Genomic DNA, 44,024 nt, shown 5'->3' with positions numbered 1-44,024 from the left:
TCCGGCCGTCCGCGTCTCGCTTCCCGGCGAACGGCTGCTCGAGGGTGTGGCGACGGCGCTCGATGCGCAGGGCCGACTGCTCGTCTCGGCGGACGGGTCGGTGCACGCCGTCTCAGCGGGCGACGTCGTCCACGTGCGTCCGGCCTGATCTGACACGCCGTCACGCAGACCGCGATGTCGCAGATCACGGGCACAATGGTGGGGTGACTCAGCCCGTGACGCTCGGAGGCCGGCCGGTGATGCCGCCGCCCGGCGCGCCGACCGAGGAACTGCTGATCGCACGCTTCCGGGGCCACGCCCGCCGGCTCTTCTGGTCGGCGCTCGTGCTCATCGCCGCGTTCGGGGCGACGACGTTCTTCTACGACAACCTGCCCGCAGGGTTCGAGAACTGGATGCTGCTGACCGCCGCCGGCGTTCTCGTGCTGCTCGCGGTGGTGGTGCCGTTCCTCGTCTGGTTCTCCCGCAGCACCACAGTGACCACGCGCCGAGTCATCGCTCACCACGGGATCGGCGCGCGTCAGCGTCGTGAGATGTCGCACGCCAGGGGATACACGATCGCCGTCCGCCGCGGACCACTGCAGCGGCTGTGGGGCGCAGGGACCATCACGCTCTCGAACGGCGTCGACGCGCCGCTGCGCCTGCCGAACGTGCCGAACGTCACCCTCGTGCACGAGACGCTCGCCGATCAGATCGAGGTCGGCCAGATCCTCGCGCACCGCGATGCGCAGGGCGCGACGGAAAGTCACGGCATCGTCTGACCCGGCGGCGCCGACGCAGTGCGGCGCGCAGGTGTCGAACGGGACCGGCTCCGTGCGGGAGAATGGGTGCGGACGAAATGGAGGCGGCACATGGCGCTGCGTGTGGGCGTGATCGGCGGAGGACAGCTGGCCCGGATGATGATCGCTCCGGCGGTCGAACTCGGGCTCGACCTGCGGGTGCTCGCGGAGGGCGACGGCATGTCCGCTCAGCTCGCGGCGACGGCCGTCGGCGACTACCGGGACATCGATGCCGTGCGGGCCTTCGCGGCCGACGTCGACGTGATCACGTTCGACCATGAGCACGTGCCCCAGGATGTGCTGCGCGCTCTCGTCGCCGAAGGCGTCGCGGTGCACCCGGGACCGGACGCGCTCCAGTACGCGCAGGACAAGCTCGTGATGCGCGCGCGCCTCACCGAGCTCGGCATCCCGCAGCCCGAATGGGCGGCGGTGCGCGACGCGGAGGAGCTGCAGGCCTTCCTCGACGCGCACGACGGCAGCGGCGTCGTCAAGACGCCCCGGGGCGGATACGACGGCAAGGGCGTGCGGGTCGTCCGCGCGGCCGAAGAAGCCCAGGACTGGTTGGACGCCGTCGCCGAAGGGGATGCGCTGCTGGTGGAGGAGCTCGTGCCCTTCGTCCGCGAGCTCGCGCAGCAGGTCGCGCGTCGCCCCAGTGGAGAGACCGTCGCCTATCCGGTCGTCGAGACGGTGCAGCGCGGCGGTGTCTGCGCCGAGGTGATCGCGCCGGCGCCGGCCGCGACGGAACGCCTCTCCCGGGTCGCCGAGCAGATCGGCCGGACGATCGCCGAAGGCCTCGGCGTGACGGGCATGCTCGCCGTGGAGCTCTTCGAGACCGACGACGAGCGGATCCTCGTGAACGAGCTCGCGATGCGCCCGCACAACAGCGGGCACTGGGGCCAGGACGGCGCCGTCACCGGGCAGTTCGAGCAGCATCTGCGCGCCGTGGCCGATCTTCCTCTCGGGAGCACGGGGTTGCGCTCGGCGTGGTCGGTGATGGTGAACATCCTCGGCGGCCCCACCGAGGGCACACTCGACGAGCGATTCGCCGCTGCGATGACGGAACATCCCACCGCGAAGATCCACACCTACGGCAAGGCGCCACGCCCCGGCCGCAAAGTCGGCCATGTGAACGTATCGGGTGACGACCTCGACGACGTCGTGTACGAGGCCAGGGCCGCCGCCGCGCATTTCGACTGACTCTCGGACACCGGTCAACAGGTGTGCCGCTGGGGGCTTCTCCCAGCAGCAGACCGTAGCCTGATCTGGTGACCGAGCCATTGCACTCCGCCGCCGCACCGCTGGTCGGCGTCATCATGGGATCCGACTCCGACTGGCGTGTCATGAGCGACGCATCCCAGGCGCTCACGGACTTCGGCATCCCGCACGAGGTGGAGGTCGTCTCGGCCCATCGCACACCCGACAAGCTGATGTCGTATTCCCGCGAGGCCAGAGCCCGCGGGATCCGCGTGATCATCGCCGGGGCCGGGGGAGCGGCTCATCTGCCGGGGATGGTCGCGTCGATGACCGCGCTGCCGGTCATCGGGGTTCCCGTTCCGCTGGCGTATCTCGACGGCATGGACTCGCTGCTCTCGATCGTGCAGATGCCGGCCGGCATCCCGGTCGCCACCGTATCGATCGGCGGCGCGCGCAATGCCGGACTGCTGGCCGCGCGGATCCTGGGCACGGCCGATCCCGACCTCGCCGATCGCGTCGAGAGTTTCGCGCGCGACCTCGAGGCGCAGGTCCAGGAGAAGAACGAACGGCTGAAGGACTCGCTGTGACCCTTGCGCCCCCGCGCGCAACCGGGCGCCCGCTGATCGAGACCCGGCCGCTGCGGCATCCGGACTCCTCCGATCAGGGGATGATGGCAAAGCGCGGCTGGTGGCTGGTCGCGCTGAACCTGTTCGTGCCCGGTTCGGCACAGGTCCTCGCGGGAAACCGGCGCCTCGGGCGCTTCGGTCTGGGGGCCACCCTGCTCGCCTGGCTGCTCGTGATCGTCGCCGCAGGACTGGCCCTGTTCGCGAGGCCGGTCCTGTTGTGGCTCACGATCGGCGGCGGATTCTTCTCGGCGGCGGTGCTCACGATCGTGCAGGTGCTGCTGGTGGGCTACGTCGTGCTCTGGATCGTGCTGACCTTCGACGCGCTGCGCCTCGTGCGCCTGGTGAAGGTTCCCGGTGCCTCGCGCTTCGCGATTCCGGTGGTGGCGCTGCTGCTGCTCGGTCTCGTGGGTGGCGGCGCGGGATACGCGGCGACGGTCGTGGGATCGACCCGCAGCACCATCTCCTCGATCTTCGGCCAGAGCGGTCCGAGTCTTCCGCCGGATGACGGGTACTACAACATCCTGCTCCTGGGCGCCGACAGCGGCGACGGACGCGACTCGATGCGGTTCGACAGCATCTCCGTCGTGTCCGTCAACGCCGACACGGGCGCGGTGACGATCACGGGTATCCCGCGCGAGCTCCCGAACGCTCCGTTCAGTGAGGGCAGCCCGATGCAGGCGCTGTACCCCAACGGCTTCGAGGGGCACGGCTCGTCGACCTGCGGCTGGAACGGGTGGATGAACCACGTGCGCAACGCCGCCGAGATCTGCCGTGAGGACCAGGGTGCGGGGCTGTACCCCGATGCCGTCGCACACGGCTCGGACCCGGGCATCGAGGCCACGAAGGATGCCGCGGAAGGCGTGCTCGGGATCAAGATCCCCTACTACGTCTTCGTCGACATGCACGGCTTCGCCCAGCTCGTGGATGCCCTGGGCGGCGTCGACATCAACGTCACCGAGCGACTTCCCAAGGGTGGCCCGCCGGAGAACTGGCACGGCACGGACGTGAACGAATGGGCGATCGGTTGGATCGAGCCCGGCCAGCAGACCATGGACGGCGACACCGCGCAGTGGTACGCCCGCTCGCGCTACACGACCAGCGACTGGGACCGGATGAAGCGGCAGCGCGAGCTGCAGGAGGCGATTCTCGCCCAGTTCACTCCGCAGACAGTGCTCACGCGATTCAATGAGGTGGCGGCGGCCGGGACGGCGCTCATCAGCACCGACCTTCCGCAGGACAAGCTGCCCGAGTTCTTCGATCTCATGCTCAAGGCGAAGGAGCAGCCGGTCACGTCGATCGAGCTCACCCCGGAATCGGGAGTCGATGAGCATCAGCCGGACTACGTCTACATCCAGCAGATGATCCAGACGGCGCTGCATCCTCCGACGGAGACGCCGACGCCCGAGCCCTGATCGGGCTTCCCTCTACGGAGGTCCCGTATCAGAAGCTCCCACATCGGAGATCCCTCGGCTGAGCGCTCTCAGCGGAGCGCGCTCAGCGGCGTTCGACCCCCGGGCACGCCGCAGCCCACGACCGTCTTCCTCGAGAAGAAGAGGTCGTGGGCTTCCGGTGCGGCCACCGGATTCGCCAGACGACGGTGATCGGAGGGGGAGGGATCACCGTCGTCCAGCCGACCACCGCACGAGGCGGCAGCCAGACTCAGGCGCGCTTGCGGCGGGCCGCACCAGTCGCGACAAGAGCTCCACCGGCGACGAGAGCGACTGCTCCGCCTCCGAGGATCCACGGCGAGACGCTTCCGCCGGTGAGTGCCAGCTCGAATCCGTCGCCGCTCAGAGGCAGCTCGGAACCGGCGGGCGCAACCGCGGGATCGTGGTCGCAGCTCACGGCGGCGTCGTGTCCGTGCGAGACCGTGATGGTCGCCGTGTACGAGCGCGAGCCACCGAAGGCGATGGCGTACGAGCCCTCGCCGTCGGACGGCGGACGGAACGTCAGCGTCATGCTGCCGTCGGCGGCAGCGGTGTTGCCCGAGATCGCCGAGTTTCCGGCGTTCAGACCCGACACTGACACGTTCACGTTCTCGGACGGCAGAAAGTAGCCGGAACCGAAGACGATGGTCGAGACCTCGCAGATGTCGATGATCGGATCATCGACCTTCACGCCAGGAGGCGACGGATAGGAGTCGGACGCTGCTTCCGGCACGGCAGGCGCGGCGGTCGCAACGGTCGGCGCGATGAATACCAGCGCGCCAGCGGCAAGGCTGATGGCAGCCAGTTTCTTCAGCATGATTTCTCCCCAGAATTTCACGCGGAATCGCACCCGAACACACCCCTGCATTCGACTGCGTGAGCTCATCCTGCCCCCACGGCAGGAAGACAGAGCCCAGATATTCCCCAGTGAGTCGACAGTAGCCTATTCAGCGGCGAATGTCACGAACCGCAGCGCAGTTCTTCCCGGGAGATCTTCGGAGCCTCGATCAGGGGGGTGACGAGAGCCTCGGTGAGCCTCTCGCCGGCGCCCTCGCCCTGGAAGTCGACGGTGATCGTCGTCGACTCGCCGGGGGCCAGGACGACATCGTGCTGCACGACCGAGCGATCGCCGAGCGTCGTCGTCTGGACGCCGTCCTCGGAGCCGTCGCGGTCGATATGCGACGGCGTGGAACCCTCGGGGCCGTACACGGCTATCAGGGTGCCCACGGACCCCGGGGGAACGCCGTAGACGCCGTCGCCGGTGACGTACGCAGGCAGCGAGGTCGCGGCATCCGCCGGCGCGGTGTTCGTCCAGGTCACCCGCACCTGCGTCGTCTCCTCTCCTCGGCAGGTGCCTACGGCCGTGGTGATGGAGGCGCGCGTGTAATAGTCCATCTTCGCGCCGGTGGCGTCGTTCATGAGCACCCCGACGTAGGTGGCATCCGCGCTGTCCACGGGAATGGTGCCGCCGAGGACGGAGCCGGCCAGCACCGCCTCCTCGTCCGCGTGCGCGCTCCAGATGCGGATGCGGCCCTCGCCCGCCGATTCCGCGAGGGCGCCGATCAGCGCCTTGGGATCGCCGCCGGAGAGTGCGGCCGAGAAGAGGCCGCTCGCCGCCTGGGCGAAGACGTCGTCCTGCACGGCCGGATCGGGGATGGCGGCGTAGATCTCGGAGAGCAGGATGCTGATCACGGTGTCGGGCGTCGCGGTGAACGGCCCGAACGTCAGGTCTCCCGTGGCGGCCATCAGGTGCTTCGCCACCACGGCGTCGACCGCGATCACGCCATCGACCTCGCCGCCGAACCGGCCCTGCCAGCGCGCCGCGATTGTCGCTCCCGCGTCGGAGAAGTCCGGGATGCTGGTGATGTTCTGCAGGTATCGCCCCGGGCGGTCCTCGAACAGCGCGATCGTGGAGTCGCTGAGGGGAAGGGCGGTGTCGAGTGCGGGGAAGTCCGTGGTCGACGCCTGCAAGCCCAGTGTGATCCGGCCCCCCTCGGCGTGCAGCAGCGCGATGGAGCCGATGATCCCGCCCGCTGAGCGGACCTCGGCGTTGTTCTGCATCGCCAGCACGTAGTTGCGCGGGCCGTCGCCGCCCAGCATGGTCGGGAGCAGCACCGACGCACCGTGCAGGGATCCGACCACTGTCGCCGCCTCGGTGACGGAGGAGCGCAGCTCCCGCACCGCGTCGGCGAGAGGCGGGAGCGTCGCGTCCGCGTCGATCTGCTGGGCACGCTGCTCGGCTGAGGTGAGGGCGGTGCTCGCCGTGCCGAGGGGTTTCTCGATCTCGGCGAAGGGAGCGAGGTCGATGGCCCCGCCGGTGAAGCCGAGGCCGGCCAGGTCGAAGTCGGCCGCGACGTCGAGAAGAGGAGTGAGTGCATCGGCGGACACGTCGTCGGCGATCTGAGCGACATCGCTGACCGCCCGGAAGTTCGGTCCGAGCCAGGGGATGACGCCGAACGCCTGCCAGACCGGATCGGACGTGAGATCGCGCGCCGAGCGGGCGTTCCCGGCGATGCTCGACGCGATCGGCTCGGCGCCGTCGAGGTCGCCCTCGGCGATCGCGGCCTTCAGCTGCGACGCGCCTTTGGCGACCTGTTGCAGGTCGCTCACCGCGCCGATCCCGCGTACTGTGACCCAGCCGATCGCCACGACGAGAAGCGTCAGGACGATGCCGACGGTCCAGCCGACCCATCGGCGCCGCCGGGGAAGTCGACCGTCGCTCACGTGAGCATTCAAGCATGAACCGCGCCCGAGTCGGAGATCGGAGGCTGTGGGAAACCTGATATTCGCGCGGCGCGGGGGCGAGGCTCCGCGGGAGAAGGGCGCCGCGAGGATAGCCTGAGCCCATGGGTGCTCGGCTGCGTGTGGTTCTGGATCAGCTCGTGCATGTCGTCGACGCCGACCACGCCTCGGCGGCCGTCGATCTCACGATCGGACTCGTCGCGACGGCGCCCTCCGGCTGCACCGTCGATGCCATCGTCCCCGCCGGCGCAGAGGTCACGGTGACCGGCGTCTCCGACGTCCGCACGCTCAACCTCGGCCGACGAGAACTGGCTGCGGCCTGGCAGATGGGAATCGCCCCCGGAGTCGGCGGAGGCCTGATCCACGCGCCGAGCCTGATGGCACCGCTCGTTCGCCACGATCGCGTGCACGACAACGATCAGACGACCGTGACGGTCTGGGATCTGCAGGCGTGGGATGCACCGGAGCTGCTGTCGAAGAGCGCGGTGGGATGGCAGCGCGCCATGCTCAAGCGGGCGGTGAAGCACGCGGACGCCGTCGTGGTGCCGTCGCACGCCGTCGCCGAGCGGTTGTCCGAGCTGGCCAGGGTGGGCGACCGGGTGCGGGTCATCGCCGGCGCGCCGCCCCGCGGCTTCGCCGCACCCGTCGACGCCGACGAGCGGCGCGCGTCGCTGTCGATCCCGGCGGAGTATGTCGTGCTGACGGGCAGCGCCGCCTCGCTCGAAGCAGGATTCCGCGGCGCGGTCGCCGCCGGTCTCGACGCGGTCGTGCTGGATGCGCCGGAGGGGTCGGAGCCGCGACTTGCCGAACTGGCGTCCATCGCGGGACTGCCGGAACGGCGCGCTCACGTCCGCGGCGCGCTGGTGCCGGAGGACCGCGCGGCCGTGCTGGCCGGCGCCGCCGCGTTCGCCGCGACGAGTCCGGTGGCGGGATGGCCGTGGCGCGCGGTGGAGGCGATGACGGTGGGAGTCCCCGTGGTCGCGATCGACAGCGGCTCGCACAATGATGTGATCGCGGACGGTGGAGTGCTGGTGTCGGAGACCGAGCTTCCCGATGCCCTCGCCGACGCATCGCGAGCGGGCGGCGCGCGCCTGCGCGTGCTCGCCGCCGACCGCTCGCGGGCATTCTCCTGGGCGAGCTCCGCCGAGAGGGTGTGGGGGCTGCACGCCGATCTGTGACGGCTGAAAACCCTCTGAGCGTCCGCACGACACGCGCACTCCCTACAGCAAATTCTCAGTAACAGTGGCATCATCCTGCAACTTCCGTCACACTGGTCACATGTCTCGACGTGCCCCACGCTCGCGAAACACCCTGAGGATCGCCCGACTCCTCACCTGTTTCCTCGCTGCCTCCGCTCTGATCGTCGGTACGGTCGCCCCCGCGACCGCCGCCACAGCATCCGTCTCCACGGCCGGCGCGAGCGTCGCCCGCGCGTCCGGCCCCGCCGCGACAGGCGTCGCCAAGACCACGCTCGCCGGCTTCAATGCGGGCAACATCATCAGCGATGCCGTGTTCACCAACAAGAACTCGATGTCCGAGGCGCAGATCCAGGCGTTCTTCAACAGCAAGGTGTCGCGCTGCCTCGGCGGTACGGATTCCCAGGGCCGCCCCATCGTGTGCCTCAAGGACTTCACGATCACGACGGTGACCCGCCCGGCTGACGCCTACTGCTCCGGATACACGGGGGCCGCGAACGAATCGGCGGCGCGCATCATCTACCGCGCGGCGCAGGCGTGCAACATCAACCCGCAGGTCCTCATCGTGATGCTCCAGAAGGAGCAGAGCCTGGTCACCAGCACCTCGCCGAACCCCGGGCGGTTCAACATCGCGCTCGGGCAGGGATGCCCTGACACCGCGCCATGCGACCCGCAGTACGTCGGCTTCTTCCATCAGATCTACGGCGCTGCACGCCAGATGCAGATCTACATGGAGGGCAAGTGGTTCCAGTGGTACGCGCCGGGCAGGACTTGGAACATCCTCTACCACCCGGAGCCGGCACGCGGGTGCGGGTCTTCCCCCGTCTACATCGCCAACAAGGCGACGTCGGCCCTCTACTACTACACCCCCTATCAGCCGAACGCGGCGGCGATGGCGGCCGGGTATGGTGAGGGCGACAGATGCTCCTCTCACGGCAACCGGAACTTCTACAACTACTTCACCGACTGGTTCGGATCCACGCAGGTCCCGACCTCGATGCTGCCGACGCTGTCGTCGATCGACATGAGCTCGTTCGTGCTCGGCGTCGACTCGGCCGGGGAGGCCTGGGGATACCCGTTCCTCAACGGCGCGTGGGGTGATCGCGTCAAGGTGGGCACCGGCCTGACCGGGCTCAAGAAGTTCTTCGGCGTCGGCGACCTCGACGGCGACGGCCACCGCGACTTCGTTGCCATCAAGACGTCCGGTGCCGCGCAGCTCGTCCGGAGCAACGGCACCACGACGCTCGGCGCGCAGACGGCGCTGCCGGGCGACTGGTCGGGCGTCGTGCTCGCCACGCCGGCCGGCGACTTCGACGGCGACGGCATCCCCGATCTGTTCACGACGGACTCGGCAGGACGACTCATGCTCTGGAGCGGCAACGACCGTGGGGGCTTCGTCGTCCCGCGCGTCGTCGGCACCGGCTGGTCCGCGATGAACCTGATCACCGGCAACGGCGACTTCGACGGGGACGGCCGCGCCGACCTCGTCGCCCGCGACGGTGCGGGACGCCTGTACGTCTACTCCGGCGACGGGAACGGCTCGTGGAAGGGCTCCAAGCAGATCGGTAACGGGTGGCAGGGCTTCACAGACGTCTTCAACTCCGGAGACTTCAACGGCGACGGCCGGCCCGACCTCCTCGCGGTGGACACCGCGGGAACGCTTCGGCTGTATCCGGGCGCGGGTGGCGGGGCCATGAGCTCGGCGATCGCGATCGGGATGGGGTGGCAGGGCTTCAACGCGTCCGCGTCCGGCCCCGCTGTCACGGCGCCTCGAGCCCTTCCGGCGGGTGCCGGAAACCTCGACGGCGTGCCCGGCGGCGACCTGGTCGGCCTCACGACGTCGAACGAGCTGCGCGTGTACGGCCTCAAGCGCGACGGGAACTGGGGCGGCGTGCTCCGCGTCCCCGGCACGTGGGCCGCGACCGACCGCGTGATCCCGATGGGCGACTTCAACGGCGATGGATTCAACGACATCGGCCAGATCGACGCGACAGGTGTGTTCTACTTGCATCCCGGGATCGCCGGCGGCGGGTTCGGGGCGCGCGTCGTCATCGGCAGCGGGTGGGGCGGGTTCCTGCGCGTCGCCGGCAACCTGGACTTCGACGGGAACCGTCTTCCCGATGTGCTCGCCGTCGACTCCAAGGGCGACCTCCTCCTGTACCGCGGCAACGGCAAGGGCGGCTGGACGACCGGCTCCGGTCTCATGATCGGCCAGGGCGGGTGGGCCGGTTTCACCGATCTCTTCAGCGTCGGCGACTTCGACGGCGACGGTGCGGCCGACCTCATGGGTCGTACGACCGGAGGAGTGCTGATGCTCTACTCCACGACCGGCGACGGCAACTGGGGCAACGCTCGGCCCATCGGACAGGGCTGGGCCGGGATGTCCTTCGTCTTCAGCGCGGGAGACATCGACGGGGATCGCCGCGTCGATGTGCTCGGAATCGCCGCGAACGGCGACATGTACCTCTACCGCGGTGACGGACGGGGTTCGTGGCGCGGCGACCAGCCCCGGATCAACGCCGGCTGGCAGATCATGAAACAGCTCTTCTGAGCGGCTTCCTCTACGGTACGAGGGCACCCTCCGGGGTGTCCTCGGCCCGTTTCCAGGGGTGCCATAGGATACTGGGATGCGTCGTGGCGACCGCCACCGCAGCTGAATGAGTGGGCCAGTGACAGATACCCGAGATCTTTTCGCCGTCGTCCCGCGTTCCGAGTTCGATACTCCTGGCACCAGCCGAGGGCTCATCGATGTCGTGCGCTGGCGTTATCTCCTGTACCTGCTGGTGCGGACGGGCGTCACGACCCGCTACCGCAACTCGGTGCTCGGCTGGACGTGGTCGTATGTGCGCCCTGGCGCGCAGTTCCTCGTGTTCTGGGTCGTTCTCGGGCTCTTCCTGAACCTCAACCGCGACATCCCGAACTACCCGGTGTACCTGTTCTCCGGCATCGTGGTGATCAACCTCTTCTCCGAGGCCTTCAAGAACGCCACGACCTCGATCGTGAACAATGCGCCGCTCGTGCGCAAGGTGTTCCTGCCGCGGCAGCTGTTCGCCGTCTCGTCGGTCCTCGTGGCGTTCATCCACTTCCTCCCGCAGCTCGCGCTGCTGCTGATCGTCTGCCTGTTCCTGGGCTGGATACCGAGCGTCTCGATCCTCGGTGTGCTCGCCGCCCTGGCCGCGATGATCATCGTGTCGCTCTTCGCCCTCGGCATCGGACTGTTCTTCGGCGCGCTCAACGTGCGATTCCGCGACGCCGAGAACATCGTCGAGCTGCTGCTGCTCCTCGCGACCTGGGCGTCGCCGGTGCTCTACGCCTGGACGATGGTGCGGGAAGCGGTGGACAAGCTCGGATGGCCGGATTGGCTCGTCAACCTGTATCTCCTCAACCCGATCACCCAGGGTGTCGAGCTGTTCCACTACGCGTTCTGGCGTCCGGTCACGGACACCACGCTGGCGCTTCCGCCGGACCTCGCCTGGAACACTCTCTGGACGTTCCTGATCGCCGTGGTCACGCTGCTGCTCGGCCAGCTCGTCTTCCGCCGTCTCGAGGGAAAGTTCGCACAAGACCTATGAGCACCGCAACCGCTTCTCGCCCCAGCATCGTCGTCGACGGCGTGCGCAAGAACTTCACCCTCAACCACGCGCTCTCGTTCAAGGACACCGTCGTGGCCTGGATCCGCCGTCGCAAGACGAGCAGCACCTTCGAGGCCCTGAAGGGCCTGGACCTCGTCATCAACGAGGGCGAGTCGGTGGCCATCCTCGGCCTGAACGGCTCGGGCAAGTCCACCCTCCTCAAGCTGATCTCGGGCGTCATGGAGCCCGACGCCGGCGAGGTGCTCACGCGAGGTCGCGTCGCCGGACTCATCGAGGTCGGAGCCGGCTTCCACCCGGAGCTGTCGGGTCGCGAGAACGTGTTCCTCAACGCCGCCATCCTGGGGATGCAGCGCAAGGAGGTCGAGGAGCGCTACGACGAGATCGTCGCCTTCAGCGAGATCGAGCAGTTCATCGATCAGGAGGTCAAGCACTACTCCTCGGGCATGTTCATGCGGCTGGCCTTCTCGGTGGCGATCCACGTCGAGCTCGACGTTCTGCTCGTCGACGAGATCCTGTCCGTCGGCGATGCGCCGTTCCGCGAGAAGTGCCGCCTCAAGTTCGCCGAGCTGATCGAGCAGAAGAAGACTCTCGTCGTGGTCAGCCACGATATGGAGATGGTCCGAGAGCTCTGCACCAGAGGCGTGGTGATCAACAAGGGCGAGGTCGTCTACGACGGTGAGATCGAGGGCGCGATCGCGCTGGTCGACGAATGATCATCGACTGGCTGGCGCAATCGGGGCTGTTCGCCCTGACCCTGGCCGTGGTGTTCGTCCCGGGTCTGCTGATCGGTCTGATCCTCCGCCTCCGCGGTCTCGTGCTGTGGGCGGCTGCTCCGGGAATCTCGGTGGGTCTGCTGTCGCTCCTGGCGATCCTGTACCCGCTGCTCGGCATCCGCTGGGGTCATCTGAGCGTGGCCGTCGGCGTCGTGATCATCGGCGCGCTGCTCTACGGGCTCTCACTGCTCGTCGGCCGCGGACGCCGGGTGTCGCTGCCGGCCCGGCGTGACCGCCGAGCGAACCTGCTGCTGGCCGCCGGTCTGATCGTCGGCGGAGGCCTGAACGCGGCGCGCCTGATGACGTACGTGGGCCTGCCGACCGCGCTCTCGCAGACGAACGATGCCGTCTTCCACCTGAACGCGCTGCGCTGGATCGCGGAGACCGGAACCGCCTCCTCTCTCGACGTGTCCGGCCTCATCGGCGGCACGTCGTTCTACCCCGCCGCGTGGCATGCCGTCGCGTCGCTCGTGGCGGTCGATGTCGCACAGATCCCGGTCGCCGCCAACATGGTGTCGCTCGTGATCGCCGCGGTGATGTGGCCGCTGGCGATCGCGCTGTTCGCGCACGTGGCGAGCCGCGGAGACCGCATGATCACCGCGTTGGCGGCCGCGCTGTCGGCCGGCCTGCTCGCGTTCCCGCAGCTCATGTTCGAGTGGGGCGTCCTGTACCCGTACGCCCTCTCGCTGGCGGTCGTGCCTGCGGCAGCAGCGCTCACGATCAACGTCCTCCGGACCTGGATGGGCGCGGCTCCCGGAGAGAAGCTCCGCCGGGCGATCGGCGTCGGTGTCGCCGCGGTGCTCGCGGTCGCCGGCACGACGCTCGCACAGCCGTCGTCGGTCCTCGTCTGGGGCGTTCTGGTGATGCTGTGGCTCACCGCGGTCGTGCTGCATCGCTATCGCACCGGCGACCGTCTCTTCCGCCGGCGCGCGCTGGTGGTCCTCGTCGCGGGGTGGGCTGCGGTCGTCATCGTCTGGCTCGCACTGGCCTATCTCGCCGGAAGCGTGCTCTGGCGGTCGTACCGCGGGGTGCCGGGTGCGCTGGTCGACGTGGTCCTCAACAGCCATTCCCTGCTCCCGGCGGCGTGGGGGATGAGCGCGCTGCTGATCGTGGGCATCGTGGTCGCGGTCCGCGAGCCCCGCCTGCGGTGGCTGGTCGTCGCCTGGGCCGGGATCTCGCTGCTCTACGTCGTCAGCGTGGCGACCGATCTGCCCGTGATCAAGCGCGTGCTCACGGGTCCCTGGTACGGCGACTCCTTCCGCCTCGCCTCGATCGTGCCCGTGCTCGTGGTGCCCCTCGCGGCGATCGGACTCGCTGCGCTCATCCGCGCGATCGCTCGCCGATGGTCCACGGTTCGCGCCCTGGGCCGAATGCCGCTCGCCGCGCTGGCGATGCTCGTCACGGCCGCGGTGGGCATCATCGGCGTCGTCGTGGCCCCCGTGATCCTGCTGCGTGTGGCCGCCGACACGGATGAGCAGTCCCGCTACGCCATGGACCAGGACAGCTACCTCTCCTCCGACGAGTACGCGCTCCTCCGGGAGCTCCCGGAGCTCATCCCCGAGGACGCGGTGATCATCGCGAACCCGTCGACCGGCGCCGCATTCGCCTACGTGCTGGGGAACCGCGACATCATCCCGCGCACCTGGTCCCCGCCGCAGTCGCAGGCATGGGACACGCTCGCCTCCGCGATGCGGGACGCCGACGACGACCCCGCGGTCTGCGAGGCCCTCGCGGCCTACGGTGCGCCCGAGTACGTGCTCGACTTCGGCATCGGCGGCACGGGCCCCGGCGAGTACCTGATGCCCGGGATGACGGGCTTCGAGGGTCAGCCCGGATTCAGCGAGGTGGCGCGCGAGGGCGACGCCAGCCTCTGGCGGATCACCGCCTGCGACTAGCGGGCCTCCGGGCGTCCGGCATCCGACTCATCGGGCTGTTCTGAGGGCCTGGACGCCTGCAGCAGCGCGAGCTTGCGGGCGAGCAGGGTGAGCCGTCGCTGCTGCGCGGCGTTGCGGCGCGACTGCGTGTACACGAACACGAGGAACATCAGCACGAGCGCGTAGAGCAACAGGTCGGTACCTCTGCCGACGCCCACGAGGTTGGCCACCCACGTGAGCCACTGCGGGAACAGGATCGACACGATCGCGACGAGGACGAACGCGCCGAAGAGCAGACGGCGGATGGCGAGATGGCTGTCGGCGCCGGTGCGTCGCATGAAGACGGCGCCGATGGCGACGACGGCGACGATGAGGACGATCTGGATCCACATGGCGTTACCTCACGATCAGGTCGACGAGGATGTTGACGGAGTTGAGCACCGACTGACCCTTCGACTTCGAGTAGTCGGTGTACAGGAGCTCGACCGGATGCTCGATCCAGGGGAGTCCGGTGTGGCCCAGCTGCAGCACGATCTCGGTGGCGTGCGCCATCCGATCCTGCTTCAACTGGATCTGCCGGGCGGCATCGGCGCGGATGACGCGCAGGCCGTTGTGCGCGTCGGTGAGCTTGACGCTCGTGGTGAGGTTCGTCACCCAGACCGCGGTCTTCAGGATGACGCGCTTCATCCACCCGGGATTGGTGCGGTCGTCGAGGAAGCGCGACCCGAAGACGATCGCCGCGCCCGACTCCCGTGCCGCGGCGACCATGGCGATCGCGTCGTCGACGCGGTGCTGGCCGTCGGCGTCGAAGGTCACGATGTACTCGCAGCCCGGCTGGGCGAGCGCGTAGTCGATGCCGGTCTGCAGGGCGGCGCCCTGACCGAGATTGATCGGATGCTCGACGACGTGCGCACCGGCCGCCCTGGCCTCTTCCAGCGAGCCGTCGGTGGAGCCGTCGTCGATGCAGACGACGTTCGGGAAATGGGGGAGCAGGGTCGCGATCACCCCCGAGATCACGGTCGCCTCGTTGAACAGCGGGACGACGACCCAGGTGTGCGGATCGGGGCTGGCTGGGTTGATCACCCTCCTATCCTCTCAGGAAACGACGGGGCGAACAGATAGGATGACCGAGTCCCCTTCTTCACCCACGAGGAGAACCCGTATGCCCTCACCGACCGATGTCCGGATCGTCGATTCGGCCGATGTGTCCCCTGAGGCGAAGATCGGAGCAGGCAGCTCCATCTGGCATCTGGCGCAGGTGCGCGAAGACGCGCAGCTCGGTGAGAACTGCATCGTGGGCCGCGGCGCGTACATCGGCACCGGTGTCGTCATGGGCGACAACTGCAAGGTCCAGAACTACGCCCTCGTGTACGAGCCCGCGAAGCTCGGCGACGGCGTGTTCATCGGCCCGGCGGTCGTGCTGACCAACGACACCTACCCCCGCGCGATCAATGCGGACGGCACGATCAAGAGCGCGCACGACTGGGAACCCGTCGGCGTGACGATCGAGCGCGGTGCCGCCATCGGTGCGCGGGCGACCTGTGTCGCTCCCGTCACGATCGGCGCCTGGGCCACGGTCGCCGCGGGCGCCGTGGTCGTCAAGGACGTGCCGGCATATGCGCTTGTCGCCGGCGTTCCCGCCCGCCGCATCGGCTGGGTCGGCGAGTCGGGCGTGCCCCTCGTCGCGGGCGAAGACGAGAAGACCTGGGTGTGCCCCTCCACGGGGGCGCGTTACATCGAGACTGACGGAACACTGATCAAGGAGACCGTGTGAGCGACTTCATCCCCCCCGCAAAGCCGATCATCGGAGACGAAGAGCGCGCGGCCGTCGACCGCGTGATGCGCAGCGGCATGATCGCCCAGGGCCCGGAGGTCGCGGCATTCGAGAGCGAGTTCTCCGCCCACTTCGTGCCCGGTCGCCCCTCCGTCGCCGTGAACTCCGGCACGGCGGGACTCCACCTCGGTCTGCTCGCGGCCGGCGTCGGCGCGGGCGACGAGGTCATCGTGCCCTCCTTCACCTTCGCGGCGACCGGCAACTCGGTCGCGCTCACCGGCGGCACCCCCGTGTTCGTCGACATCGAGCCCGACACGTTCACTCTCGACCCCGAGGCGGTCGCCGCGGCGATCACCCCCCGGACCAAGGGCATCCTGCCCGTGCACCTCTACGGCCACCCTGCACGGATGCGCGAGCTCGAGAAGCTCGCCGCCGAGCGCGGCGTCGCCCTCTATGAAGACGCGGCTCAGGCGCACGGCGCGTCGCTCGACGGCCGTCCCGTCGGCTCGTTCGGCGAGTTCGCGATGTTCAGCCTGTACCCGACGAAGAACATGACCAGCGGCGAGGGCGGCATGGTCACGACGGCGACTGACGAGATCGCCCGCCAGGTCAAGCTGCTGCGCAACCAGGGCATGGAGCGCCAGTACGAGAACGAGGTCATCGGGTTCAACGCCCGCATGACCGACATCCACGCGGCCATCGGGCGCGTGCAGCTCACCAAGGTCGACGCCTGGACCAAGACCCGGCAGGCGAACGCGGCGTTCCTCGATGCGAACCTCCAGGGCGTCGTCGTGCCGCCCGTCGCCGACGGCGCCGTGCACGTGTACCACCAGTACACGATCCGCGTGCCCGAGGACCGCGACGGCTTCGTCGCGGCGCTGAAGAGCGAGCACAACGTCGGGGCCGGCGTCTACTACCCGATCCCGAACCACCGCCTGCCCTCGCTGACGCGCTTCGCTCCGGGGCTCGACCTGCCCGAGACCGAACGCGCCGCGCGCGAGGTCGCCTCGCTGCCCGTGCACCCGTCGCTCAGCCAGGACGACCTCGAGCGCATCGTCGCGGCCGTCAACGCCGTCGCCGGAGCAGGCGCCTGATGGGCAACCTGCGGGCCGGCCTGCTCGGCGTCGGGATGATGGGACGTCACCACGCCCGCGTGCTGCGCGACGTCGACGGCGTCGACCTCGTCGCGATCGCCGACCCCGGGGGAGACCCCCACGGCGTCGCGGGCGGCCTCGAGGTACTCCCCGACATCGACGCGCTCATCGCCGCCGGCATCGACATCGCCGTCGTCGCGGTGCCGACGCGTTTCCACGAGGACGCGGCGCTCAAGCTCGCCGACGCCGGAGTGCACACGCTGGTCGAGAAGCCGATCGCGCACAACGTCGAGGCCGGTCGCCGGATGACCGACGCCTTCGCCTCCCGCGGACTCGTCGGGGCAGTGGGCCACGTCGAGCGCTTCAACCCTGCTCTGCAGGAGATGCGCCGCCGCCTCGAGGCGGGCGAGCTCGGCGATGTGTTCCAGATCGCCACGCGTCGTCAGAGCACCTTCCCCGCCCGCATCGCCGACGTGGGTGTCGCCAAGGACCTCGCGTCCCACGACATCGACCTGACGAGCTGGGTCGCGCAGAGCGAGTACAAGACCGTGTTCGCGCAGACCGCCCACCGCAGCGGCCGCGAGTTCGAAGACATGATCACCGTGACCGGTCGCCTGGCGAACGGTGTGATCGTCAACCACCTCGTCAACTGGCTCTCGCCGATGAAGGAGCGCGTCACGGTCGTCACCGGAGAACGCGGTACATTCATCGCCGACACCTCCACGGGCGACCTGACGTTCTACGCGAACGGCACCATCCCTCTCGAATGGGACACGATCTCCTCGTTCCGCGGTGTGTCGGAAGGGGACATCACCCGGTATTCGTACGCCAAACGCGAGCCGCTCAAGGTCGAGCACGAGGCGTTCCGGGACGCGGTGCTGGGCAAGCCGAGCGATCTCGTGACGATGGAGCAGGGTCTCCACACCCTCGCCGTCGTCGAGGGCGCGGTCACCTCGGCCACCACCGGCGTGTCGACCACTTTCTGAGCAGCGGAGCGTATGAAGAGAATCTGGCCGGTCCTGAGGGACCTCCTGCCGTTGCTGCCCGAGGGTGCGCGTCGATACTTCGCCGGGTACATGGTCGCGACCACCGCGATCACCGGGCTCGACGTCATCGCCATGTCGCTGCTGGCACTCATCATCGGGCCCGCGTTGTCGGGTGGCACCCTGTCGCTGCCGATCATCGGCGATGTGCCGACCGAGACGCTCCCGCTGCTCGCGCTCGGCGCCTGCGTGCTCATCATCATCAAGTCGGTGCTCTCCGTCACGCTGCACTGGTTCGCCACCCGTCGCTTCGCCAGGTACGAGCTCGAGATCGGCGATCGGATGTTCAAGGCGTACATCAACTCGAGCTGGGAGGAGCGCTCGAAGCGCTCCGTGGCCGAGATCACCCGTATCGCCGATGCCGGTATCGCGAACACCATGGCCGGGTTCCTGCTGCCCCTGATGCGCGTTCCGAGCATGATCTTCACGTTCGTGCTGATCATCGCGGTGCTCCTCGTGGCCGACCCGCTGACCGCGATCATCGCGTTCGGGTACCTGGGCCTCGTCGCCCTCATCGTGCATCAGGTCGTCACCAAGCGGTCGCTCGAGGCAGCGCAGGTCAATCTCACCTACAGCTACCGCGTCGCCATCCTGATGACGGAGATGATGGAGGCTCTGAAGGAGCTGAGTCTGCGCAACCGTCTGTCCGAGGTCTCCGACCTGGTCGCGACGAACCGCAGTCGTTCGGTGCGTGCACGTGCCAACGGCGGGTTCCTCGGCATCATCCCGGGCTTCGCTTTCGAGGCGGCTCTGATCGGCGGTGTCATCCTGATCGGCGGATTCGCCTTCTGGCAGGGCGGTATCACCGCAGCTCTGTCATCGGTCGCACTCTTCGCCGCGACCGGCTTCCGCCTCATCCCCGCGATCACCGGTATCCAGGGCGGTATCGTGCAGGCCGTGGCGAGCACCCCGGCGGCGCTCGACGTGATCGGCGACCTCATGTCGGCCGAGAAGGACATGGAGTCGTCCTCGACGCCCGAGGACACGGCTGTGCTCGCGGAGAGTCCGCGCGAGCTGCGCCTCGACGATGTGCGCTTCCGCTACCCGAGCGCGAACGAGGACGTCATCCGCGGCATGTCGCTGGACATCCCGCTCGGAAGCTCGCTCGGCATCGTCGGACCGTCCGGAGCCGGCAAGTCGACGCTCATCGACCTGCTCCTCGGCCTGAGCCAGGCGTCGCAGGGTCAGATCTCGATCGACGGCGCGCCGCTCAACTCGGTCCTCAAGCAGTGGCGAGGACGCGTCGGCTATGTGCCGCAGCGTGTCGCGCTCTTCGACGGCAGCATCGCGCAGAACGTGGCCCTGACCTGGACCGAGGAGGTCGACGAGGAGCGTGTTCTGAACGCGCTCGAGCGCGCGCAGCTCGGTCCGCTCATCCGATCTCGTGCCGGCGGCATCCACGAGCGCATCGGTGAGCGCGGCGTCTCGCTGTCCGGCGGGCAGCAGCAGCGTCTCGGCATCGCGCGCGCGTTGTACACGGATCCGCTCGTGCTCGTGCTCGACGAGGCGACGAGTTCGCTCGACACCAAGACCGAGGACGAGGTGACGAAGTCGATCCGCGCCCTGCAGGGCGAGGTGACGCTGATCTCCGTGGCTCACCGTCTGTCGACGATCAAGGACTACGACCGGATCTGCTACGTCGATGAGGGTGTCATCGCGGCATCCGGTACCTTCCTCGAGGTCGCGTCGATGCTTCCGGACTTCGCCGAGCAGGTCGTTCTGGCCGGACTCGCCCGCGACCTCGACTGAGGGCGAGGTCGGCGGGGGACCCCGGGTCTCAGCCGGCGTTCATCGAACGCAGTCCCGCGAACAGCGTGCGGAACGGCGCCTGCCGGTGCAGGGCGAAGAACGGATTCCTCGGCGTGAGCGCGCCGACCGTCCGGTAGTTCCACCGTGCATCGAGCAGATGGAGGATGCGTGCGGGGTCCGGCGCGGCGTGCTGGAGCTCGTCGAGCACCTGACGATCGACCCGCGCGAGCAGTCGCAGCACGCCCGGCGCCATCCGCTCGAGGCGGTCGACCACGGCGATGAGGTCGCGCCGGTGCGGTTCCAGGCCCTCCGGAGCGTTCACGCGGGCGAGCACGGCGTCGAACACGTGCACGCGGAGGACCTTGATCGCCAGCGCCTGACGGTCGGCCCGACCCAGGGTCGGGTACCAGGGCGTCTCCTCGATGGCATCGAGGAATGCGAAGTCATCGGCCACCGCCCTGCTCGAGAACGTGACGCGGTCATCGGCGTCGTCGTGCACGAGGTAGGCGGGTCCGCCCATGTCGTAGGCGATGTGCGCGCCGGTGAACCACAGGGTCGCGGTGTAGGCGAGATCCTCCCCGGACGGCAGGCCCTCGGTGAAGCGAAGCTCGGCGAACCGCTCCCGATCGACCACGCCGAGCGGCGCGGACCGGTAGGCCAGGCGATCCTTCCGCGCGTCGAGCGACCGTTGCCGTCTCCCGTTGCGCACGGGAGGATACGGATCGCTGCCGCGTCCGACGATCCGGATGCGGGCGAGCACGGTCGATGCACCCGTCTCGGACTGGAGGCGCACCCAGGAGTCGATCGCGCCGGGAGCGAGTTCGTCGTCCGATCCCATGACGGCCACGAGCGGTGCGGTCGCCTGGTCGAGGCCGTGGTTCATCGGGCCGGCGGGGGAGCGGATGCCGTCCTCGAAGGGGAGCAACCGCACGCGGTCATCGGCCAGCAGCGAGCCGAGGTTCGCCTCGATCACCGACGGATCGATGTTGTGCGCGACGACGCTCACCCGCACTGCCGTCGTGGTGCCGTCGAGGACGGACTTCACCGCGCGATCCACGGGACGCGTGGCGGAGTGGACAGGGATCACGACGTCGATCTGCGGGGTGCTCATCACTGGAATTCTACGGCGCGACCGGGGGCCGCCGAGCCGGCGGGTATCCTGGGTTATCGACCACCCCCGACACCAGAACCGAGACAGATGTCGCTGCCCTCACGAAACGTCCTCGCCGAGCCGACTCAGCGACTCGACGCACTGACCGGACTCCGGTGGTGGGCGGCGTTCCTCGTCTTCTTCTATCACATGCTCGTGTTCGCCCCGGTGCCGGGAGTGCTGGCTCAGGTGTTCTCATACGGGTACTTCGGTGTGACGTTCTTCTTCGTGCTCTCCGGCTTCGTCCTCACGTGGTCGGCGCGGCCCGCCGTGTCGACCTCGACGTTCTACTGGCGGCGGTTCGCGCGGATCTGGCCATCGCACATGGTGGCGCTCATCCTCGCTATCCCGGTCTTCTACACGTTCGCGGCGATTCCCGAGGGCAGCTTCCTCAAACCGTTCGACCTGGCCATCCTGGCTCTGTCGGTCGTGCTGCTCCAGGCCTGGTGGTCGAATCCGCTGATCCTCTTCTCGGGCAATCCGGCCGCGTGGACGCTGACGTGCGAGGCGTTCTTCTACGCCCTGCACCCGTGGATCTCGCGCGTGCTCGTGCCCATGGCGAAGCGCGGAGCGCTCCTCCTTGCGGCAGGTGTCGTGGTCTACGCCTTCGTGTACCGCTTGGGCGTCGCGCTGGCGCCGGAGTCCTGGCTGCCGCTCGTTCCGCTGCCGGTGCAGCGCCTCCCCGAGTTCGTACTGGGCATGGCGCTGGCCTGGGCGATGCGCAACGGATGGCGTCCGCGCATCCACCCGTTCGTCGGCGTCGGAGCGATGGCCGCGGTCATCCTGGCCATCCTCCTCAGCAGCCGTCTGAACGGTGTCGTACCGCTGATCGGGTACGTGGGGACCTTCGCCAACGAGCTGTTCACGGTGGGATGCGCGATCGCCATCGTGGCGCTGGCCTCCGCCTCGCTGCGCGGACGCCGCGTCTTCTTCGACACTCGCATCCAGGTGAAGCTGGGCGAATGGTCGTTCGCGTTCTACCTCATCCACGCGACCGTCATCTACACGGCTCTGCGGTTATTCGGCCTGCAGCAGCCCTCGTGGACGAACCTCATCTGGTACGTCGTCCTGCTGGCCGTCTGCATCGTGGCTGCCTGGGCTCTGCACTCCTTCGTCGAGCGCCCGCTCGAACGGCGCATGCGTCGTTGGAAGGACACGCGGGATGCGAAGAAGTCAGTTGCCGTCGGCGTCGCCTGAGCGGTCGATCCAGCCGTCGAGGAGCACCGCGGCGCTGTGCGCGCCGGAATGCACCGCCTCGACGTAGGCGGGGCCGAGCGCGGCGATCTCTCGCGCGCGGTCACGGTCGGTGAGCAGTCCGCTGACCACGGCGTGCAGAGTGTCGGGCGTCGCTTCGACGATCGGCAGGGCGAGTCCGGTCTCTGCGAGGATGTGTTCCCGCACCTGCGGGAGGACATGGCCTACGACGATCCGGCCGGCCGCCATGGCCTCGCACGCCGCGACGCCGTAGGAGCCGATCCGGAACTGATCCAGCACGATGTCGGCACTGCCGATGACACCGGGCATGCTGTCGGAGCTCACACCCGACACGAGCTCGTATCCGATGGTCTGCGCATCGATCAGCGGGCGCAGTGCGGGCTCGATGTGATGACTGCCCTTCTGGACGGGTGAGCTGGAGACGTGGATGACACGGGCGGTCTGCTCGGCGAGCACCGGGCGGTCGGCGGCGAACCGCGCGCCGTCCACCACGACGGGGCACCACCGTGCCCACGGGACGTCGAGGAGCAGGTCGGGCGTCGACACGAACGTCGGTCGCCGGAGTGTCTCCAGCAGCACGGCGTTCGCGTCGGCATCGGCCTGGAGCGTGTCCGTGCGCGGATCCTCGGGATACGGCGACCAGGGCGTCAGAGCGGCGTGCGCTCGAGGGCTGCGGATGTCGGTGCCGTGGCTGAGGAAGGCGACCGACAGTCCGGCAGCCTCGAGTGCTTCGACTTCGGAGAGCACGCTGCGCCCGAACAGTCCGCCGAAGATCGGGCGCTCGGCTTCGATGAGGACGTGGGTGAAGCGCTGCACCGCTTCCCACTCGGCGCGCTGCCACTCGGCGGAGGCGCTGTTGACGGCGATCGGCACCGTCGTGTCCGCGCGGAACGCGAATCCGCCGGGAATGTCGACGGCCATGTTGCGGGCGCCGACGTCGCTCTGGGCGCGTTCGAGAGCCCGAGCCCAGAGGAATCCCTGGCCGGAGTAGTTGGTCGGGGCGATGTAGACCCGGGTGGCCGCATCGGGCACCGTCGTGTTCGGAGCACCGCCCCCTCCGAGCACCCGGTAGGCGAGGCGGCCGATCAGGCCGTCGGGATTGCGTGCCGGGGCATCGATGATGCGGGTCATCCAGGCCGGCAGCGACGACCGACGGCGGACGAGCCATCCGGCGAGGTCATGCAGTCCGGCCATGTCAGCCCTCCTCCGAGCGCCCCGCGGCGGACTCGATGTTGTCGACCACACGACGTGCGACCGCCGTGAGCGAGTGCTGCTCGGCCGTCCATCGTCCGAGCGCCACCCTCTCCTCGGCGCTCGGCGGATCGGAGGCGAGCTGCTCCATCGCGATCGCGATCTGCGTCACGTCGTACTCGCAGGCGATCCCGGCGCGCACGTGACGATTCGCCTCGCGGAGGAACGGCGCCGTCGGTCCGGGACCGGCGAAGAGCACCGGGCATCCCGCAGCGAGGGAGGAGTATGCCTTGGTCGTGAAGGCATAGTCGTAACCGGTGTTCGGCCGCAGCGTCGCCAGGCTCGCGACGGCTTCGTTGAGGTGAGGGAGAAGCTCTTCGGCGGGCATCGCCGGGACGAATTCGATGGCGTCGGCGACTCCGGCTGCGCGCGCCCGCTCCTCGATGACCTCGCGTTCGCTGCCGTTGCCGATGAAACGCAGGGTGTAGCCCGGGCGGGTCTGCGAGAAGATCCCGAATGCGTCGACCAGTGCCTCGGCTCCGTGCCAGGGCGAGTAGCTGCCGGCGTAGACGAAGAGCGGCCGCACCGGCACGGCCGGATCGGGGGCGAATGCGCCCGTGTCGGCGCCGAACCCCGTCACCGCGATCTTCCGGCGGACGCCGAGTGCACGTGCGCGCGTCACGACCCCCTGCGAGATGGTGACGAGGCGCTCGGCGCCGCGCATGCCGAAGCCTTCCATGGCGCGGAGCACGCGGATGATGAGGGCCGAGTTCGTCGCCTGATCGGCGGCATCCGACCAGACATCCGCGGCGTCGTAGACGTACGGTATCCGACGCAGCGCGCACACGACGCGCACGACGACGCCCGTGGTGGGCGGCGGCTCCATGAACACGACATCCGGGCGACGCATGAAGAGCATCCGGAACGCCAGCGGGATGTCGAAGCTCAGGTAGGGGATGTACCCCCGCACGTAGCCCTGACGATCCCGGACGACGGGGAACGTGCGGACGGTCTCCGCGTAGCGCGGAGCCTTCATCCGCTTCGGCAGGCGGGCCGTCAGGACCACGACCTCGTTGCCGCGGCTCGTCAGCTCGTCCGCGACGGCGCCGAGGAACAGCGACGCGGCGGAGGGCTCCGGTCGGTAGATGCGCGAGACGATGGTGACGAGCATGGAGATCAGACGTTCAGGAAGTGCTTCGCGAGCACGTCGCGCGAGAAGGCGCCGTCGTGGAGCCGGCGGACGAAGGCGGGGCCGGATGCGGCGATCGCACGGTAGTGGTCGCGACGCGCGACGATGTCACGGAGCACCGCCTCGATGTCGTCGGGGGTCGCCTCCACGACGGGGAGCGGCATCGAGGCGTGGCTCTCCACCTCCGTGCGCACCTGATCCGTCACGTGAGCCAGCACCAGGCGACCGGCGGCCATCGTCTCGCACGCCGCCACGCCGTAGTCGCCGACGCGGAACTGATCCAGGACGATGTCGGCGGATGCGAGCACGGCCGGCATCTCCTCGTTCGGGGTGCGATCGAGCTGGACGAACTCGATGAGGCCCTCGTCATGGAGCCGCTGCGCCGCCGGCACGATGAGGGGAGTGCCCTTGACATGCGGATTCGTCGGCGCGTGGATGACCTTGAGCCGGTCGCGCTCCAGCACGGGCGCGTCGTTGGTCCACTTGTCCGGCTCGATGACGACGCCGAGGAAATGGGCGTCGGGGAGATCGATGAGGAGTCCGGCCGTGGAGACGAACGTCGGCAGTCCGAGGTCGGCGATCACGCGCAGGTTCTCCGCGACGACGGCCTCGACCCGCTCCGCGGCCACCCACTCGTCGCTGTCGACGAAGTGGGACCACGGCGTCGACTGCAGATGCGTCGACGGCAGGCGTACATCCGTGCCGTGGCCGATGATCCCGATCCGCGCGCCGCCGGACTGCATCAGGGCCACCTGACGCCGCAGATCGCCGGAGAACATACCCCCCAGCACCGGCACGCAGGCCTCGACGAGCACATGGGTGTACTCCGCGGCGATCGTGTCGGCCATGGCGCGCTGCCAAGCGCGCGAGTGTTCCGACGTCCGCCACGGCACGACGTAGTCGGCGCGGTACTGCAGCACGTTGTTCTCGGCGTGGACGAAGTTCCGGGCAGAGACGTCTCCGCCCTCCTCCATCGCCCGAGACCACCGGTAGCCCTGGCCGGCGTAGTTGACCGGGCCGATGAGCACGCGATGGCGCCGCGTCATGTCGGGGTGAGGAGGCGGGGGAGGGACGACGCCCTTCGCCCGGTCGACACCGGCGGCGATGAAGTCCTGCAGGGGCTTCGGGATCAGTTTCCAGAGCCGTTCAATCGCGGGGTGCATGTGCGCCGCCTTCCTTGTCGGTTCTCTCCCGAGGCGTGATCCAGTCGTCCCGCAGCACCTCGGCGGACAGGCGTCCGTCGTGGACATGCCGCACGAAGTCGACGCCGGCGTCGATGAGCTCGGATCGGTCCGGCAGAGCGGCGAGGGCACGGAGAGCCGCCTCGATGCCGGTCGGGTCGCTCTCGACCACGGGAAGCGCCCGGCCCGTGCGGCGCTCGACCTCGGCGCGCACGCGCTCGGCGACGTGGCCGACCACGATGCACCCTGCCGCCAGGGCTTCGCAGGCCGCGACGCCGTACGAGCCGATCCGCACCTGATCCACCACCACGTCCGCCGCGGCGAACACCGCCGGCATCTCCGCGCTGGGAACGCCCTGGACGAGCCGGAGGTCGATGATCCCCTCCCGCTCCAGCTTCTCCAGCGCAGGAAGGATGAGCTGCGTGCCCTTCACCGTCGAGACAGAGGGCACGTGAGCGACCTGCAGCGGACCGGCGGAGCGGCGGCGGCGTTCGGTCGCCCAACGGGTCGGATCGACGACGACCGGACACCAACTCGCGGACGGCAGGTAGTCCAGCAGGTCGGGAGTGGAGACGAAGAGGGGTCGACCGCTCTCCTCGAGCAGGCGGATGTTGCGTGCTGCGAGGACCTCCGCCCTCGGTGCGTACAGCTCGGGGTCGCCGTAGTGCGACCACGGGTTGTCGGACATGTGTCGCGAGGGGAGTCGGACATCCGTCCCATGCGCGAGGTAGGCGACATCGACGCCGCGCTCCACCAGCGCCGCAGCCTGGGCCACGACGGAGCGCGAGAGCATCCGGCCGAACGGCGGCTCCTCCGCCTCGATCAGCACATGCGTGGCGCGACTCGCAGCGGCGAACTGGCGATCCTGCCATTCCGTTCCGTTGTGATAGGTGCCCACCGGAACGATCAGGTCGGCATCGAAGGAGAACCCGCCGGGCACGTCGACGGCCATGTTGCGCGCCGAGATCGAGGCGTCGGCGGCTTCCAGCGCCCGAGCCCACGCGCGGCCCTGACCCGAGTAGTTCACCGGGGCGATGAGCACCCGGATCGGTCTGTCCTCGAATGCCGTCGCGGGAACGGAGCCGGCAGGTGCCGCGGCACCCAGCCGGCGGGCGGCGATCCGGCCGATCGGGCTCATCGGCGCGTCCGCGATCCGGTCGACGACGGAGTTGATCCAGCGAGGCAGACGATTGCGGTTCACGAGCGCGGAGCGATCGTGGAACGGGCAGAGGTCATCCCCTCAGTCTACCGAGACGCACATGTGTCCTTCCGGGAGCCTCCGCCGAGGCATCCTAGACTGAGGCGCATGAGTGTCCGGATCTCAACCATGGATGACCGCCCCGCAACCTTCCGGATCGTGGCCGCGTGGTGAGGTCGTCGGCGCGGCCGACCGTCCTCATCCTCTCGTACGACGCGATCGACATCGATCCGCGGGTCATCAAGCAGGTGCGCCGGCTCGCCGACGAGTACGACGTCACGACGTGTTCGCCCGGTTCCTCCCCGGATCCGCGCGTCGAGCACATCGCCCTCGATCCCGAAGACGTCCGCCCGAGAGGACGCTGGGGCAACCTCATCGACGACATCGCCCGCGAGCGGGAATGGTTCGGCTGGACGTACGATCACGTGCCGCTCGTGCAGCAGACGAGGCGGCTCCTGCGCGGGCGCCGGTTCGATGCCGTCATCGCGAACGACGCGGAGACTCTCGGCGCGGCGATCTCGGTCGCGGGTGCGGAACGCGTCCACGCCGACCTCCATGAGTTCTTCCCGGGGCTCCCCGTCGACGACACGAAGCTGGGTCAGCGACAGCGCCGGTACTGGACCTGGCTCATCACGCGGTTCGCCTCCCGCGTCCGGTCGTCCACGACGGTCGGCCGCGAGATCGCGAAGCGCTACGGCGAGTACGGCCTCGACGCCGGGGTGGTGACGAACGCTAGCCCGTTCCGGGACTCCACGCCGACGCCGACGGGAAGCACCATACGGCTGGTGCACAGCGGCAATCCCTTCCGGGAGCGCGGCCTCGCCGAGATCATGCGGGCGGTCGCCGCGTCATCGGCCGATGTCAGCCTCGACCTGTACCTGACGTACAACCCGCCCACCGATCGGCAGCACCTTGTCGCTCTCGCCGAGCAGCTCGGTCCGCGGATCACCGTGCACGAGCCGGTGTCGCAGGCCGAGCTGATCGACGCGCTGCACGGCTACGACGTTGGCATCCACGTGCTGCCGCCGACCAGCGAGAACAATGCGCTCGCACTTCCGAACAAGTTCTTCGACTTCGTGCAGGCGAGGCTCGGCATCATCGTCGGGCCCTCGATCGAGATGGCGGGCATCGTGACGGAGCGCGGTCTCGGCATCGTGACGACGGACTTCGACGAGGCGAGCATCCTCGCCGCGCTGAACGGGCTCACCCCCGGCACCGTGGACGGTTTCAAGGCCGCCGCGCAGACGCATGCGGAGGCGCTCTCCGCAGAGGCGCAGGTGGAGAACTGGGCGGCGGCCGTTCGCGCGATCACTCGCTCCGAGTAGGTACCGCGCCCAGCTCGGCGTAGGCCTCTTCGAGGTACTTCCTCGACCAGGAGAGGGCCAGGGCGACGCTGCCGACGTGCAGATCGCCGGACTCGCGGGCATCGACGGTGACGCCGTCCAGGTCGACACGTGCTTCGACGCCCTGGGCCGCGAACAGCGAGTTCCAGAACTCTGTCTCGGCGGTGGGTGCGGGCCGGCCGATGTAGTGGTTCGCCGGCCTCAGCCGACGCACGAACTCCTGGATCGACGCCGGCAGGAGCCCGAACAGCTCGGGACGGCTGCGGGGGAGGCGCGGAGGCAGGACGGGCTCGGGACTGACCGGCGCTCCGGTGTTCGCGTTGGGCACGTCGCGCAGCGCGACGAGGCGCGAGTGGATCATCCGGCGGTAGTAGTTCTTGGCGATGATGTCGGTTGGACTCAGAGTGAGGAGCGCGTCCAGATAGGGACCCGCCAGCACCGGGGTCACCGCCAGCACGTCGTGGGAGAGGATCGCCGGGCTCACGTAGCTGAAGCGCGGCTGACGTTCGAACATCGCCCATGCGCTGATCGACTGAGCGGCCGAACGACCCGGCGACCGCAGCACGCTTCGCCGCAGCGAGCGGTCTGCGGCCCTGGCGATGCCCTTCGCGCGGGGTCCCGTGACGGCGACGCCGCGGGCACGCCAGATCGGGGCGCGTTTGCTCGACCAGTCGCGAAGCGCCCAGCCGCGGGAGAAGCGGGAGACCATCAACGGCATCACGGGAACGTAGGAGCCGATGAGGCAGTCGCCGGGCCAGGCGCCCACCAGCGTGACGTCGCCGTTCGCCGCCTTGGCCGACACCTCGTAGGCGAGGATGTTGCCTGCCGCTGCGTGCACCGAGACCTGACCGCCGGTGAGCGACCACCCCGACCGCGCCGCCTGCAGAGACATCTCGTCGAGTCGGGCCGTCCGATGGGGGAATCCGAGCGTCGTGGCGACGTGGTGCGCGACCTCGAGCTCCTCCGGCGTGGACAGGTCGAGCGTCACCGCCTCCGGTCGGCCCGGCCCAGCCTCGGCCAGGACGCCGAGGGTGAGTCGGCTGTCCAATCCGCCGGAGATCTGGAGCGTGAGCGTGCGGTCCGGATCATGCAGCGGTCCGATCTGCGCGACCGCGTCGCGCAGGGCCTCGTAGGTCGCGTCGGTGCTCACGGTCGGCCGTGAGTATGTCAGGTTGGACCGGCGATGAAGGTGGGGACCGGACGTCCCGGAATCACCGGTGGATGCCTGCAGGGCTTCGCCGGCCACGAGCGCGTGGACGCCGCTGAGCGTGGTCTCCCGTCCGATCGCGTGGTGATAGGCCAGGAGCTCATAGGATCCCTGGGCGCTGAGCGTCGTGATGCCGAGGGCGACGGCGATGAAATGCGGATCGTTGGAGATGACCGCGTGGCGTCCCGCCGACCCGTAGTACAGGGGCCATGAGCCCGCGCGATCGGCCCAGACGTCGACGGTCGAGCCGTCTGCCGTCGGACGGACGCGAACGGCCGTGAACTCTCCCCAGGTGCGAGGATCTTCCGTGGCGTGCCGACCGTCGTTCCATCCGTCGTCGCCCGCCGTGTAGCCGCCGCGCAGGAGGAACCCGCTGCCGTCGGGGGCGTCGGTGATGTCGGCGTGCGAGGAGCCCCCGTCCCAGTGCAAAGAGCCCCCGGCGAACTCGCGTCGCGCCAGTTCGCCGAATCGTGCGGTCTCGGAGAGGTGACGCGCATGAAGCTGAGCTGCTCGATCGACGCGCTCCGTGCTCCCGGCCGGATGCATGCTCACTGCGAAGAACATGGTGACTCCCTCTCCCCGTGGTTCAGGCTTCGGCGATCGCGCGCGTCAGCGCTCTCGTGCTGGCCGAGGCGGAGGCATGGCGCATCGACCAGTCCCAGCCGTGGTCGGCCAGCTCCGACATCCGCTCGGGATGCGCGAGAAGATCGGACACCGCGTCGTGCAGCGTGTCGACGTCGGCGACCACCCACGCTCCCTCCGCGTCCTGGCCGAGATCGGGTTCGTCCGCGACGCGGGCGCTGGTGACGAGGACGCAGCGCCGCGCCATAGCCTCGACGCCGAACACTCCCGGCACCGAGGCGTAGAACTCGTTGAGGGCGATGTGCGCCTCGTCGAGCGCGGCGAGGACCTGTTCGTGCGGCACACCGATCAGTTCGCGGTATTCCACATGCGGGTGCGTCTGCGTGATCCGCGCCATCGTCTCGCGGACGGCATCCGTGCCCTTGAGGAGAGGATTGGAGGGCGCGTGCACGACGACGATGCGCTCGGGCGCATCGAACTTGGCGGTGGGAGCGGCGAACTGCTCGTCGGGGTAGAAGTAGAGGAAAGGGTGGGTGGGCCCCTCCAGGTACGAGAGCTGGTCGTTGCGGGCGTTGAAGATCGCCTCCGCGTGGCGTTCGGCCACCTGCGCGCGGGTCCGTCGTGCGTCGTCGTACTCCGGGGTGGCGAAAACCGGGTCGACGGTCACGAGGATCGAGCCGATGTTAGGGCGTCCGGTCTGCTCGGCGCGCTCCACGGAGAGCCGAGGGGAGCGGATGTCGTTACCGGTGAAGTAGCAGACGAGGCGCCGCTTGCGGCTGCGGATGAACGCGAACTCGAACTCCCGCTCGTCATGGTGTCCTTCGAGAAAGGCGCCGCCGCCGACGTAGATGAACCCTCGGGCGCGGTTGACCAGCCATGCGAGCAGGATCGGACCGCCGTACAGGCGTCGCCAGGTGGCGAGCCGGCCTCCGAATGCGGTCGACGACGTCTGGATCACCGCGTCGTACGCCACCGTGTAGAAGGGGTTGCGAGCGTGGATCGCCGTATAGCTGTTCGGCAGCGCCTCAGCGATGTGGGTCGCCATGAGGGCGATGTCCTCCGGCCCGACCACCCAGTCGACGCGTCGGGTGAACAGCGCGAACGGTCTGAAGACCCATGACAGGGTGCGCAGCAGAGCCTTCTGCCGGCGGAAGACCACGGACGTGCTGTCGCTCATCACTTCTTCCGTCGGGGGATGCAGAACTTCACGTAGAAGCTCTTCGGCACGCGGTCGAGCTTCCACATGAGCCAGAAGAACGGCCGGAGCAGCTCGAAGCGGCGCTTGTAGGTCGGGTAGTCCGTGTAGTCCTTCTTCGGCATCGTCATGATGTGCTCGAAGCCGGCGTCGTCGAACCCGATGCGCTTCTTCACCATCGCGATCAGCTCAGGGTCGCCGTGCCGCGGCTCGATGAACTGCGCGGCGGCGAGCCTGCGGTCCATCTGCCCCGAGCGCACGAGTGCTGAGAGCTCGATCTGCCGGAAGTTGATCCCGAAGCGGGTGGGCAGGAAGTACGTGTGGTAGAACGCCGTGAAGCGGTTCTCCAGGTGGTGTCCTCCGTACCACTGCCAGCCGTACTCGTCGGCCAGGAAGCGCTTGGCGTCTTCCTTGTTGTAGTCGATCCAGTAGAGCGGACGCGTGCGCTGGATGCGGCTGAACGCCGACCACTTGACGAAGTTCGTGAAGTCGAGGTTCGGGTAGGTCTTCATCGGCAGCCGGCCGAAGAGCCTGTGCACGCCCTTGATGTAGCCGCCGTCCATGTAGAGCCAGCCCATGGGGGAGATGCCCTCGGTGCGGAACGAGTGGCCCTCGACGATGTGGCGGATGCCGTGCTTCTCGGCCGCCCGGTAGAGGACGCCCATGAAGCCGATGTCGGTCGGCGCCTCGATGTCCTTGACGCCGGCCAGCATGAACGAGCGGTAGATGTCGTCGTACTCCGCGTTGTCGACGACGTAGGTCTCGAGGTCGACGCCGAGCTTGTCGAGCACGGCGAAGATGTTCGACGTCGCGGTGGGGGAGTTCCACGTGTTGTCGAAGTGCACGGCCAGCGGGCGCACGCCCTTCTTGACGAGCAGGTGCGCGAGGTAGGACGAATCGGTTCCACCGCTCACCCCCATGATGCAGTCGTACTTCTTTCCGCGACCGGCGGCCTTGAGCTCGGCCACGAACTTGTCGAGCGCCTTCTCGCTCTCGAGCCCGATCGGGTACTGCTTGTCGAGCGAGTCGTGCAGGTGGCAGTAGTAGCAGATGCCGTCGGCGTCGAAGGCCGCTCCGGGAACGTCGGAGGTGATGATGCATCGGCGGCACACGTCCGGCGAGCTCAGGAATTCATCGGATGTCGCCGCGTCGAGGTCCAGCCCGAAATGCTGCGCGGCGATGGGTTCGCCTCGTCCGTCGAAGAGGTGACCGAAGAGAGCGTCGATCTGCGGCCTCGTCGGATAGTTGATGAGCACGCTCTCGCGCCCGGACTGCATGACGAAGGCCGTGCCCGCGGCGACGGCCGAGGCGCCGGCATGCTCGATCGGAGCGACCAGGTCGCCGCGTCCGCCGACGCCGCCGTGAGCGATCACCGGCACGGTCGCCGTCGCCGCCACCGTGCGGACGAGCTCGAGGTCGATGCCCTCACGCGTGCCCTCGTGATCGATGTTCGTCACGAGGATCTCGCCGACTCCGATGTCCGTGGCGAGCGCGACCCATTCGTCGACCGTGAAGGGGGCGGCATCCGCGCCTCCGCCGGTGTGGACGACGTACCCGTCTTCGCTGCCGCGCACGTCGAGGCTCGCGACGATCGCCTGCGAGCCGAGGGCTCGGACCATCTCGCGCACATCGTCCGGACGCGTCACCAGAGCGGTGTTCACGATGATCTTCTCGAAGCCGGCGGCGATGATCGCCTGCGCCTGTTCCGCCGTCTCGACTCCGCCTCCGTAGGCGAGCGGGATGAAGGCCTCGGTCGCGATCCTGCTCAGCAGCGCCATCGGCGCCGGCACGCGGCTTCTCGCCGCGCCGATGTCGAGGATCACCAGCTCGTCGACCTCGAGGTCGTTGAAGATGCTGATGACGTTGACCGGGTCGCCCACGTATCGAGGATCATCGAAGGACTTGGTCTTCACGAGGCGCTCGCCCTCCAGGAGGAGGACGGGGATCAGCCGGGGATAGACGTGCATCAGACCTCCGCCACCGCGAACTCGCCGAGGAGCGTCAGTCCGTAGCGGTGGCTCTTCTCGGGGTGGAACTGGATGCCGATCACGTTGTCGCGCTCGACCGACGACGCATAGCGCTCGCCGTATTCCGTCCAGGTGAGGACGTCGGCTTCGGCGTCGGGCGTGACGGCGTACGAGTGGACGAAGTAGAACCGTCCGCCGTTTCCGAGCGAGGGCGCGAGACGCGACTGCTTCGCCGCCACGGCCGCGCTCCACCCCATGTGCGGCACGAGGAGGCGCGAGCCGTCGACCTCGTCGGGAAAGCGGTGCGCGCGCCCGGGGATGAGGCCGAGTCCCGGGCGTTCGCCCTCGTCGCTGCCGTCCATGATCAGCTGCATGCCGAGGCACACACCGGCGAGCGGCGTGTGCTTCTCGCGGGCGGCGATGACGACGGCGTCGCCGAGACCGCTCTCGGTGAGACGGTCGACGGCGTGGTCGAAGGAGCCGACGCCGGGGAGGATGATGCGCGCGGCATCGAGAACCGCCTGCGGGTCGCTGGTCACCTCGGAGGAGCGGCCGACCTTGGCCAGCGCGTTGCGCAGCGAGCCGAGGTTCCCTACGCCGTAGTCGACGATCGTGACGTCGGGACCGGTCATCGCGCGCTCTCCGCGATGCTCAGACGCAGTGCGTCGGCGATCGCGTCCATGTCGTCCTCCGTCAGCTGGGGGTACAGCGGGAGGGTGAGCGCCTGGTGGTGGGCGCGGGTCGTGTGGGGGAGCGCGTCATCGGGGATGCCGAACCGCTCGCGGAAGTACGGCTGCAGGTGCATGCCGTACGTGCCGAGCGTCGTCTCGATGTCGCGGCTGCGCATGCGACGGATGACCTCGTCCCGGTCGATGTCGTCGTCCAGCAGGACCACGTACGACTGGAAGGTGTGGGCGGTGCCCGCCGGCTCCGTCGGGACCTGTACGCCGTCGATGCCGGAGACGCGGCTCGTCAGCTCGGAAGCCGCACGCCGCCGACCGGAGACGATCTCGTCGATGCGGGTCATCTGAGCGAGCCCGATTGCGGCATGGACGTCGCTGAGACGGTAGTTGAAGCCCGCCTCTACGAACTCCATGAAGAGCTCGCCGCGGACGGCGCCGTGCGCGCGCAGGACGGCGATGCGTGCGGCGAGTTCGTCGTCATCGGTCGTGATCATGCCGCCCTCGGCGGTCGTGATGATCTTTCGCGGGTGGAACGAGTAGACCCCGGCAGTGCCGAGGGTGCCCGCGTGACGACCGTCGTAGGTGCCGCCCAGTGCGCAGGCCGCGTCTTCGAGGACCGGCAGTCCGTGGCGCGCCGCCACCGCGTTGATCGCGTCCATGTCGGCGCAGAGGCCGAACGCGTGGACCGGCATGATCGCGCGGGTGCGCTCGGTGACGGCGGCGTCGAGCAGTGCGGGGTCGAGGTTGAACGTCGACTCGTCGATGTCGACGAACACCGGCGTCGCGCCCTGCTGGATCACGGCGTTCGCGGTCGCCGGGAAACTGAATCCCGGGATCACGACCTCGTCTCCGGGCTTCACGCCCAGCGCGACGAGCGCGAGGTGCAGACCCGTCGTCGCGGAACTGACGGCCGCCGCGTGGCGGGCAGAGGTGAATCCGCGGACGGCTTCCTCGAACGCCGCGGTCTTCGCGCCCTGCGTGAGGTATCCGGACTCGATGACCTCACGCACCGCGTCGACCTCGGGGGCGCCGGTGAGCGGGATGTTGAGCCTCATGACAGGACCGAGGTGTACCAGTCGACGGTCTGGCCGAGGGCGTCGTCGGTGAGCCGCGGCGACTGGTGCCCCAGGAGGGATTCGAGCTTCGACACGTCGGCGAGGTGGCGACGCACGTCGCCCGGACGCTCCTCCGTGTGGATGACGGGGTGGTCGGGGCGGCCCATCAGGCCGAGGATCCGCGAGACGAGCTCGTTGACGGAGGTCTCGACGCCCGTGGCGAGATTCAGCACCTTGCCGCGGCACTCGTCGGAGTCGTGCACCTGGGCGATGAGGTCGGCGCTGTCCTTCACGAAGATGAAGTCACGGGTCTGCTCGCCGTCGCCGAAGATCTCGATCGGCACGCCGTCGAGCACGCGGCGCACGATGATCGGCACGATTCCCGCGTACGAGCCGGGGTTCTGGCGCGGACCGATGTTGTTGAACGGCCGGATGACGGTGGCGTCGATCCCGAACGTCTGCACGTACGACTCGATGATGTGGTCGGCGGCGGACTTGCTCGCCGCGTACGGCGTGATCGCGTCGTGCGGGTGTCCCTCGTCCATGGGGATGTAGCGGGCCGAGCCGTACGCCTCGGAACTGGACACGTGGATCAGGCGCTCGACGAGTCCGCGGCGGGCGATCTCGCAGAAGGTGGTGGCGATGCCGACATTGGTCTGCACCGTCCACGCCGGGTAGGTGAGCGACGTCGGCAGGGGGATGACGGCGAGATCGAAGACGGTGTCGATCTCGTGCGTCGTCACGACATCCTGCATCGCCGCGAGGTCGGACGCGTCGAGCCGGATGATGTCGATGTCCGGCCGGGCGGCCTGGGCGGCGGTGAGGTTCTCCATGCTGCCGAGGAAGAAGTTGTCGACGACGGTGATCCGTCGCGGCTCGTCGCGGATGAGCCGGTCGACGAGGTGGCTCCCGATGAACCCGGCTCCGCCGGTGATCAGGATGGATTTTTCACGCACAGACATGGATTTCGAGTTCTCTCGTTATCGAGCTCCCGTGGCAGCACGGAAGCGGGCAGACTGCTAAGTATCATATGGGATGGAGGTGCGCCGAACCGTGAGAGAGCCCGCAGAGTCGCCGATCCCGGAGGTCCCGGAGTGGCATGCGATCGCCGCCAACAGATTCAACCCGCACGCCTGGATCGTCGGTGACCCCGACATCGGCGACGACGTCTGGATCGGCGCCTTCACCGTCATCGACGGCAGCGGCGGACTCGTGATCGGAGACGGGTGCGACATCTCGGCCGGCGCGCAGATCTACACGCACTCCACGGTGGAGCGGTGCGTGAGCGAACGCGCCCGTGACATCCAGCGGTCGGCGAGCCGCATCGGAGGCTACGTGCACATCGGCGCGAACGCCGTGGTGCTCATGGGGGCGGACATCGGCCACCACAGCGTCGTCGCGGCCGGTGCCGTCGTCACCGAGAACACGACCGCGCCGCCCTACAGCGTGCTGCGCGGCGTCCCTGCGCGCGTCTTCCCCGACGCCGCACGCCGCTTCGCGGACTGATCGGCGATCGGGTCGCCGTCGCTGCCTGTCGCGCGGCCCTAGGCTGGGTTACCGTGAAGATCGTCAGCGTCGTCGGCGCCCGCCCACAGTTCGTCAAGCTCGCCCCGATCGACCACGCCGCCAGGGCGGCCGGCGTCGATCACGTCATCGTCCACACCGGTCAGCACTACGACCCCATGCTCTCGGACGTGTTCTTCGACGACCTGGGCATCTCGAAACCGGATGTGCACCTCGGCGTCGGCAGCGGATCGCACGGTGTTCAGACCGGGTCGATGCTCGCCGCCCTCGATGCCGTGTTCGACGAGCACCGCCCCGACTGGGTCCTCGTGTACGGCGACACCAACTCCACCGTCGCGGCCGCGCTGAGTGCGGTGAAGATGCACATTCCGGTCGCCCATCTGGAAGCCGGACTCCGGAGCTTCAATCGACGGATGCCGGAAGAGCACAACCGTGTGCTCACCGACCACGCGGCCGATCTGCTGCTCGCACCGACAGAGGTCGCGGTCGAGCACCTCGCACACGAGGGCCTGAGCGCTCGGACCGTGCTCGTCGGCGACGTCATGACCGACGTGCTGTTCCAGGTGCGCGATCAGGTGGCGGGCACGCCGTCACCGCTGATCGACGAGCTCGGGCTGGAGCCGGGAGGGTTCTACGTGGCGACGATCCACCGCCCGGACAACACCGACGATCCCTCGCGTCTGGCGGAGATCGCCGCGGGTCTCGCCGATCTCGGCAAGCCCGTTGTCCTTCTCGCCCACCCGCGTGTGGTCGCGAGGGCCGCCGCTCACGGCATCGCGCTCACCCAGGGCTCCCTCATCGCACACGCGCCTCTGGCCTATCCGGATCTCATCGCCGCCGTCGTGTCGAGCGCGGGCGTCGTCACCGACTCCGGGGGTCTGCAGAAGGAGGCGTTCCTGCTGCGCGTGCCCTGCACGACGGTGCGGACCGAGACCGAGTGGGTCGAGACCGTGCAGCTCGGCTGGAACGTGCTGGTCCACACCGCGCAGGAGATCGCGGCCGGTGTGACGCGGGAGAAGCCGACGGACACCGACGAGGCTCCTTATGGAGACGGACATGCTGCGGCACGGGTGATCGCCGTCCTGACCGGCGACAGCCGCTGAACGCACACTGCGCGCAGGCGAGGAGAACAGCCGACGCGCGGGGCCGCTGAAGCGTCGCAGCGCGGAGCCGGCCTCCCCGCCCGCCATAGAATATTGCTCATGCGTATCGCCGTCGTGGCCCTCGGAAAGATCGGCCTCCCCCTTGCTCTGCAGTTCGCCGACCGCGGGCACGAGGTGATCGGGGTCGACGTGAACCCGGCGCTCGTCGACGCCGTCAACAGCGGAGTGGAGCCGTTCCCGGGCGAGGCGCAGCTGCAGGAGAAGCTCACCGCGGCGCTCGCGGCCGGACGTCTGCGCGCGACCACCGATTACGCCGAGGCGATCCCGTCGGCCGAGGCGGTCGTCGTCGTCGTGCCGCTCTTCGTCAACGAGGAGACGGCGGAGCCCGAGTTCGGCTGGATGGATCAGGCCACGACCTCTCTCGCGGAGCACCTCAGCCCCGGCACGCTCGTGTCCTACGAGACCACCCTGCCGGTGGGCGTCACCCGCGGACGGTGGAAGCCGCTGCTCGAACAGGTGTCGGGTCTCACCGAGGGTGAAGATTTCCACGTCGTGTTCTCTCCGGAGCGCGTCTACTCCGGTCGCATCTTCGCCGATCTGCGCAAGTATCCGAAGCTGGTCGGCGCCCTCTCCGACGAGGGTGCGCGCCGCGCTGTCGACTTCTACGAGGCGGTTCTCGAGTTCGACGATCGCCCGGACCTCGTGCGGGCCAACGGCGTCTGGGATCTGGGCAGTGCGGAGGCCGCAGAGATGGCCAAGCTCGCCGAGACCACCTACCGCGATGTGAACATCGGCCTGGCGAACGAGTTCGCGCTCTTCGCCGGAGCCAACGGCATCGACGTCTACCAGGTGATCGAGGCCTGCAACTCGCAGGTCTTCAGCCACATCCACCGGCCGGGCATCGCCGTCGGCGGACACTGCATCCCGGTGTACCCGAAGCTCTACCTGTCGACCGACCCTGGCGCCGACATCGTGCGCACCGCCCGTCGCGTCAACGAGTCCATGCCGGAGCGTCTCGTCGCCCAGGCGGAGGGCATCCTCGGTTCGATGGCCGGACTGCGCGCCGTCGTCCTCGGCGCGAGCTATCGCGGAGGTGTCAAGGAGACGGCCTTCTCCGGCGTCTTCCCGACGGTGGCCGCCCTCGAGAAGCGCGGTGCTGCGGTGCAGGTGCACGATCCCCTGTACAGCGACGACGAGCTGCGGCGGCTGGGTTTCGAGCCCTACACCCTGGGTGATGACATCGACATCGCGATCCTGCAGACCGACCACGCGGCCTACCGGGAGCTCGAGCCGTCGCAGCTCCCGGGCATCAGGCTGCTCGTCGACGGACGCGCAGCCACGGATGCCGCGCGCTGGGCGGGCACACCTCGCATCGTCGTCGGGACCGCCGTCGAGCTGATGGCCGCAGCAGGAGCACCGAGCTGACGCGCAGGCGCCCCGCGTCTGGTCGGAGCACCGCATTCCGCCCCGACATCCAGGCGCTCCGTGCGATCGCGATCGGCGCGGTGGTGCTCAACCACCTCTGGCCGACGCACCTCACCGGCGGTTACGTCGGCGTCGATGTCTTCTTCGTGATCTCGGGCTTCCTGATCACGAGCCATCTCGTCCGCGAGGCCTCAGCCACGGGGCGCATCGCGCTCGCGTCGTTCTACGCGCGACGTGTGCGCAGGCTGCTTCCCGCGGCTCTCCTCGTGCTGGTCGTCAGCGCGATCGGCACGCTGCTCCTGCTTCCGTATCCGCGCTGGTCACGCGCCGGAGCGGAGATCATGGCGAGCGCCGGGTACGTCGAGAACTGGTACCTGAGCGCCATGTCGGTGAACTACTCGGCGATCAACGACCAGGCGACGGTCGCTCAGCATTATTGGTCGCTCTCCGTGGAAGAGCAGTTCTACCTGCTCTGGCCTCTGCTGCTGATCGCAGCATCCTGGTGGGCGGCGCGGCGCTCCGCACGGCCTCGGGTCGTCGCCGTCGTGGTGCTGAGCGTGCTCGTGGCGGTCTCCCTCACGGCGAGCGTGGTCGCCACGACGCTCATCCCGAGCCCGGCGTACTTCGCGACCTACACGCGGGCGTGGGAGTTCGGGATCGGCGGTCTGCTCGCCCTGACGGCGACACGTCGCCTGCCGAAGGCGGGGGCCGATGTGCTCGCCCTCGCGGGCTTCGTGATGATCGCTGTCGCGGCCGTGCTCTTCGGGCCGACGACACCTTTCCCCGGATATGCGGCGCTCCTGCCCGTGCTCGGCACGGCAGCCGTGATCCTCGCCGGGACCGGACGGGAGCGCCTCTGGCATACCACCGTCACCGGCATCCGTCCCGTGCAATGGATCGGCGACGTCTCGTACTCGCTCTATCTCTGGCACTGGCCCCTGATCGTGCTCGTGCCGTTCCTGATCGGGGCGGCGACGTCGACCGCCATGAAGATCGGCATCCTGGCCGTCTCCGTGCTGCTGGCGTGGGCGACGGCCCGCTTCATCGAGCGCCCCGGTCAGCGATGGAAGCTCCTCACCGTGTCGCCGCGCCGCACGCTCTTCGCGATGCTGGGCGGGGTAGCCGCGGTCGCCGTGATCGGAGGCGGGCTCGTGGTCGCGGGCAGGGCCGTGTCGGCGGCGGATGTCCCGCCGGTCAGCGTGACTCTCCAGGAGTGCGTGGGCCCGCAGGCGATGGATCCGGGGGCGGAATGCGCGGATCGGTTCGGTCCGGCGGCGGACGTCGTCATGGGGCCGGGCAACGCGTACTTCGCGGTACCGGACGAATGCAGCGCGGATCCCGGGCTGCTGCCCTTCGGGGACACGACGGCGACCGTGGTCTGCGACTTCAGCGGGGGAGACCCCGACGCGCCGTCGGTCTGGCTCGTCGGCGACTCCCACGCCCAGCAGTGGCAGGGGGCGGTGTTCGACCTCGCCCGTGCGCAGGGGTGGACCGTGACGACGTCGTTCGGCGGAGGGTGCCCGGTGATCGATGCGCCGTTCGTCGGCTTCCGTGAACCGGCGAGCGCGGCCGAGCGGGACAGATGCCAGGAGTGGTCGACCGCGGTGCAGGCCGCGGTGGTCGCGGCGACGCCCGACGTCGTGCTCACGTCGTCGGCGGGCAGGGTGCAGCTCGTGGACGACGGCTCCGACCGCCCGCAATCCGACCAGTTCGCGGACGGCCTCCAGCGCACGTGGCGCTCGTGGGCGGATGCCGGCGTCACGGTGATCGCCCTCGGCGGCGTGCCGTTCAACGGCGAGGTGCGCTCGCCGGACTGTCTGCTCATCAACGCCCGCAACCCGCTGGCCTGCGCCGTTCCCATCGCCGAGGCGCAGCCGGAGGACCCGTACCTTCGGGCGGCCGCCGCGGCCGCGGACCCGGCGATCCGCTCCTTCGACGCCGGGCCCTACTTCTGCGATGAGACGCAGTGCTACGCCGCGATCGGCGGCACGGCGGTGTACTACGACGCGGATCATCTGAACCTGGACTTCGTCCGCCGTTTCGCGCCGATGCTGGCCGATGTCATCGGCGCCGTCCCCCGGGACTGAGCTCCCAGGTACACGCCGATACGATTGCCGTATGGATCTTCTCGTCGTCGGGTCGGGTTTCTTCGGCCTCACCATCGCGGAGCGCGCAGCAGAAGCGGGCCGCAAAGTCACCGTCATCGACCGTCGCCATCACATCGGCGGCAACGCCTACAGCGAGGCGGAGTCCGAGACCGGGATCGAGGTCCACCGCTACGGCGCCCACCTCTTCCACACGTCGAACCCGACCGTGTGGGAGTACGTGAACCGCTTCACGACCTTCACGAACTACGTCCACCGGGTGTACACCACCCACAAGGGCACCGTCTTCCCGATGCCGGTGAACCTCGGCACGATCAACCAGTTCTTCCAGTCCGCCTACACCCCCGACCAGGCGCGTGCGCTGGTCAAGGAGCAGGCGGGGGAGTTCGACGTCAAGACCGCGGCGAACTTCGAGGAGAAGGGCATCGCGCTCGTCGGGCGTCCGCTGTTCGAGGCGTTCTTCCGCGACTACACCGCGAAGCAGTGGCAGACCGACCCCCACAAGCTCTCCGGAGACATCATCAGCCGGCTCCCCGTGCGCTACACGTACGACAACCGGTACTTCAACGACACATGGGAGGGGCTGCCCACCGACGGCTACACCGCGTGGATCGAGCGGATGGCGGATCACCCCAACATCGACGTCAAGCTGAACGTCGACTACTTCGACGAGTCGCAGCCCCTGAGCAGGAAGGCGACCGTCGGCCAGGTGCCCGTCGTGTACACCGGCCCCGTCGATCGCTACTTCGACTACGCCGAAGGAGCGCTCAGCTGGCGCACCCTCGACTTCGAGCAGGAAGTCCTGAACACCTCCGACTTCCAGGGCACACCGGTCATGAACTACCCCGACATGGATGTTCCCTACACGCGCATCCATGAATTCAAGCACTTCCACCCGGAGCGCAAAGAGGTCTTCGCGCAGGACAAGACCGTCATCATGCGCGAGTTCTCGCGTTTCGCGAACCGCGAGGACGAGCCGTATTACCCGGTGAACACCCCGACCGACCGCGAGGGCCTGCTGGCCTACCGCGAGCTGGCCAAGGGCGAGCAGGACGTGCACTTCGGCGGCCGCCTCGGCACGTACCAGTACCTCGACATGCACATGGCCATCGGCTCGGCGCTGTCGATGTGGAACAACGAGCTCGCCTAGAATCGGCACTGTGAGTCACGCTGCTGTCGGGGCGCCCGGGACGCCCCGGCGCTATCTGCATTCGCTGTGGCTGCTGTCCGCCCGCGACCTCAAGGTCCGGTATGCGACCAGCATGCTGGGCTACGTCTGGTCGGTGCTCGACCCGCTGGTGATGAGCCTGATCTACTGGTTCGTCTTCACGCAGGTGTTCCACCGCGACGTGGGCGAGGAGCCCTACATCGTGTTCCTCATCAGCGCCCTGCTGCCGTGGGTCTGGTTCAACTCGTCCGTCGGCGACTTCACGCGCGCCTTCAAGAAGGATGCCCGTCTCGTGCGTTCGACGGCGATCCCCCGGTCGATCTGGGTGAACCGCATCGTGCTGAGCAAGGGGATCGAGTACCTCTTCTCCCTGCCCGTGCTCGTGCTCTTCATCCTCATCAGCCTGTTCATGGAGACGGACCCGAGCAATACGGTGCAGATCGGCTGGGGCGTGCTGTGGATGCCGGTGGCGATGCTGCTGCAGACGATCCTGCTCGTCGGGCTGGGTCTGCTGGTCGCGCCGCTATGCGTCATGTACGTCGACCTCGAGCGGACGACGGCGCTGATCCTGCGCGCGATGTTCTATGCGACGCCGATCATCTACAACGTCACCGACCTGCCGGGCATCGCGCAGACGCTGGGCGCATTCAATCCGCTCGCCGGGATCTTCATGCTCTACCGGATGGCGTTCTTCCCGGACCAGTGGAACCTGTTCACGCTGGTGATCAGCGTCGTGATGAGTCTGGCGATCCTCGCGCTCGGGATGTGGACCTTCCGGCGACTCGAGCGCCCTGTGCTGAAGGAGCTGTGATGGCTGCAGCGATCGATGTCCGGGGACTGGGAGTCCATTTCCGCCGGAACAGGCGGGGCAACCGCACCTTCAAGGATCTGTTCGCCGGCGCATCCCGACGGTCGCGCCCGGGGGAGTTCTGGGCGCTGCGCAACGTCTCCTTCACCGTGCAGCCCGGCGAGTCGATCGGCGTCGTCGGTCGCAACGGGCAGGGCAAGTCGACGCTGCTCCGCCTGGTCGCGAAGGTGTTGCTGGCCGATGAAGGAACCGTCGAGGTCAACGGCGGGGTCGCGCCTCTGATCGAGATCACCGGCGGCTTCGTCGGCGACCTGACGGTGCGGGAGAACGTGCGCCTCACCGCAGGCCTCCATGGAATGTCGCGCGACGAGGTCTCGCGCCGTTACGACGGCATCATCGCCTTCGCCGAGCTGGCCGGCTTCGAGGAGACGCCGTACAAGCACCTCTCCAACGGCATGAAGGTGCGCCTCGCGTTCTCGGTCGTCTCGCAGCTCGACGAGCCGATCCTGCTCGTCGACGAGGTGCTCGCCGTGGGCGACAAGGCCTTCCGTGAGAAGTGCTACGCGCGCATCGACGAGCTGCTCGCCGAGGGGCGCACGCTGTTCTTCGTGAGCCACAACGAGCGCGACCTCCGCCGATTCTGCGCCCGCGGCCTCTACCTCGACAAGGGCGAGCTCGTTCTCGACGCCCCGATCGCCGAGGTCCTCGAGCGCTACAACGCCGACTACAACATCTAGACGGTCCTGTAACGTTCCGCCGTGTCGCGACACTTCCTGGTGAGGGGAGCCGTCGGCTCCGAGGACGCGGGCAAGGAGGTCGGTGTGGCGGGATCGATCAGAAGGCGCGCAGCGGCGATCATGGTACTGATGATCGT

The 44,024-nt window shown here is 68.6% G+C and carries 37 protein-coding genes and 1 pseudogene; 23 read left to right on the top strand and 15 right to left on the bottom strand.

What is annotated here, in order from left to right; translation table 11 throughout:
* The 5 genes and pseudogenes from DW306_RS08455 to DW306_RS08435 form a co-directional block, all read left to right on the top strand.
* Positions 1 to 148: pseudogene (locus tag DW306_RS08455) on the top strand (biotin--[acetyl-CoA-carboxylase] ligase); the annotation flags it as partial.
* Positions 149 to 239: 91 nt separating this feature from the next.
* On the top strand, positions 240 to 758 hold the full coding sequence (locus DW306_RS08450) for a PH domain-containing protein (protein WP_136055177.1): 519 nt from the start codon (positions 240 to 242) through the stop codon (positions 756 to 758).
* A 90-nt stretch (positions 759 to 848) separates the two neighbouring features.
* Positions 849 to 1,973, top strand: a complete 1,125-nt coding sequence (locus DW306_RS08445; RefSeq protein WP_136055171.1) for a 5-(carboxyamino)imidazole ribonucleotide synthase — start codon at positions 849 to 851, stop codon at positions 1,971 to 1,973.
* Positions 1,974 to 2,089: 116 nt separating this feature from the next.
* A complete protein-coding gene (purE, locus tag DW306_RS08440) occupies positions 2,090 to 2,557 on the top strand; it encodes a 5-(carboxyamino)imidazole ribonucleotide mutase (RefSeq protein WP_136055176.1) in 468 nt (155 codons plus the stop codon).
* A complete protein-coding gene (locus DW306_RS08435) occupies positions 2,554 to 4,008 on the top strand; it encodes an LCP family protein (protein ID WP_136055170.1) in 1,455 nt (484 codons plus the stop codon). The genes purE and DW306_RS08435 overlap by 4 nt, the downstream gene beginning before the upstream one ends.
* Before the next feature lie 247 nt (positions 4,009 to 4,255).
* Here the strand turns inward: DW306_RS08435 and DW306_RS08430 are convergent, their stop codons facing one another.
* Positions 4,256 to 4,840: a hypothetical protein gene (locus DW306_RS08430; protein ID WP_136055169.1), complete on the bottom strand. Its 585-nt coding sequence runs from the start codon at positions 4,838 to 4,840 to the stop codon at positions 4,256 to 4,258.
* 143 nt (positions 4,841 to 4,983) lie between these two features.
* Positions 4,984 to 6,747 (bottom strand): DUF4012 domain-containing protein, encoded by a 1,764-nt coding sequence (locus tag DW306_RS08425; RefSeq protein WP_136055168.1) that lies wholly within the window; start codon positions 6,745 to 6,747, stop codon positions 4,984 to 4,986.
* 122 nt (positions 6,748 to 6,869) lie between these two features.
* Between DW306_RS08425 and DW306_RS08420 the strand changes: the two genes are divergently transcribed.
* From DW306_RS08420 to DW306_RS08400, 5 genes are all read left to right on the top strand, one after another.
* Positions 6,870 to 7,943 carry a glycosyltransferase gene (locus DW306_RS08420; protein WP_136055167.1) on the top strand — a complete coding sequence of 358 codons (1,074 nt, stop codon included), beginning with the start codon at positions 6,870 to 6,872 and terminating at the stop codon, positions 7,941 to 7,943.
* A gap of 100 nt (positions 7,944 to 8,043) precedes the next feature.
* Positions 8,044 to 10,512 (top strand): FG-GAP-like repeat-containing protein, encoded by a 2,469-nt coding sequence (locus DW306_RS08415; protein ID WP_136055166.1) that lies wholly within the window; start codon positions 8,044 to 8,046, stop codon positions 10,510 to 10,512.
* A 118-nt stretch (positions 10,513 to 10,630) separates the two neighbouring features.
* The gene (locus tag DW306_RS08410) at positions 10,631 to 11,533 is read left to right on the top strand and encodes an ABC transporter permease (protein ID WP_240747116.1); all 903 of its coding nucleotides are present in this window, start codon (positions 10,631 to 10,633) and stop codon (positions 11,531 to 11,533) included.
* Entirely contained in the window at positions 11,530 to 12,267 is a 738-nt protein-coding gene (locus DW306_RS08405) for an ABC transporter ATP-binding protein (protein WP_136055164.1), read from the top strand. Before DW306_RS08410 ends, DW306_RS08405 begins: the two co-directional genes overlap by 4 nt.
* Positions 12,264 to 14,222: a DUF2339 domain-containing protein gene (locus tag DW306_RS08400; RefSeq protein WP_136055163.1), complete on the top strand. Its 1,959-nt coding sequence runs from the start codon at positions 12,264 to 12,266 to the stop codon at positions 14,220 to 14,222. The genes DW306_RS08405 and DW306_RS08400 overlap by 4 nt, the downstream gene beginning before the upstream one ends.
* Here DW306_RS08400 and DW306_RS08395 read toward each other — a convergent pair.
* Complete coding sequence (locus DW306_RS08395) at positions 14,219 to 14,593, bottom strand: DUF2304 domain-containing protein (RefSeq protein ID WP_136055162.1); 375 nt, start codon at positions 14,591 to 14,593, stop codon at positions 14,219 to 14,221. The two genes, DW306_RS08400 and DW306_RS08395, sit on opposite strands and share 4 nt — an antisense overlap.
* 4 nt (positions 14,594 to 14,597) lie before the next feature.
* Complete coding sequence (locus DW306_RS08390) at positions 14,598 to 15,284, bottom strand: glycosyltransferase family 2 protein (protein ID WP_136055161.1); 687 nt, start codon at positions 15,282 to 15,284, stop codon at positions 14,598 to 14,600.
* Between the two features lie 79 nt (positions 15,285 to 15,363).
* On the opposite strand from DW306_RS08390, the gene DW306_RS08385 reads away from it, so the two are divergent.
* The 4 genes from DW306_RS08385 to DW306_RS08370 are packed head-to-tail and all read left to right on the top strand — an operon-like array spanning position 15,364 to position 19,861.
* Positions 15,364 to 15,975 (top strand): acyltransferase, encoded by a 612-nt coding sequence (locus DW306_RS08385; protein WP_136055160.1) that lies wholly within the window; start codon positions 15,364 to 15,366, stop codon positions 15,973 to 15,975.
* A complete protein-coding gene (locus tag DW306_RS08380) occupies positions 15,972 to 17,069 on the top strand; it encodes a DegT/DnrJ/EryC1/StrS family aminotransferase (protein WP_136055159.1) in 1,098 nt (365 codons plus the stop codon). Before DW306_RS08385 ends, DW306_RS08380 begins: the two co-directional genes overlap by 4 nt.
* Positions 17,069 to 18,055: a Gfo/Idh/MocA family oxidoreductase gene (locus DW306_RS08375; RefSeq protein WP_136055158.1), complete on the top strand. Its 987-nt coding sequence runs from the start codon at positions 17,069 to 17,071 to the stop codon at positions 18,053 to 18,055. The genes DW306_RS08380 and DW306_RS08375 overlap by 1 nt, the downstream gene beginning before the upstream one ends.
* Positions 18,056 to 18,067: 12 nt before the next feature.
* Complete coding sequence (locus DW306_RS08370) at positions 18,068 to 19,861, top strand: ATP-binding cassette domain-containing protein (protein WP_136055157.1); 1,794 nt, start codon at positions 18,068 to 18,070, stop codon at positions 19,859 to 19,861.
* A 28-nt stretch (positions 19,862 to 19,889) separates the two neighbouring features.
* Here the strand turns inward: DW306_RS08370 and DW306_RS08365 are convergent, their stop codons facing one another.
* Positions 19,890 to 20,972, bottom strand: coding sequence for a glycosyltransferase (locus DW306_RS08365; RefSeq protein WP_136055156.1), 1,083 nt, complete (start codon positions 20,970 to 20,972; stop codon positions 19,890 to 19,892).
* Between the two features lie 87 nt (positions 20,973 to 21,059).
* Between DW306_RS08365 and DW306_RS08360 the strand changes: the two genes are divergently transcribed.
* Positions 21,060 to 22,208: an acyltransferase gene (locus DW306_RS08360; protein ID WP_136055155.1), complete on the top strand. Its 1,149-nt coding sequence runs from the start codon at positions 21,060 to 21,062 to the stop codon at positions 22,206 to 22,208.
* Here DW306_RS08360 and DW306_RS08355 read toward each other — a convergent pair.
* The 4 genes from DW306_RS08355 to DW306_RS08340 are packed head-to-tail and all read right to left on the bottom strand — an operon-like array spanning position 22,185 to position 26,988.
* Positions 22,185 to 23,420 (bottom strand): glycosyltransferase family 4 protein, encoded by a 1,236-nt coding sequence (locus tag DW306_RS08355; RefSeq protein WP_136055154.1) that lies wholly within the window; start codon positions 23,418 to 23,420, stop codon positions 22,185 to 22,187. The genes DW306_RS08360 and DW306_RS08355 overlap by 24 nt on opposite strands.
* A 1-nt stretch (position 23,421) precedes the next feature.
* On the bottom strand, positions 23,422 to 24,588 hold the full coding sequence (locus DW306_RS08350; protein ID WP_136055153.1) for a glycosyltransferase family 4 protein: 1,167 nt from the start codon (positions 24,586 to 24,588) through the stop codon (positions 23,422 to 23,424).
* Positions 24,589 to 24,593: 5 nt separating this feature from the next.
* Positions 24,594 to 25,769: a glycosyltransferase gene (locus DW306_RS08345; RefSeq protein ID WP_136055152.1), complete on the bottom strand. Its 1,176-nt coding sequence runs from the start codon at positions 25,767 to 25,769 to the stop codon at positions 24,594 to 24,596.
* Positions 25,753 to 26,988, bottom strand: a complete 1,236-nt coding sequence (locus tag DW306_RS08340) for a hypothetical protein (protein ID WP_136055151.1) — start codon at positions 26,986 to 26,988, stop codon at positions 25,753 to 25,755. Before DW306_RS08340 ends, DW306_RS08345 begins: the two co-directional genes overlap by 17 nt.
* A gap of 164 nt (positions 26,989 to 27,152) precedes the next feature.
* On the opposite strand from DW306_RS08340, the gene DW306_RS08335 reads away from it, so the two are divergent.
* Positions 27,153 to 28,310 carry a glycosyltransferase family 4 protein gene (locus DW306_RS08335; protein ID WP_136055150.1) on the top strand — a complete coding sequence of 386 codons (1,158 nt, stop codon included), beginning with the start codon at positions 27,153 to 27,155 and terminating at the stop codon, positions 28,308 to 28,310.
* Here DW306_RS08335 and DW306_RS08330 read toward each other — a convergent pair.
* Genes DW306_RS08330 through DW306_RS08305 form a run of 6 tightly spaced genes read right to left on the bottom strand, consistent with a single transcriptional unit; the run spans position 28,294 to position 35,979 of the window.
* On the bottom strand, positions 28,294 to 30,099 hold the full coding sequence (locus tag DW306_RS08330) for an asparagine synthase-related protein (protein WP_136055149.1): 1,806 nt from the start codon (positions 30,097 to 30,099) through the stop codon (positions 28,294 to 28,296). The genes DW306_RS08335 and DW306_RS08330 overlap by 17 nt on opposite strands.
* Positions 30,100 to 30,121: 22 nt before the next feature.
* Entirely contained in the window at positions 30,122 to 31,294 is a 1,173-nt protein-coding gene (locus DW306_RS08325; protein ID WP_136055148.1) for a glycosyltransferase family 4 protein, read from the bottom strand.
* The gene (locus DW306_RS08320; RefSeq protein WP_136055147.1) at positions 31,294 to 33,279 is read right to left on the bottom strand and encodes an N-acetyl sugar amidotransferase; all 1,986 of its coding nucleotides are present in this window, start codon (positions 33,277 to 33,279) and stop codon (positions 31,294 to 31,296) included. The genes DW306_RS08325 and DW306_RS08320 overlap by 1 nt, the downstream gene beginning before the upstream one ends.
* The gene (gene hisH, locus DW306_RS08315; RefSeq protein ID WP_136055146.1) at positions 33,279 to 33,911 is read right to left on the bottom strand and encodes an imidazole glycerol phosphate synthase subunit HisH; all 633 of its coding nucleotides are present in this window, start codon (positions 33,909 to 33,911) and stop codon (positions 33,279 to 33,281) included. The genes DW306_RS08320 and hisH overlap by 1 nt, the downstream gene beginning before the upstream one ends.
* Entirely contained in the window at positions 33,908 to 35,017 is a 1,110-nt protein-coding gene (locus DW306_RS08310; RefSeq protein ID WP_136055145.1) for a DegT/DnrJ/EryC1/StrS family aminotransferase, read from the bottom strand. The genes hisH and DW306_RS08310 overlap by 4 nt, the downstream gene beginning before the upstream one ends.
* On the bottom strand, positions 35,014 to 35,979 hold the full coding sequence (locus DW306_RS08305) for an NAD-dependent epimerase/dehydratase family protein (RefSeq protein WP_136055144.1): 966 nt from the start codon (positions 35,977 to 35,979) through the stop codon (positions 35,014 to 35,016). The genes DW306_RS08310 and DW306_RS08305 overlap by 4 nt, the downstream gene beginning before the upstream one ends.
* 91 nt (positions 35,980 to 36,070) lie before the next feature.
* Between DW306_RS08305 and DW306_RS08300 the strand changes: the two genes are divergently transcribed.
* The 7 genes from DW306_RS08300 to DW306_RS08270 all read left to right on the top strand — a co-directional run bounded on the left by DW306_RS08300 (position 36,071) and on the right by DW306_RS08270 (position 43,887).
* On the top strand, positions 36,071 to 36,523 hold the full coding sequence (locus DW306_RS08300; protein ID WP_240747115.1) for an acyltransferase: 453 nt from the start codon (positions 36,071 to 36,073) through the stop codon (positions 36,521 to 36,523).
* Positions 36,524 to 36,576: 53 nt separating this feature from the next.
* On the top strand, positions 36,577 to 37,644 hold the full coding sequence (wecB, locus tag DW306_RS08295) for a UDP-N-acetylglucosamine 2-epimerase (non-hydrolyzing) (RefSeq protein WP_136055142.1): 1,068 nt from the start codon (positions 36,577 to 36,579) through the stop codon (positions 37,642 to 37,644).
* A 99-nt stretch (positions 37,645 to 37,743) separates the two neighbouring features.
* Complete coding sequence (locus DW306_RS08290; protein WP_136055141.1) at positions 37,744 to 39,069, top strand: nucleotide sugar dehydrogenase; 1,326 nt, start codon at positions 37,744 to 37,746, stop codon at positions 39,067 to 39,069.
* The gene (locus DW306_RS08285; RefSeq protein ID WP_342670844.1) at positions 38,997 to 41,156 is read left to right on the top strand and encodes an acyltransferase family protein; all 2,160 of its coding nucleotides are present in this window, start codon (positions 38,997 to 38,999) and stop codon (positions 41,154 to 41,156) included. Before DW306_RS08290 ends, DW306_RS08285 begins: the two co-directional genes overlap by 73 nt.
* Before the next feature lie 31 nt (positions 41,157 to 41,187).
* Positions 41,188 to 42,324, top strand: coding sequence for a UDP-galactopyranose mutase (gene glf, locus DW306_RS08280; RefSeq protein ID WP_136055139.1), 1,137 nt, complete (start codon positions 41,188 to 41,190; stop codon positions 42,322 to 42,324).
* A gap of 10 nt (positions 42,325 to 42,334) precedes the next feature.
* On the top strand, positions 42,335 to 43,153 hold the full coding sequence (locus tag DW306_RS08275) for an ABC transporter permease (RefSeq protein ID WP_136055138.1): 819 nt from the start codon (positions 42,335 to 42,337) through the stop codon (positions 43,151 to 43,153).
* Positions 43,153 to 43,887, top strand: coding sequence for an ABC transporter ATP-binding protein (locus DW306_RS08270; RefSeq protein ID WP_136055137.1), 735 nt, complete (start codon positions 43,153 to 43,155; stop codon positions 43,885 to 43,887). The genes DW306_RS08275 and DW306_RS08270 overlap by 1 nt, the downstream gene beginning before the upstream one ends.
* Positions 43,888 to 44,024: the final 137 nt, after the last annotated feature.

The organism is Microbacterium sp. K24, from assembly GCF_004794465.1.
Taxonomy (GTDB): domain Bacteria; phylum Actinomycetota; class Actinomycetes; order Actinomycetales; family Microbacteriaceae; genus Microbacterium.
This window is presented reverse-complemented; position numbering and strand designations above follow the sequence as displayed.

Excerpts from the sequence above, each read along its gene's own strand:
- glf (WP_136055139.1), top strand. The coding sequence starts at position 41,188 with ATGGATCTTCTCGTCGTCGGGTCGGGTTTCTTCGGCCTCACCATCGCG.
- DW306_RS08370 (WP_136055157.1), top strand. The coding sequence starts at position 18,068 with ATGAAGAGAATCTGGCCGGTCCTGAGGGACCTCCTGCCGTTGCTGCCC.
- DW306_RS08385 (WP_136055160.1), top strand. The coding sequence starts at position 15,364 with ATGCCCTCACCGACCGATGTCCGGATCGTCGATTCGGCCGATGTGTCC.
- DW306_RS08345 (WP_136055152.1), bottom strand. The coding sequence starts at position 25,769 with ATGCACCCCGCGATTGAACGGCTCTGGAAACTGATCCCGAAGCCCCTG.
- DW306_RS08350 (WP_136055153.1), bottom strand. The coding sequence starts at position 24,588 with ATGCTCGTCACCATCGTCTCGCGCATCTACCGACCGGAGCCCTCCGCC.
- hisH (WP_136055146.1), bottom strand. The coding sequence starts at position 33,911 with ATGACCGGTCCCGACGTCACGATCGTCGACTACGGCGTAGGGAACCTC.
- DW306_RS08415 (WP_136055166.1), top strand. The coding sequence starts at position 8,044 with ATGTCTCGACGTGCCCCACGCTCGCGAAACACCCTGAGGATCGCCCGA.
- DW306_RS08420 (WP_136055167.1), top strand. The coding sequence starts at position 6,870 with ATGGGTGCTCGGCTGCGTGTGGTTCTGGATCAGCTCGTGCATGTCGTC.
- DW306_RS08270 (WP_136055137.1), top strand. The coding sequence starts at position 43,153 with ATGGCTGCAGCGATCGATGTCCGGGGACTGGGAGTCCATTTCCGCCGG.
- DW306_RS08395 (WP_136055162.1), bottom strand. The coding sequence starts at position 14,593 with ATGTGGATCCAGATCGTCCTCATCGTCGCCGTCGTCGCCATCGGCGCC.
- DW306_RS08450 (WP_136055177.1), top strand. The coding sequence starts at position 240 with ATGCCGCCGCCCGGCGCGCCGACCGAGGAACTGCTGATCGCACGCTTC.
- DW306_RS08445 (WP_136055171.1), top strand. The coding sequence starts at position 849 with ATGGCGCTGCGTGTGGGCGTGATCGGCGGAGGACAGCTGGCCCGGATG.
- DW306_RS08375 (WP_136055158.1), top strand. The coding sequence starts at position 17,069 with ATGGGCAACCTGCGGGCCGGCCTGCTCGGCGTCGGGATGATGGGACGT.
- purE (WP_136055176.1), top strand. The coding sequence starts at position 2,090 with ATGGGATCCGACTCCGACTGGCGTGTCATGAGCGACGCATCCCAGGCG.
- DW306_RS08430 (WP_136055169.1), bottom strand. The coding sequence starts at position 4,840 with ATGCTGAAGAAACTGGCTGCCATCAGCCTTGCCGCTGGCGCGCTGGTA.
- DW306_RS08400 (WP_136055163.1), top strand. The coding sequence starts at position 12,264 with ATGATCATCGACTGGCTGGCGCAATCGGGGCTGTTCGCCCTGACCCTG.
- DW306_RS08360 (WP_136055155.1), top strand. The coding sequence starts at position 21,060 with ATGTCGCTGCCCTCACGAAACGTCCTCGCCGAGCCGACTCAGCGACTC.
- DW306_RS08355 (WP_136055154.1), bottom strand. The coding sequence starts at position 23,420 with ATGGCCGGACTGCATGACCTCGCCGGATGGCTCGTCCGCCGTCGGTCG.
- DW306_RS08305 (WP_136055144.1), bottom strand. The coding sequence starts at position 35,979 with ATGTCTGTGCGTGAAAAATCCATCCTGATCACCGGCGGAGCCGGGTTC.
- DW306_RS08290 (WP_136055141.1), top strand. The coding sequence starts at position 37,744 with ATGCGTATCGCCGTCGTGGCCCTCGGAAAGATCGGCCTCCCCCTTGCT.
- DW306_RS08320 (WP_136055147.1), bottom strand. The coding sequence starts at position 33,279 with ATGCACGTCTATCCCCGGCTGATCCCCGTCCTCCTCCTGGAGGGCGAG.
- DW306_RS08405 (WP_136055164.1), top strand. The coding sequence starts at position 11,530 with ATGAGCACCGCAACCGCTTCTCGCCCCAGCATCGTCGTCGACGGCGTG.
- DW306_RS08330 (WP_136055149.1), bottom strand. The coding sequence starts at position 30,099 with ATGTTCTTCGCAGTGAGCATGCATCCGGCCGGGAGCACGGAGCGCGTC.
- DW306_RS08310 (WP_136055145.1), bottom strand. The coding sequence starts at position 35,017 with ATGAGGCTCAACATCCCGCTCACCGGCGCCCCCGAGGTCGACGCGGTG.
- DW306_RS08325 (WP_136055148.1), bottom strand. The coding sequence starts at position 31,294 with ATGAGCGACAGCACGTCCGTGGTCTTCCGCCGGCAGAAGGCTCTGCTG.
- DW306_RS08365 (WP_136055156.1), bottom strand. The coding sequence starts at position 20,972 with ATGAGCACCCCGCAGATCGACGTCGTGATCCCTGTCCACTCCGCCACG.